General features: G+C 45.1%; 49 protein-coding genes and 3 tRNA genes (2 of these 52 only partly in view). 29 read left to right on the top strand and 23 right to left on the bottom strand.

The window, feature by feature from the left end; genetic code table 11:
- The first annotated feature begins 52 nt into the window (after window positions 1-52).
- Window positions 53-126, top strand: a tRNA-Cys gene (locus tag C9J03_RS18125).
- 44 nt (window positions 127-170) lie between these two features.
- On the opposite strand, the gene C9J03_RS18130 is transcribed toward C9J03_RS18125, so the two are convergent.
- Both C9J03_RS18130 and C9J03_RS18135 read right to left on the bottom strand, forming a co-directional pair.
- Window positions 171-776 carry a LysE family transporter gene (locus C9J03_RS18130; protein ID WP_044623650.1) on the bottom strand — a complete coding sequence of 202 codons (606 nt, stop codon included), beginning with the start codon at window positions 774-776 and terminating at the stop codon, window positions 171-173.
- Window positions 777-1,280: 504 nt separating this feature from the next.
- Complete coding sequence (locus C9J03_RS18135; RefSeq protein WP_044623649.1) at window positions 1,281-3,518, bottom strand: acetyl-CoA hydrolase/transferase C-terminal domain-containing protein; 2,238 nt, start codon at window positions 3,516-3,518, stop codon at window positions 1,281-1,283.
- A 316-nt stretch (window positions 3,519-3,834) separates the two neighbouring features.
- On the opposite strand from C9J03_RS18135, the gene C9J03_RS18140 reads away from it, so the two are divergent.
- Window positions 3,835-4,194 carry a phasin-related domain-containing protein gene (locus C9J03_RS18140; protein WP_044623648.1) on the top strand — a complete coding sequence of 120 codons (360 nt, stop codon included), beginning with the start codon at window positions 3,835-3,837 and terminating at the stop codon, window positions 4,192-4,194.
- Window positions 4,195-4,320: 126 nt separating this feature from the next.
- The gene (locus tag C9J03_RS18145; RefSeq protein ID WP_044623647.1) at window positions 4,321-6,000 is read left to right on the top strand and encodes a wax ester/triacylglycerol synthase family O-acyltransferase; all 1,680 of its coding nucleotides are present in this window, start codon (window positions 4,321-4,323) and stop codon (window positions 5,998-6,000) included.
- A 145-nt stretch (window positions 6,001-6,145) separates the two neighbouring features.
- On the opposite strand, the gene C9J03_RS18150 is transcribed toward C9J03_RS18145, so the two are convergent.
- On the bottom strand, window positions 6,146-6,412 hold the full coding sequence (locus tag C9J03_RS18150; protein ID WP_039460400.1) for an acyl-CoA-binding protein: 267 nt from the start codon (window positions 6,410-6,412) through the stop codon (window positions 6,146-6,148).
- A 348-nt stretch (window positions 6,413-6,760) separates the two neighbouring features.
- Between C9J03_RS18150 and C9J03_RS18155 the strand changes: the two genes are divergently transcribed.
- The 6 genes from C9J03_RS18155 to arsJ all read left to right on the top strand — a co-directional run bounded on the left by C9J03_RS18155 (window position 6,761) and on the right by arsJ (window position 13,901).
- A complete protein-coding gene (locus C9J03_RS18155) occupies window positions 6,761-8,398 on the top strand; it encodes a GMC family oxidoreductase (protein WP_044623646.1) in 1,638 nt (545 codons plus the stop codon).
- Between the two features lie 252 nt (window positions 8,399-8,650).
- Window positions 8,651-9,748, top strand: a complete 1,098-nt coding sequence (locus C9J03_RS18160) for an alpha/beta hydrolase (RefSeq protein WP_044623645.1) — start codon at window positions 8,651-8,653, stop codon at window positions 9,746-9,748.
- A gap of 148 nt (window positions 9,749-9,896) precedes the next feature.
- A complete protein-coding gene (locus C9J03_RS18165; protein ID WP_039460407.1) occupies window positions 9,897-10,658 on the top strand; it encodes a metalloregulator ArsR/SmtB family transcription factor in 762 nt (253 codons plus the stop codon).
- Between the two features lie 93 nt (window positions 10,659-10,751).
- On the top strand, window positions 10,752-11,246 hold the full coding sequence (locus C9J03_RS18170; RefSeq protein WP_039460408.1) for a phosphatase domain-containing putative toxin: 495 nt from the start codon (window positions 10,752-10,754) through the stop codon (window positions 11,244-11,246).
- Between the two features lie 330 nt (window positions 11,247-11,576).
- The gene (locus tag C9J03_RS18175) at window positions 11,577-12,578 is read left to right on the top strand and encodes an ArsJ-associated glyceraldehyde-3-phosphate dehydrogenase (RefSeq protein ID WP_044623644.1); all 1,002 of its coding nucleotides are present in this window, start codon (window positions 11,577-11,579) and stop codon (window positions 12,576-12,578) included.
- Window positions 12,579-12,671: 93 nt separating this feature from the next.
- Window positions 12,672-13,901, top strand: coding sequence for an organoarsenical effux MFS transporter ArsJ (gene arsJ, locus C9J03_RS18180; RefSeq protein ID WP_044623643.1), 1,230 nt, complete (start codon window positions 12,672-12,674; stop codon window positions 13,899-13,901).
- A gap of 80 nt (window positions 13,902-13,981) precedes the next feature.
- On the opposite strand, the gene asnA is transcribed toward arsJ, so the two are convergent.
- A complete protein-coding gene (gene asnA / locus C9J03_RS18185) occupies window positions 13,982-14,989 on the bottom strand; it encodes an aspartate--ammonia ligase (RefSeq protein ID WP_044623642.1) in 1,008 nt (335 codons plus the stop codon).
- A gap of 265 nt (window positions 14,990-15,254) precedes the next feature.
- Here asnA and C9J03_RS18190 point away from each other — a divergent pair.
- A tRNA-Gly gene (locus tag C9J03_RS18190) sits at window positions 15,255-15,330 on the top strand.
- 139 nt (window positions 15,331-15,469) lie between these two features.
- A tRNA-Leu gene (locus C9J03_RS18195) sits at window positions 15,470-15,556 on the top strand.
- A gap of 104 nt (window positions 15,557-15,660) precedes the next feature.
- On the opposite strand, the gene katG is transcribed toward C9J03_RS18195, so the two are convergent.
- The 7 genes from katG to C9J03_RS18230 all read right to left on the bottom strand — a co-directional run bounded on the left by katG (window position 15,661) and on the right by C9J03_RS18230 (window position 22,337).
- Complete coding sequence (gene katG / locus C9J03_RS18200; RefSeq protein ID WP_044623641.1) at window positions 15,661-17,835, bottom strand: catalase/peroxidase HPI; 2,175 nt, start codon at window positions 17,833-17,835, stop codon at window positions 15,661-15,663.
- 112 nt (window positions 17,836-17,947) lie between these two features.
- The gene (locus C9J03_RS18205) at window positions 17,948-18,418 is read right to left on the bottom strand and encodes a Dps family protein (RefSeq protein WP_039460418.1); all 471 of its coding nucleotides are present in this window, start codon (window positions 18,416-18,418) and stop codon (window positions 17,948-17,950) included.
- Window positions 18,419-18,635: 217 nt separating this feature from the next.
- Window positions 18,636-19,520, bottom strand: a complete 885-nt coding sequence (locus C9J03_RS18210) for a hypothetical protein (RefSeq protein ID WP_044623640.1) — start codon at window positions 19,518-19,520, stop codon at window positions 18,636-18,638.
- A gap of 200 nt (window positions 19,521-19,720) precedes the next feature.
- The gene (locus C9J03_RS18215; protein ID WP_044623639.1) at window positions 19,721-21,016 is read right to left on the bottom strand and encodes an anaerobic sulfatase maturase; all 1,296 of its coding nucleotides are present in this window, start codon (window positions 21,014-21,016) and stop codon (window positions 19,721-19,723) included.
- A gap of 8 nt (window positions 21,017-21,024) precedes the next feature.
- On the bottom strand, window positions 21,025-21,345 hold the full coding sequence (locus C9J03_RS18220) for a DUF202 domain-containing protein (protein WP_044623638.1): 321 nt from the start codon (window positions 21,343-21,345) through the stop codon (window positions 21,025-21,027).
- Entirely contained in the window at window positions 21,342-21,713 is a 372-nt protein-coding gene (locus C9J03_RS18225; protein ID WP_044623637.1) for a YidH family protein, read from the bottom strand. Before C9J03_RS18225 ends, C9J03_RS18220 begins: the two co-directional genes overlap by 4 nt.
- Before the next feature lie 6 nt (window positions 21,714-21,719).
- Window positions 21,720-22,337 (bottom strand): Crp/Fnr family transcriptional regulator, encoded by a 618-nt coding sequence (locus C9J03_RS18230; RefSeq protein ID WP_052260638.1) that lies wholly within the window; start codon window positions 22,335-22,337, stop codon window positions 21,720-21,722.
- Between the two features lie 207 nt (window positions 22,338-22,544).
- Here C9J03_RS18230 and C9J03_RS18235 point away from each other — a divergent pair, with 207 nt between their 5' ends.
- Entirely contained in the window at window positions 22,545-23,360 is an 816-nt protein-coding gene (locus tag C9J03_RS18235) for a sulfite exporter TauE/SafE family protein (protein ID WP_039460426.1), read from the top strand.
- A 103-nt stretch (window positions 23,361-23,463) separates the two neighbouring features.
- Here the strand turns inward: C9J03_RS18235 and C9J03_RS18240 are convergent, their stop codons facing one another.
- Window positions 23,464-23,862: a triose-phosphate isomerase gene (locus C9J03_RS18240; protein WP_052829801.1), complete on the bottom strand. Its 399-nt coding sequence runs from the start codon at window positions 23,860-23,862 to the stop codon at window positions 23,464-23,466.
- A 215-nt stretch (window positions 23,863-24,077) separates the two neighbouring features.
- Between C9J03_RS18240 and C9J03_RS18245 the strand changes: the two genes are divergently transcribed.
- On the top strand, window positions 24,078-24,800 hold the full coding sequence (locus tag C9J03_RS18245) for a sulfite exporter TauE/SafE family protein (protein WP_044623635.1): 723 nt from the start codon (window positions 24,078-24,080) through the stop codon (window positions 24,798-24,800).
- Window positions 24,801-25,172: 372 nt separating this feature from the next.
- Window positions 25,173-25,850: an SDR family oxidoreductase gene (locus tag C9J03_RS18250; RefSeq protein WP_044623634.1), complete on the top strand. Its 678-nt coding sequence runs from the start codon at window positions 25,173-25,175 to the stop codon at window positions 25,848-25,850.
- A gap of 98 nt (window positions 25,851-25,948) precedes the next feature.
- Here the strand turns inward: C9J03_RS18250 and prsT are convergent, their stop codons facing one another.
- A complete protein-coding gene (gene prsT / locus C9J03_RS18255; protein ID WP_044623633.1) occupies window positions 25,949-28,711 on the bottom strand; it encodes an XrtA/PEP-CTERM system TPR-repeat protein PrsT in 2,763 nt (920 codons plus the stop codon).
- A gap of 170 nt (window positions 28,712-28,881) precedes the next feature.
- Between prsT and C9J03_RS18260 the strand changes: the two genes are divergently transcribed.
- The 5 genes from C9J03_RS18260 to C9J03_RS18280 are packed head-to-tail and all read left to right on the top strand — an operon-like array spanning window position 28,882 to window position 34,533.
- The gene (locus C9J03_RS18260; protein ID WP_039460434.1) at window positions 28,882-29,994 is read left to right on the top strand and encodes a GNAT family N-acetyltransferase; all 1,113 of its coding nucleotides are present in this window, start codon (window positions 28,882-28,884) and stop codon (window positions 29,992-29,994) included.
- A 39-nt stretch (window positions 29,995-30,033) separates the two neighbouring features.
- Window positions 30,034-31,761 carry an arsenate reductase/protein-tyrosine-phosphatase family protein gene (locus C9J03_RS18265; protein WP_044623632.1) on the top strand — a complete coding sequence of 576 codons (1,728 nt, stop codon included), beginning with the start codon at window positions 30,034-30,036 and terminating at the stop codon, window positions 31,759-31,761.
- Window positions 31,751-32,734: a polysaccharide deacetylase family protein gene (locus C9J03_RS18270; RefSeq protein WP_052829800.1), complete on the top strand. Its 984-nt coding sequence runs from the start codon at window positions 31,751-31,753 to the stop codon at window positions 32,732-32,734. Before C9J03_RS18265 ends, C9J03_RS18270 begins: the two co-directional genes overlap by 11 nt.
- A complete protein-coding gene (locus tag C9J03_RS18275) occupies window positions 32,727-33,749 on the top strand; it encodes a glycosyltransferase family 2 protein (RefSeq protein ID WP_044623631.1) in 1,023 nt (340 codons plus the stop codon). The genes C9J03_RS18270 and C9J03_RS18275 overlap by 8 nt, the downstream gene beginning before the upstream one ends.
- 1 nt (window position 33,750) lies before the next feature.
- Complete coding sequence (locus tag C9J03_RS18280) at window positions 33,751-34,533, top strand: hypothetical protein (protein WP_044623630.1); 783 nt, start codon at window positions 33,751-33,753, stop codon at window positions 34,531-34,533.
- Window positions 34,534-34,623: 90 nt separating this feature from the next.
- Here the strand turns inward: C9J03_RS18280 and C9J03_RS18285 are convergent, their stop codons facing one another.
- Window positions 34,624-36,225: a polysaccharide lyase domain-containing protein gene (locus C9J03_RS18285; RefSeq protein ID WP_052829799.1), complete on the bottom strand. Its 1,602-nt coding sequence runs from the start codon at window positions 36,223-36,225 to the stop codon at window positions 34,624-34,626.
- A gap of 66 nt (window positions 36,226-36,291) precedes the next feature.
- Here C9J03_RS18285 and C9J03_RS18290 point away from each other — a divergent pair, with 66 nt between their 5' ends.
- The 6 genes from C9J03_RS18290 to C9J03_RS18315 all read left to right on the top strand — a co-directional run bounded on the left by C9J03_RS18290 (window position 36,292) and on the right by C9J03_RS18315 (window position 42,513).
- Window positions 36,292-37,212, top strand: coding sequence for a hypothetical protein (locus C9J03_RS18290; RefSeq protein WP_146149092.1), 921 nt, complete (start codon window positions 36,292-36,294; stop codon window positions 37,210-37,212).
- 8 nt (window positions 37,213-37,220) lie between these two features.
- Window positions 37,221-38,699, top strand: a complete 1,479-nt coding sequence (locus C9J03_RS18295) for an oligosaccharide flippase family protein (protein ID WP_044623628.1) — start codon at window positions 37,221-37,223, stop codon at window positions 38,697-38,699.
- Window positions 38,700-38,784: 85 nt separating this feature from the next.
- Window positions 38,785-40,125, top strand: coding sequence for a putative O-glycosylation ligase, exosortase A system-associated (locus C9J03_RS18300; protein WP_044623627.1), 1,341 nt, complete (start codon window positions 38,785-38,787; stop codon window positions 40,123-40,125).
- Between the two features lie 72 nt (window positions 40,126-40,197).
- Window positions 40,198-41,226, top strand: a complete 1,029-nt coding sequence (locus C9J03_RS18305) for a GHMP family kinase ATP-binding protein (protein ID WP_044623626.1) — start codon at window positions 40,198-40,200, stop codon at window positions 41,224-41,226.
- Window positions 41,214-41,798: a D-sedoheptulose-7-phosphate isomerase gene (locus C9J03_RS18310; RefSeq protein WP_039460451.1), complete on the top strand. Its 585-nt coding sequence runs from the start codon at window positions 41,214-41,216 to the stop codon at window positions 41,796-41,798. The genes C9J03_RS18305 and C9J03_RS18310 overlap by 13 nt, the downstream gene beginning before the upstream one ends.
- Complete coding sequence (locus tag C9J03_RS18315) at window positions 41,788-42,513, top strand: nucleotidyltransferase family protein (protein ID WP_044623625.1); 726 nt, start codon at window positions 41,788-41,790, stop codon at window positions 42,511-42,513. The genes C9J03_RS18310 and C9J03_RS18315 overlap by 11 nt, the downstream gene beginning before the upstream one ends.
- Window positions 42,514-42,608: 95 nt before the next feature.
- On the opposite strand, the gene C9J03_RS18320 is transcribed toward C9J03_RS18315, so the two are convergent.
- From C9J03_RS18320 to C9J03_RS18360, 9 genes are all read right to left on the bottom strand, one after another.
- Complete coding sequence (locus tag C9J03_RS18320) at window positions 42,609-43,712, bottom strand: glycosyltransferase (RefSeq protein WP_044623624.1); 1,104 nt, start codon at window positions 43,710-43,712, stop codon at window positions 42,609-42,611.
- 62 nt (window positions 43,713-43,774) lie between these two features.
- Complete coding sequence (locus C9J03_RS18325; RefSeq protein ID WP_044623623.1) at window positions 43,775-44,941, bottom strand: glycosyltransferase family 4 protein; 1,167 nt, start codon at window positions 44,939-44,941, stop codon at window positions 43,775-43,777.
- A complete protein-coding gene (locus tag C9J03_RS18330) occupies window positions 44,938-46,185 on the bottom strand; it encodes a glycosyltransferase family 4 protein (protein WP_044623622.1) in 1,248 nt (415 codons plus the stop codon). Before C9J03_RS18330 ends, C9J03_RS18325 begins: the two co-directional genes overlap by 4 nt.
- A gap of 1 nt (window position 46,186) precedes the next feature.
- Window positions 46,187-48,067, bottom strand: coding sequence for an XrtA/PEP-CTERM system amidotransferase (locus tag C9J03_RS18335; protein WP_044623621.1), 1,881 nt, complete (start codon window positions 48,065-48,067; stop codon window positions 46,187-46,189).
- 46 nt (window positions 48,068-48,113) lie between these two features.
- Window positions 48,114-49,532 (bottom strand): exosortase A, encoded by a 1,419-nt coding sequence (gene xrtA / locus C9J03_RS18340; RefSeq protein ID WP_162845579.1) that lies wholly within the window; start codon window positions 49,530-49,532, stop codon window positions 48,114-48,116.
- A gap of 18 nt (window positions 49,533-49,550) precedes the next feature.
- Entirely contained in the window at window positions 49,551-50,762 is a 1,212-nt protein-coding gene (locus C9J03_RS18345; protein ID WP_044623620.1) for a TIGR03087 family PEP-CTERM/XrtA system glycosyltransferase, read from the bottom strand.
- A gap of 3 nt (window positions 50,763-50,765) precedes the next feature.
- Entirely contained in the window at window positions 50,766-51,806 is a 1,041-nt protein-coding gene (locus C9J03_RS18350; protein ID WP_197078602.1) for a FemAB family XrtA/PEP-CTERM system-associated protein, read from the bottom strand.
- Window positions 51,751-52,677, bottom strand: coding sequence for an XrtA system polysaccharide deacetylase (locus C9J03_RS18355; protein ID WP_082060638.1), 927 nt, complete (start codon window positions 52,675-52,677; stop codon window positions 51,751-51,753). The genes C9J03_RS18350 and C9J03_RS18355 overlap by 56 nt, the downstream gene beginning before the upstream one ends.
- Window positions 52,678-52,679: 2 nt before the next feature.
- On the bottom strand, window positions 52,680-54,086 hold the full coding sequence (locus tag C9J03_RS18360; protein WP_197078601.1) for a TIGR03013 family XrtA/PEP-CTERM system glycosyltransferase: 1,407 nt from the start codon (window positions 54,084-54,086) through the stop codon (window positions 52,680-52,682).
- A gap of 179 nt (window positions 54,087-54,265) precedes the next feature.
- Here C9J03_RS18360 and C9J03_RS18365 point away from each other — a divergent pair, with 179 nt between their 5' ends.
- A complete protein-coding gene (locus C9J03_RS18365) occupies window positions 54,266-54,913 on the top strand; it encodes an XrtA/PEP-CTERM system exopolysaccharide export protein (RefSeq protein ID WP_039460460.1) in 648 nt (215 codons plus the stop codon).
- Window positions 54,914-54,925: 12 nt separating this feature from the next.
- Window positions 54,926-56,470, top strand: coding sequence for an XrtA system polysaccharide chain length determinant (locus C9J03_RS18370; RefSeq protein WP_039460462.1), 1,545 nt, complete (start codon window positions 54,926-54,928; stop codon window positions 56,468-56,470).
- A protein-coding gene (locus C9J03_RS18375; protein ID WP_052829797.1) for an AAA family ATPase crosses the window boundary here: on the top strand, window positions 56,467-57,671 show its 5' portion. 19 nt of this gene lie beyond the right edge of the window; only the first 1,205 of its 1,224 coding nucleotides appear in the window; it begins with the start codon at window positions 56,467-56,469; its stop codon lies beyond the right edge, outside the window. The genes C9J03_RS18370 and C9J03_RS18375 overlap by 4 nt, the downstream gene beginning before the upstream one ends.
- On the top strand, window positions 57,665-57,671 hold the beginning of the coding sequence (locus C9J03_RS18380; protein ID WP_044623618.1) for a TIGR03016 family PEP-CTERM system-associated outer membrane protein. It continues 1,445 nt past the right edge of the window; the window shows 7 of its 1,452 coding nt (coding positions 1-7); it begins with the start codon at window positions 57,665-57,667; its stop codon lies beyond the right edge, outside the window. Before C9J03_RS18375 ends, C9J03_RS18380 begins: the two co-directional genes overlap by 26 nt.

Here is a 57,671-nt window from a genome sequence, read left to right on the forward strand (position 1 = left end):
ACCAAGCAAGCGACCTAATTGTAATAGCTAAATAGGTACGTTTGGACAATTTGGCGCGTTGGCAGAGTGGCTATGCAGCGGATTGCAAATCCGTGGACCTCGGTTCGACTCCGGGACGCGCCTCCATCATTGAAGGCCTAGCGTTAACGCTAGGCCTTTTTCTTTGCTGCTCATCCGGCAAGCTCAATAAAGTTATTTACCCCGAATAGACAAATCAGCAAGCCGCCGAGCAATTGCAAATAGAAGGGAAAGGTGATGCTGTCGTCATCTTTCAGTGCAAAGCCGGAAAGGGCAAGCAGGCACTGAATAATTAAACTCCCCACGAACACTGCTCCAGCAAGTTGCATGGCAAACAATAAATCCACATGCTCAGTGGAATGGCCGATAAATGCGGAGAGTGCAATGATGGCAATCGGGTTGGCGAGTGTCAGGTAAAAGGCCGAGCGAAAACCTAATTTCTTTGCCGGGCGCTGTACCCTTGCAAGGAGTTTGGTATTTTTCATGGCATTGAACATCATATAAAAGCCCATGAAAATGAGTACCCAAGAGGAGAGCAGGATGATTTGGTAGTGGTACTGGTCGAGATTGTTGATCAATAAGCTGCTGGTTACGAAGCTTACTAAGGCATAGCAATAGTCAGCTAATGCAGCACCCGCAGCACTCCGCACTGCTGCCATATAGCCATGGTGCATACCGTTGTTAAGTACCAAAATGGCTATTGGCCCAACAGTCAATGACAAGATAACGCCAAACAGAATGGCTTTCATCATTTCCATAGCTTCTCCCCCACACTGGTTACCCACCGTTGCGACTTTAGTTGGTGCGATTTTAATGCTATGACGGTGGATTTATTTTAATCATAGTCAGCAGTGGAGATGATGTGCTAGAAGAAACAACAAGAGTTTTAGCACTTTACAATCGTTGAGACAGGTTTCGTGAGAAAGTGTAGAAAGACGAATGTGTATGAATGAGGCTGCATGAAATGCTGGGAGAACCCCAGATGGTGGTAGGGCACCATCTGGGGATCAGATTGCGGGTTACTTGCTTGCTTCTTGTTTACGTTTTATGGGTTGATCGCCAATGGTGGTTTTACCTGGGCAGATTTTTTTTACCGGACATTTCGGGCACCCCCAAACGGCTGCGTATGGGCACAGCGCCATTTCCTTGCTCTTCTTCGACATAGATTACCTCATTGCTTTCAAATCAACCCAGGTAACTAGAAGTTACCCGGGCATAAACAAACTGGGCCATCCGCGGCCCAGCTATTAATAACGCGTTGATCACTTAACGAGTTCAGCGATCACTAACTTGCGCGTAATTTTTTCTTCAAGGTTCTCTGGCTTGTCGAGACCAACACGCTTAAGCAGAATATCGATATCATGGTCTGGTTTCGGTGCAGACAATGATTGGGCAATAGCTTTTAGCTTGCCAGTTGGCGTTGCACACTTGGCTTTCAGCGCCTTCAGTGCCTTGCCCAGTTTCAGCTCTTGGTCGGTAAAGCTGCAGCCGAATGGGAATGGACCGAAAATACCCTGGTCGGTGTACTTCTTGTAGAAGGCCTGGATTGCCTCTGGGGTATTGTTGGCATACTCTTTCGGGATTTGGTAATCCTTGGCCACTTTGCCCGCGGCTTTAGCTTCATCAAGCAACTGCTGCTGGAAACGTGAGTCCGCAATCTTAATGAGTTCGGTGTAGACAACATGATCCGGTTTACTGCGCAGATTCGCAACACCGTACTCGGTGACAACAATGTCGCGTAACTGGCGAGGTATGGTGTTGTGGCCGTAATTAAACAAGATATTGGAACGTAGCTTACCTTTGCGGAATGAGCAGCTGCGGATCTTGATGATTGAGCGAGAGTCACGCATTTGTCCCGACTGGGCGACAAAGTTGTACTGCCCGCCAACACCGCTGACGACTTGTCCGTTTTCCAGGGCATCCGAGACAACAGAGCCATCGAGGGTGACCATCATACCTGAGTTCATGAAGCGGGCATGTTGGCGCTGTGCTTGCTTCAATTGCTGGCTGCCAAGGAAGTGATCGTAAAGGTCATTGACGTAATTTACGCTGGTCATGCAGAACTTGTCATGATCTTCCTGGCTAAAGTTGTTTAGCTCCTGGTAGAAATCTTTCGGACCGATGAAGAAGGCACCATGCATCACCGTACCGCCTTTCAGGCGTAGGCCGAGTGCGTACTTGGCGATCCACTCAAGGGCATCTTTGTCTTGGATATTGGCTTTGCTGGTGCCCTCTGAGGTGACCAACTTGCCATCAACATAGTCGACCTTGTCGTTGAAAATGCCGAAGCGCTTGAGGTAAGAGACATCAGAGGCGGTTAGTTCAGCGGAAATGGCTTGGCGCTCTAACAATGCCAGCAGTGTCATAACAGACACTTCGTGATTGATCAGACCGTCGTTAAGGAGTCGCTGAATCGTGAGATCCTCAAACACTTCACGCTTCAAGATACCTGCTCGGTACAGATGAACAAAGCCGTCCACCATCAATTCGCTACAGCCGTAGAGACCTTGCTCAAATGTGCCGGTATCACCTACTTCCTTGCAGATAGGGAATTTTTCGTAGATGTTCAGCTCAGACAGCATCTTGGTATAAATGCGATTTTGCTGGTGGCGGACCAAGGTGCTGTAGCTCAGGGCACTACTGAGCGAGCCAATGCCGACCTGAAGGGTACCGCCGTCTTTGATCAGGGCACTGGAATAGAGGCCAATCATATGATCTTCAGCCGAGATACTGGCGTGAGGGGCCGCAAATAGCTGGTAGTCTTTGTGATCCGGCTGGCTGTTGCCGTCCAGGATGAAATCAAATTCCGTGCTTGCCACCTCAGCATGGTTTTGCATAAATGGCATGTTGCTGTTTACTTCGCCGAGGATAGTGATATGCCGACCTTGTGCTCTCTGTTTCTCGATCTCAATGGCGAAGTCGAGTGCGAGATCCGAGTTACTGCATAAGCTGTAGGTGGTGACACCATCAATAGTACGTGCAGCAACCAACTGGCCAATGACGTTCACCCCTTTATCCAGCAGATCACGCACGGCATGGGTGTAATTGGTTGAGGTGTAGTTTTGCTGCTGTGGTGAGTTCATAAAGCTGCCGGCTTTAAAGAAAAACTCACTGATTGTTATGTTGCTCGGCACTTTGCCTGCACGAAGGTCCATGATGTAGTCGATATCAGGCACATCGGCGAATTCACGGGCAACGAAAGGTTCGAGGAAGCCACGTTCGATTTTACTTTTGCCGACCGGTTTTTCTAAGGTGATCCCGGTTTCGATCCGCAGGTTGATGCTGGGATCTTTTTTGGCCCGTTGGTATAGCGCATTCACAAAGCTTACCGGTTTACCGATGGCGAGCGGCGCACCGAGAACAATATTTTTGCCTACGCTAGCAATGATCTGATCAACCAGTTCATCGGCAGTGGCAACAACGGTAGCGGGAGCTTTCACTGAGAGGTCAGATGTTTCAGGAGCAGGGTATGATGAATCTACGATTTCTAAAACTGACATAGTGCATTCCTTGTTCGATATTATTCATATGAGTTCTTATTGTTGTTATCCCCCCATTGTTACCCCTGAACTTAGAGCGTTCACTCTATTTTTGGACAAAAAGGCCCCAAAATCTGGCGACTATGCGGTTTTGGGACATTTGTCACGCATATGCGCAGTGAGCATTGCTAATGTGCCTGCAGGTGTTCGTGTTAGTGGTCTTTATGACCGAGACGTTGTGTGAGCTGCTTACCAATTCCTTGGTTGAATTAGAAAGATTGATCTAATTCTAGTTGGTAGGGTTTAAGTATCGAATTGATTTATCGAGGATAAAGCGATGATTAACCCTAAAAAACTTATTGGTAGTGTGAAATCAGCCACCCAGATGGGTGAGTCTTCTGTTCGTACTGTGATTTGGGCTGGCCTTGGTGCCTACAGCAAAGGTACCGAGCAGGTTGGTATGGCGCAGCATATGGTGACCAAGCAAATCCAGGATTTGGTTTCTAAAGGCAGCGAAGTGGAAACTGAAATGGTTGAGCGAATTCAAGAGAGCAAGCGTGGTCTGTTTGGCCAAGCGGAATCGCAATTCAACCAGGCTTTCAACGCAACTTGCGGGATCGACCGCGATCGCTTGAGCAACTTTGAGCAGAAAGTTGACCATCTACAAGAGATGGTAGAAAAACTAGCTGCAAAGTAACGGACTGTACACATTAAGCGACAATGGCAAAGGGACAGACCTTGGTTGGTGGTAAGCGTACCAGCATAATACCTCATGCACTGCTACCAACCAGACCATGCCACACCGCAAAAAAGGAATAGATTTATGCCGAGTTTGTCTCTGCTGGATTTCAGCTTTATTGCCTTTGAAACGGCAAAAACCCCAATGCATGTTACTGGTTTGGTTATTCTTGACCCGCCGGAGGAGCATGCAGGGACTTACGCCCAAGAGCTATACGCCAGCTTTTTGCAACAACCGGAAATGGTGCCGCCATTTAACTGGAAGCTGAACTGGTCTTTGACCGGTCGCCCTAGCTGGACCACAGTCAGCAATGTTAACTTGGAAGATCATCTCCGTATTACCATGCTCCCATCACCAGGCAACGAGCAGCAGCTGCAGCAGGTTGTTGGCCGCCTGCACAGTCAAGTGCTAGATCGCAGCCGTCCGATGTGGGAAGTCTGGGTGATTGGTGGACTGGAAAATAACCGGGTGGCGTTGGTGTTGAAAATCCACCACTCAATGGCTGACGGTGTAAGAGCCAGCAAGATCTTTACCCAGAGTTGTGCCACTTCAGTTGAAGAATCATTCAGCAAGCCAATCTGGCAATGTGATTTGAGAAAGACATCGCGCCAACGCCGTGAGGAATCCCATCTTACCGAAATGGTAATGAAAACGGCCGTAGCTGCCACCAAACAGATTTCACTTATCCCATCGATGTTCCGCTTAGGTAGTAAACTGGCACTAAAAGCGGTTAACTTGGCCGATTGCGACTTGAAGGTACCGTTTACGGCACCGAAGACGCCGTTCAACTTGAGCCCCAAGCGTAGCCGTGCCGTGAGTCTTGGTCATTTCTCTATCTCGCAGCTCAAGCACATCAGTCGTATCACCGGTGCATCGATGAATGACATCTTGTTCACCATCAGTGATATTGCGTTGAACCGTTACCTGAATGACCGTGCAATTCCAATTCGCAAGCCATTGGTTGCCATGATGCCAATCAACCTGCGAGCGAAAGGGGATGAGGGTAAATCAGGCAATAAGATGTCGATTGGTCATGTTGAGTTGGGCAGGCAGGGGCTATCGCCGTTACAGCGTCTTGAGTCTATCCAGCACGCGACAACGGATCTGAAAAACGAAGCCCTGAATATTTCACCGGATGCTTATATCAACTACTCGTTGCTGGTAAACGGTGTCTCATTGTTCAGCGGCAAATTTGGCTTGAATAACTATATTCCGCCAGCCAGTAACCTTCTTATCTCCAATGTGCCGGGGGCTAAAGAAGAGCTTTACTTCATGGGCGCTAAGGTGCGTGAGCAGTATCCTGTTTCGTTGTTGATGCCAGGCCAGACCCTGAATATCACCTTCTTCAGTAATGCCGATACCATGTACTTCTCCTTGGTGGCATGTAACCAGTCCCTGCCGGGCTTTGAAGTGATCACTGACTACATGTGCGATGCGTTTGCCGAGATTGAGCAGGAAGTGATGGAAACCGCGGCGCAGGCTGTCGCCGAGCAGTTGGGTTACCAGCATGATGAGTCATTGGCGGTTGAATTAGCAGTAGAAGCGGCACAGGGATCACTAACGCCGGAAGATGACGAGTTTGAGAGGCTCTATCAGGAGAAGCAACGTAAAGTTGAACAACTTGAAAAGCAGTTGGCAAGGTTAACCGAAATGTTATCGGCAACCGTCGAAATTGATCCGGAAACACCGGCTAAAAACCAAGATGAACTCGATCAAGCAGCGGTAGAAGACCTCAAAGTCGGGCAAGCCAAAAGTGTGAGCTAGTCACTTACACAGCTCTAAACCGGAAGTTAAAGCTAGATCTGCAAATGCGGGTCTAGCTTTTTTATATGGGAGTGTCTAGTTGCGGCCCATAAAAAAAGGCCGCATAGCGACCTTTAAGATTCCGTTGGGAGCGAGATGTTGGGGCTTACGCGTAAGCGGCAGCGAGTTCGCTAACTTTGTCAACGTACTGTTGCATTGCCGTCTCAGCGTCCATGCCTTTTAGTTTTTCCCATGCGTCGTATTTAGCGCCGCCTTTGAAATCAAACATGCCTGGACGTTTGCCTTTAACGTCACCTTCAGTTGCTTGCTTGAACAGCGAGTAGAGTGCGAGTAGCTCGTCGTTAGAAGGGCGTTTAGTCAGTGCTTTAACGTCAATTTGAGCTTGCTCAAAACTCGCTTTTAAATCTGCCATGATGTGTTCCTTTACTTGTTCCTAGCCAGCACAATACGTGTGCCGTGATAATTGATGAAAACTCTAGTTATCCAAAATAGACTAGAGAAAACCGTGAAGTTTTATGAATTCAGAAATGCTGTATTCCTTTAACCAATACATATTTACACTGGTCTGAGTTCTTGTCTTGTGTTAAATGCAAAAAGTTTAATATGGATCACTTTTTATTTTTATGGGAAAAATAAATGCAGAGGCAAGATGTATTTACCATCGAAAAATTAAACTACACTATGATTAAATAAAAAAGATGATGAAGACTGGATTTAATAATTGGCTGGCTGAATAAGGATATCGTATTGAGGGAAAGTTATGTATGACTTCATTATTGTAGGGGCGGGTTCGGCGGGATGCGTGCTTGCAAATAGACTATCATCAGATCCTTCTTTAAAAGTCTGCCTTGTCGAGGCAGGCCCAAAAGATAGCAGCCCGGTTGTTCACGTTCCTTTGGGTATCATTGGAATGATGCACTCAAAAAAAATGAATTGGCGCTATTACACAGAGCAAGAGCCCAACCTCGGTAATCGGCAACTCTTCTGGCCTCGCGGCAAGACATTGGGAGGAAGCTCCTCATCGAATGCCATGTGCTACATCCGAGGCCATGCCAGTGACTATGATGAATGGGCAGCGTTGGGCAACAAAGGATGGAGCTATGATGAAGTGCTGCCCTATTTCAGAAAGTCCGAAGCCCAGCAGCGCGGCGCAGATAACTATCATGGTGCTGATGGGCCACTGCATGTCTCTGATCTTCGGATTAATAATCCCCTTTCCGATGCGTTTCTCACCGCGGCGGAGCAGGCTGGCCACCAGGTATCGACCGACTTCAACGGTAAAGAGCAAGCCGGCGTCGGTTATTATCAAGTGACTCAGAAAAACGGCCAGCGGTGTAGCTCGGCGGTGGCTTTCTTACGGCCGGCAGAACAACGGCCAAACCTGACTGTGATCACGGATGCAACGACGACGAAGGTTGTGATCCATCAGGGTAAGGCAACCGGGATTGAATACCGAAAAGGGGGGCACAACTATAAGATCAAGGCCAAGCGAGAAGTTATTTTGAGCGGCGGGGCCATCAATAGTCCGCAGCTGCTGATGTTATCTGGTGTGGGTGACAGGAAGGAGCTCGAAACACATGGTATCGAGGTGAAGCACCACTTGCCGGGGGTTGGCAAGAACCTCCAGGATCATCTTGATGTACTGGTGGTCACCCGCGAGCGGACATTTCATTCTGTCGGTTTTTCTCCCATAGCATTAACCAGAGCCATTAAGGGTATTTTTGATTACTTTCTGTTTAGGAAGGGAAATTTTACGACCAATATTGCCGAGGCTGGTGGCTTTGCCAAATCCTCTCCTGAACTTGATAAGCCGGATGTCCAATTCCATTTCTCTCCCTGCTACCTGGATAACCATGGTTTGGACCTACTACAAACCGTCAAACATGGCTATTCGCTTCATGCTTGCAACCTTCGGCCAAAAAGCCGAGGCAGTTTAGGGCTTGCTAGTGCCGATCCCTTACAACCGCCACGTATTACGGCAAACTACCTTAGCCATCCTGAAGACATTGAAGTCATGCTTAAGGCGATTAAAATGTCCCGGCAGATCTTGCAGCAGGAGGGGTTCGACCATTATCGCGGCAAAGAGGTGTTCCCGGGTAAGGAAGTACAAACTGATGAGCAGTTGGAAGCGTTTATCAGGCGCAAGGCCGAGTCGATTTACCACCCGGTTGGCACATGTAAAATGGGGCACGATGCGCTCGCCGTGGTCGATGAACGTTTGTGTGTCCATGGTATTGAGGGCTTGCGGGTTGTGGATGCTTCGATCATGCCGACATTAGTGGGTGGAAATACCAATGCGCCTACTATTATGATTGGTGAAAAAGCAGCAGATATGATTTTGAACGATATATCGTTCAGAAAAGATAATGTTTCAGCAGTGAAGGATTGCGTTGCATAATCGACACCAATGAATAAAAAGAAAGGCACAGTAGGGTAATATTTTTACTGTGTCTTTTATTTTATCTAAACATTAGTATGAACATTCTAATTTTTTTATCTATGGTTAAGAGTTGTATTTTTTAATATGCACTGTCTTATTTTAACTCTCACTTTATAATTTGCCTTCATCATTACCAGCCAAAATCAGTTGTTAATTCTAATCTATATGCTTACTATCAGATAATTAGCAGGAAGTTTATTTGAGGTAGCAATGATTTCTAAAAATGAATGGAGCGAAAAGCTCAAAAGCCTCAAGGAAGATATTTCTACCAAAGTGATAGAAAACTCGGAGTTCGCCAAGCAGCGTGTTGTCGAGCTGCTCGAACATGGCTTATCGCCCGCACAGGGGGATGCGTTGCTGGCGAGTTTTAACGGGTTGGTTGGGGACCACTTGCTTCAGAGGAATAGTCGGTTTGCGATACCTATGGTATTCACCGATCATAACCAAACCTTAAGCGACGAGGCAGCAGAGCTCGAACGTCAACTGCCTGAAGCTTCAAGCCGCATCGTATTGTGTGTCCATGGCTGGTGCATGGCGGATAAAGGCTGGATGCGAAAAGGCCATGACCATGGCAAGCAGTTTATCAATGCAGGTTATACGCCCATCTATTTGTGGTACAACACCGGCAATCATATTTCCTTGAATGGCGAAGAGTTTGCCTTTCGGTTGGAGAAATTGCTTCAGGCCTGGCCCTGCGAAGTGAAAGAGCTGGTGATCATCGGTCATAGTATGGGGGGGCTGGTGACCCGCAGTGCTTGCTACTACGCAGGCATCAATCAATTGCAATGGCTGTCGGCTCTTCGCACCTTTATCACCTTGGGGACGCCACACAATGGAGCTCCTCTTGCCAAGCTTGCTTGCTGGATTGATGAACAGGTGGTTAACACGCCTCAGCTTAAGTTCTTGCAAAAGCTGGGAGAAATTCGCAGCAGCGGCAGCAAAGATCTGAGTCGTGGATACATTGTCCATGAAGATTGGCAAGCGCCGACTATCCCTTTCAAGCAAGCTGATCACGATAAAGTGTCAGGGACTGCACTTACTCAACGGCCGACATTACCAGATGTTGTCCAGTGTTATGCCGTTGCTTCCTGCCTTGGCAAAAACACTCAAGATGAAAACAACCGCCGGCTAGGGGATGGGTTAGTGCCTGTTTCCAGTGCGCTTGCAGAAAGCACAAAAGGGGTGTTGGCTTTGAATTATCCAGCGGATCACAAGTGGGTTGTCGGTGGGGTCGATCACCTCGACTTGCTTAATCACCCAGCCGTCGCCGCAAAAGTCAGTGAGTGGGTGCTAGAGAATACGGTGTAGCACCAAGCAAACAGCCACCTTATTGCGCGGGGATTTACATATAATGGAAAGCATATATAATGCTTTCCATATATACTCAAGTAGCCTTAAATTGCAGCTCAAACATCCTAAGGTTCCTTGAGTATATAAACCAATTGCCGCGAGTCACATGAAACGTATCTTATTTTTATGTACCGGAAACTCAGCCCGCTCTCAGTTAGCTGAAGCCGCCATGCGGCACATGGCGGGTGAGCATTACCAAGTTGTTAGTGCAGGGATGGCACCAGAGGAAGTGGATCCTCGTGTATACCGTGTATTGGCCGAGCGCGGCATCAATAGCGATAACTTGCACAGTTGTTCGGCTGCAGATCTCGAAGGGCAGCATTTCGATACGGTGATCACCCTGTGTGACAAGGCCAGTAACGAATGTGCCTTATTCCCCGATTCAGATGCACTCCTGCACTGGGATTTTAAAGATCCAAAGCCCCAGAGTGGCGAACAGCCTTTCCGTGACACCCTAGATGGCCTAGAAAGTCGTATTGCCTTGTTCTTGATGCTCAATGGCGAACAGCAGGATTCGGTGATCGGCCCGGTTGAACTATTTAAAGTGCTTAGCGATCCGTTGCGCTTGCGTATCTTGATGCTAATTGAAGATGAGCAAGCGCTGACCGTTGGTGATCTGGTTGATGTGCTGGGCGTGAGCCAGCCCAAAGTGTCTCGTCACCTTGCCTTGCTGCGTGATGGCGGTGTGCTGGAGACCCAGCGAGAAGGGCAGTGGATTTTCTATCATTTGGCTAAGCATTTGCCGGTATGGATCCGTCATATTCTTGCTACAGTGCGAAATGGTAATCCGGGCATGATCAATGACGAGAAGATCAAGCTCAGCTATCGTGAAGAGCGTAAAAAGCCAGGCTTCAGCAAAGTTAGCTAGCATTTTGATTTAAGGCGATTAAGAGCGCCTGGCGTTATTGCCGGGCGGTTGAAAAATTAATTAGAAGTAAGTTACTTATTTATAGGTGCAAATATGTCAAACACACATCCGTTCTGGACTCTTCCTTTAGAAGATAGCGGCAAGTTGCTGCTGACTCCATGTCCAGGTACCAAAGAAGTTTCCCTGCATGATTCACTGGTGCAATTGAAAGAAGCTGGTGCAACAGCAGTACTAACAGCTCTTGAGCCTGAAGATCTACCGGAAGGCGGTTTGGAAGCCTTAGCGGAAGAGTGCCGCGGCCTAGGTATGCGTTGGTTCCACCTTCCTATCGAAGATGACTGTGCTCCGGGCGCTCAGTTTGATGCCAACTTCCCTGAAGCCAACAAAGCGGCTCAGGCCTTGTTGGACAACGGTGATGCGATTGCTGTTCACTGCATGGGTGGCTCTGGCCGCACTGGTTTGATTGCCGCTCGTATTATGCTGTCCCGCGGTGCAGAGCTGAACTCAACAATCGAGAAGATCCAAGCGCTTCGTCCTGGGGCTTTCCAGCGCCAGCCACATATTGATTACATCCAGCAGTACAAGTAAGTCATAGTCCCAGGCTATCCTTACTTATTGAATGCCCTGCCTTTGCAGGGCATTTTTGTATCTGTCGTTGACTTCTTCCATGCCGTCACTCTCTCGTTATCTCTTGGCGGTAGCGTATTCATAGCCTCGCTATAATTTGCTTTGCGATCCTTCATTCATTTAGCGATGAGGGTATTCAGATATCTCTATACCTGACATTACCGTGGTAGTGACCTTGGTAATTATTTGAGAAAAGATCTGGCAAAGCGGTTCGGATCTGGTTAGTATATGCGGCATACCATATATATGTAAATTCGTATATTCAAGTCAACGGTTTAAGGAAAGTGGATTATGGCTATCAAAGTAGGCATTAACGGTTTTGGTCGGATTGGTCGCTTGGCGATGCGTGCTGCGTTTGATTGGGAAGAAGTGGAGTTTGTCCAAATCAATGATGTGGCAGGTGATGCCAAAACATTAGCTCACTTGATGGAGTTCGATTCAGTACAAGGCCGCTGGCACCATGCTGTCACTTCTGATGGTCAATCGATGCAGATTGGCGACTCGGTGATCCGTTGTACGCAAGAGCGCGATATCGATGCGGTAGACTGGTCCGATTGTGATGTGGTTCTTGAAGCAACCGGTGTTCACCGTGAGATGGAATACTTGAACAAGTACCTAGCACAGGGCGTTAAGCGTGTTGTCGTTTCTGCGCCGGTTAAAGATGACAGCGTACTGAACGTGGTCGTCGGTGTGAACGATTACCTGTTTGATGCTGACAAGCACCAGATCGTCACAGCGGCTTCTTGTACCACTAACTGTATTGCTCCTGTCGTCAAGGTTATCCACGAGAAGTTTGGTATCGAGCAGTCGTCGTTCACGACGATTCACGATCTGACCAACACCCAAACTATCCTCGATGCGCCGCACAAAGATCTTCGCCGTGCCCGTGCATGCGGCATGAGCCTTATCCCAACCACGACAGGCTCTGCGAAAGCGATCATTGATATCTTCCCTGAGCTTGAAGGCAAGATTAACGGCCACGCGGTTCGCGTACCTCTGGCCAATGCTTCACTGACAGACATTATCTTTGACCTAAGCCGCGACGTGACTGCAGAAGAAGTTAACGCTGCATTGAAAGAAGCATCTGAAAACGAGCTTGCAGGTATTCTGGGTTACGAAGATCGCCCTCTGGTATCTATCGACTATAAAGGCGACCAGCGTTCAACAATCGTTGATGCCCTATCAACCATGGTTGTGAACGACCGCATGGTAAAAGTGTATGCTTGGTACGACAACGAAATGGGTTACGCAACACGTACTTCTGAGCTAATCCGTAAGGTTGGCTTGGCGTAAGCAATACAGTACCAATGGCTAGCCCCAGTTATAGGGGCTGGCCTTCGAAATATATAGTGGTACACAGCAACAAACCGTACAGTGAGTTATTGCATGATTTCGGCTATTGCCAACCTCTCCAAAGATGTTCGTCAGTACATGCTGGTGACATTCAATTATTGGAACTTCACCGTTACCGACGGCGCGCTGCGTATGTTGGTGGTATTACATTTCCATCAGTTGGGCTACAGCTCGCTGCAGATCGCCTCCCTCTTCTTGTTCTACGAATTTTTTGGCGTGGTGACTAACTTGATTGGTGGTTGGCTTGGGGCCAAGCTTGGCCTGAACCGCACCATGAACATTGGCTTGGCGATGCAGGTTGGTGCGTTGCTCATGCTTGCGGTGCCGTCCGCGTATCTGACTGTACCTTGGGTCATGCTGGCTCAGGCATTGTCAGGGATCGCGAAAGATCTTAACAAGATGAGTGCCAAGAGTGCCATCAAAACCCTGGTGCCCGGTGAACAGCAGGGAGCGCTATACAAGTGGATCGCTATTCTTACCGGCTCCAAGAATGCCCTCAAAGGTGCGGGCTTTTTCATTGGCGGTTTGCTGTTGGCGGTGGTAGGTTTTAAAGGCGCTGTATTGGCCATGGCGGCACTGCTGGCAATGGTTTTGACTCTGAGTCTTGCGCTGCTTGAAAAAGATATGGGCAAGGCGAAAAACAAGATTAAGTTCAAGCAAATTTTCTCAAAAAGCTCGAGCATCAACATTCTGTCTGCTGCCCGCATGTTCCTGTTCGGCGCAAGGGATGTCTGGTTTGTGGTTGCGCTGCCAATCTATCTTAGCCAGGTGTTTGACTGGGACCACACCATGGTCGGTGGCTTTCTGGCCCTGTGGGTGATTGCCTACGGATTTGTTCAGGGTATCGCGCCGAAAATTACCGGTAAAGCCAAAGGCGCTGTGCCGGATGGCCGGGCAGCGATGGGGTGGGCGGGTCTGCTTAGTCTCATTACTCTGGGAGTTGCCCTCGGCGTGCAATTTAACTGGCAGCCAGAGCTGACCATTGTGGTGGGATTGTTGGTATTCGGGGCGGTGTTTGCCGTTAACTCCTCACTGCACTCCTACTTGATTGTTAGTTACGCTAAAGATGACGGCGTTTCGCTGGATGTCGGCTTCTACTACATGGCCAACGCTATGGGCCGTTTGATCGGTACCGTACTGTCTGGTTTGGTTTATCAGTATGCAGGCTTGGCGGCGTGCTTGTGGGTGTCGGTGGCCTTCTTGGTGGTGACAACGATTATCTCTATCCGCTTGCCGGCCCATTCAGGAATCAAAACAGTATAAGTTTGTGAGTCGCTCCATCTGTGAGGCCCCAGTATTGCTGCCGGGGCCTTTTCTATTGGATGGGCCTCTTAAGAGTGAGACTACAGAAGAAGAATGTTGCTGGCTTCACACTCTGCAATCATCTCATCAGGCCAGATAGAAGACTGCACTTCGCCGATGTGTGCTTTTTGCAAGAAAAACATACAAATACGAGACTGACCGATACCACCGCCTATGGTATAAGGCAACGATTTGTCCAGTACCATGCTGTGGAAAGGCAGTGAAGCGCGATCCTCACAGCCGGCAATGGCTAGCTGCTCGGTCAGGCTATTTTCACAAACGCGGATACCCATAGATGAAAGTTCCAGTGCATTGCCTAGGATTGGGTTCCAGAATAGCAGGTCACCGTTAAGGTTCCAGTCATCGTAATCGGGAGCTCGGCCATCATGCCTCTCGCCATCTGATAGGGCATGGCCGATATTTCGAATAAAGACCGCGCCATGCTTTTCGCAGATGGCATTTTCGCGTTCTTTTGGCGTCAAGCTCGGGTATTTTTCCAGTAATTCTTCCGAGGTAACAAATGTCACTTGGGGGGGAAGACGCTTTTCCAAGACAGGATATTCTTGATAGATGTAATTTTCTGTCTTGAGGAAGGCGTTGTAGATTTTTTCGACCGTGGTATGAAGGTAGGTTTCATGACGCATCGACTTATCGAGAACTTTCTCCCAGTCCCACTGATCGACGTAAATTGAGTGGATATTGTCCAGCTCTTCGTCGCGGCGGATGGCGTTCATGTCTGTGTATAGACCTTCGTCCTTTTGGAAACCATAACGACCCAGGGCCATACGCTTCCATTTTGCAAGCGAATGCACGACTTCAACCCGGGCGTTATTGTCGTCCAACAAATCAAAATCCACCGGACGTTCGGTGCCATTAAGGTTGTCATTCAAGCCGGTTTCCGGCTTAACGAAAAGCGGGGCTGAAACTCGAGTCAGGTACAGCTCATAAGCTAAAGCATCTTCGAAATAGTCTTTTAGCTTTTTGATTGCGACTTCCGTATCTCGTAGTCCCAGTAAGGGGCGGTAATTATCTGGTACACTCAATTTCATGAAAAATCCCTTTGTTATTGATTTAGCTGTATATCTTCATGGCAACACCTTACGTTAGCCAAGTTTCAGCGTCTAGCGTTTTGTGACTATTCCTATGTTTGTAGTGGCCGTGTGTTGTGCAAATCCGATGCTGATTGTGCGTGATATCTACAAGGTGGGGTGCTTTTTAATCAATTGATTCGTAAAGTTAAAATTTAATGTTGACGAAAAATCTCAATCCGTTAAAGTAAATCTCGTTTCCAGGGCACCGCCCTGAAGCAGCAATGCGACACTAGCTCAGTTGGTAGAGCGCAACCTTGCCAAGGTTGAGGTCACGAGTTCGAACCTCGTGTGTCGCTCCAAATTTAAAGATTGATGTGTTTCCACAAGGAACTTTGTGTACCTAGTCGAACACATCTCTCCAGATTAAAAGCTTACGGCGATTCGCAGTAAGAAAAAGATGGTGTTTACTGTACTAAACGGCATCGCAAAGCATTGCGTGCCCTGGTGGTGGAATTGGTAGACACAAGGGATTTAAAATCCCTCGGCGTTCGCGCTGTGCCGGTTCAAGTCCGGCCCGGGGCACCATCAAATCAAAGGCTTACAAGCTTAGCTTGTAGGCCTTTTTTTACCTCTATTTCGCCATCAGCCGCGTAGTGCGCTAGCCAATGCCAGGGCAAGCTTTAAGAGGCTTATGCCGCATCAAAGCGATCAGCATTCATCACTTTAGTCCAGGCAGCCACGAAATCCTGCACAAACATCTCTTGGTTATCATCCTGGGCATATAACTCGGCATAAGCCCGGAGCACAGAGTTTGAGCCAAAGACAAGGTCTACACGCGAAGCGGTCCACTCGACATTACCTGTTTTGCGGTCGCGGATCTCGTAGACATTATTTTCGACAGGCTCCCAGGTATAATTCATATCGGTCAAGTTGACGAAGAAGTCGTTGGTCAGCTGTCCGACACGATCGGTAAAGACACCATGCTTAGTGCCTCCATAATTGGTGCCGAGCACGCGCATACCGCCGACGAGCACTGTCATTTCCGCAGCCGTCAAGCCCATTAATTGGGTTCGATCCAGAAGCATCTCTTCGGCGCTGACAGCATAGTCACTTTTGAGCCAATTTCGGTACCCATCATGCAAAGGCTCCAGGACTTCGAAAGACTCGACGTCGGTCATGGCCTCTGTGGCGTCGCCTCTTCCTGGGGTGAAAGGAACAGTGACATTGCTTCCTGCTGCTTTGGCTGCTTGTTCGACACCGACATTCCCGGCTAACACAATTACATCGGCCAAGCTCGCACCGCACTCCTTAGCAATACCCTCGAGCACTGTTAAGGTTTTGGCTAGGCGCTCTGGTTCGTTACCTTGCCAGTCTTTTTGCGGGGCTAACCGGATACGGGCTCCATTCGCGCCACCTCGCTTGTCGGAGTGACGGAAAGTACGAGCGCTGTTCCAAGCTGTTGACACCATGTCACCGATAGATAGGCCACTGGAGGAAATTTTGGCCTTGACGGCATCAACATCGTACCCTGTGTTGCCCTGGGGGATAGGATCTTGCCAGATCAGATCTTCCTGGGGGACGTCTGGGCCGATATAGCGTGCTTTAGGCCCCATGTCTCTATGGGTGAGTTTAAACCATGCCCGAGCAAAGGTTTCAGCAAAGTAGGCTGGGTCTTGGTGGAAACGTTCTGATATCTTGCGATATTCAGGATCCATCTTCATAGCCATATCGGCATCGGTCATAATTGGATTATGGCGAACGCCAGGGTTTTCTGCGTCGACAGGTTTGTCTTCTTCTTTGATGTCAACCGGCTCCCACTGCCAGGCACCGGCCGGACTTTTTTTCAGTTCCCACTCGTAATTGAGAAGCAAATTGAAATAACCATTGTCCCACTGGGTGGGCTGGGTGGTCCAGGCACCTTCTAGGCCACTGGTTACCGCATCACTGCCAATGCCACGGGTTGATTTGTTCAGCCATCCCAAACCTTGATCATGGACTTCTGCGCCCTCAGGCTCTGGCCCTAGCCGCGAAGCGTCACCGTTACCATGGGCTTTACCTACCGTATGCCCACCTGCTGTTAAGGCAACCGTTTCTTCATCATTCATTGCCATTCGGGCGAAGGTCACGCGGACATCATGGGCCGTCTTCAGTGGGTCTGGCTGGCCGTCAACACCTTCTGGGTTGACGTAGATCAGTCCCATCATTACCGCGGCAAGCGGGTTTTCCAAGTCCCTTGTCCCGGAGTAGCGGCTGTTTGGGTTATTGGTGGGAGCAAGCCATTCTTTTTCGGACCCCCAATAGATGTCTTTTTCAGGGTGCCAAATGTCTTCCCGGCCAAACCCGAATCCAAATGTTTTCAGTCCCATGGACTCGTAAGCAATGGTTCCTGCGTAGGCAATCAGGTCTGCCCAGCTCAGCTTGTTGCCATACTTCTTCTTGATTGGCCAGAGAATACGCCTGGCTTTGTCGAGATTGGTATTATCTGGCCATGAATTGAGGGGGGCGAACCGTAAGTTGCCAGTGCCGGCTCCCCCTCGGCCATCGGCGATACGATAGGTTCCCGCCGCGTGCCAAGTCATACGGATCATCAAGCCGCCATAATGCCCCCAGTCCGCAGGCCACCAATCTTGGCTGTCTGTCATTAGTGCGATGAGATCTTGTTTTAGAGCGGCATAATCGAGTTTTTTGACCTCTTCTTGATAATCGAAGTTGTCTGCCATCGGGTTGGTTTTGGTATCGTGCTGATGCAGGATATCGAGGTTGAGCGACTTGGGCCACCAGTCTTTCTCTGTGCGGTCTTTGGTTGTCATTGAGCCGTGCATTACCGGGCATTTACCTGCGGCATGCGTTTTTTCTTGTGTCATACTGATACTCCCATTTTTGTAAAGTGCAAGTGCGAGTCAATACAGCGGGTGATCAAATACGGGTATGTGGTATTCGTGGCTGAGGTTCCTCCAGGCCGTTTCTAAATTGTGGCTATTCACGAAGCGAACGTAACATCCAGGCTGTTTTTTCGTGCACGCGCATTCGATCAGACACCAAGGCTATGCTGGATTCATCTTCAGCTTGCTGCGCGGTTTTAAGTATACTGCGTGCGGTTTTAATTACTTGCTCGTGATTTTTTGTCAGGATATCGACCATTTCAGATGAATTCGGTACACCGCTCACTTCTTTGATTGCGCTGAGCTTTTCGAACTCTTGAAAAGTGCCTGGGGCAGGGATGCCTAACGTGCGAATTCGCTCAGCAATGTCATCAACCGCTGTTGCTAATTCGGTGTAATGCTCCTCGAACATAAGGTGCAGTTCTCGAAAGTTCGGGCCAACCACATTCCAGTGAAAGTTATGTGTTTGAAGATAGAGGATGTAGGAGTCAGCAAGCAACCTCTTCAACCCCTCTGCGGTTTTTGTTCTGCTCTCCAAGTCAATACCAATATCAATTTGTGTCATGTTGACTCCTTATATTGTTTATGAGCTTAGCTGACATTTCCATTTGTGCCTATCCGCTAACATAAGCACCGAATGAATCTTAATCTTTGTAAAAAGATCATGTCGCTCGGACAGTTAGATTGACAGCGTTCTAAGTCTGGCTGCCAACGAGTCAATACGGGTGGCTGCGCCAAACCAAGCTGGCAACTAGCAATAAATAACAGTGGCATTTGATCCCTTACCAGCCCAAAGAACGGCATTGCTTTTCAATTCTGGCCACAATTTGTTGTAGCTCATGATCTAAGAAGCCACTGGAATTAGCCATTTGTTGTATATCTTCGACAAAATAGTTTGGGCGTATCATTCTTAATGTGTTTTCATTTTTGCAGATAAAATCTACGCAAGGTACGCCGTTTGGATCTGTATATTGATGAATGTAGGTTGCCGCGGTCTGGCGGTTAAGCTGGGCGTTGAGAACTATCATCCATTCGATGTATTGCTCGCTGATCCAGTTCGTGTACTGCTGATGAAAATAGGCTTTCACGGAGGCATGACTTCCAAGGGCATCGCCACCGGGGAGGGGGGGATTTAATACCGAAGGGCCAGTTCGGTTGGCTGAATGATGAGGCGCCATTTTCAATTGGTAGGGATAGAGGGAATGCGCCCATCTGTCGAGTTGGCGTTTTGCGAGAGCCAAAATGTAGTGGAGCGCGCTATATAGCCTACCGTAGACAAAGCAGGAATTGTAAAATAGGCGAATATCGTCACCGATATACTGGTTAATGTAATTCTCAGGTACTTGGTTGTGACCTATTGTACCTAAGCGGCTATTTTGGCTCGTTTCACTTTCATTTTGTGGCTCCATCAGCCAGTGTCGGTGCTTACGCCAGTACACGATATCCATCGACAACAAATCTGGCCAAGCGCTTACAGGCCCATCTGAGCGTTCTGGATGGACAAAGCTGATGAGGTCGGCTCCACTTCCTCGCAGCCTTTGTAATTCAGCCGATAATTGGTAAATCGTCTCGGCACTGGCTTGTTCCCAAATGCGATTTCTCTCTTGTTCGCAGTTGGTGTTCATGTACCCAGGCAGATAACGTTCATAAAGTTGCTCTTCACACATAACGACTCTCTGGGGTGAAGGTGTTATTACTGAGTATATACGTCGCTCACTCTTGTTTGGTTGTATGCTCGTTAACGTCGTGGTGGAGCACGCCTTTGGGGCTTTTTTTCAGTGTACCTTCAAGCCCTTTGGTAAAGCCTCATTTGCTATACATTGATAAGAGAAAACAACAACGTGCCTGCCGGGTAATACCATTTCCGCTACTTGTCGCAGCACTTTTTGTACTTCTTACCGCTACCACAAGGACAAGGGTCGTTTCTGCCTACTACTTTGGATGGTGCAGGCTGCTCGGCCAAGAAGTATTTGATGTCAGAAGCCGGCCTACGGTTTTGCAATAGCCGGGCCATGATAGACATGGCTTCATCAACATGCTTGAAGTACTTGAAGTAGCCTGCACATAGGTAGTTATGATCGATTTTTCCTGATGGGCCCCGTTCAAACCGGTGCTTTGGACAGCCCCCATGGCACGCAGGCAGATAGCGGCATTGACGGCATTTGTCGTTCAGTGAATCGAACTTATCCTTGCCGAATTTGATCGCCTCTTCACTGTGGTTCATCTCAGAAATGGTGGTTTCATGGAGATTACCGAGCTTGTACTCGGGATAGACATAATGGTCGCATTGGTACAAGTCCCCATTGGCTTCCAGGGCAAAGGCATGGCCACATTGTTTAGAAAAAATACAGATGCCGGGAGGTTGGCCCAGCCAGCTGGCAAGGGTGGTATCAAACATTTGAACAAAGGTCCGGCCGATATCGTTGCGTACCCAGTAATCAAAAAGGGTAGTTAGGAACTGGCCATATTCTTCAGGGTCAACCGACCACTTGGTAACTTTGCCAAAAGCCTCGCCGGGGCTGGCAAGGTTCTGGATAGGGTTGTCTTGCTGGGCTGTATCACGCTCGACCAAAGGAATAAATTGCAGGAAGGTTGAACCGGTACTTTTGAGAAATTGGTACACCCGCAGTGGATGCTTAACGTTCAGGGCATTGATTACGGTAAGGGTATTGAATTCAACCTGGTGCTTTTTCAATAGCTCAATAGCGGCAAGGACTTTTTGGTGTGTACCTTTTCCGCTTCTGGTCTGGCGGTAATGATCGTGAAGATCCTCAGGGCCGTCGATAGAAACGCCAATTAAGAAGTTATGCTGTTTGAAAAACTCGCACCACTTGTCGTTGAGCAGTATACCGTTGGTTTGAAAAGCATGGGTGATCTGTTTGCCGTTAGCGTATTTGTCACACAGCTCAACCGCCCGCTGGAAAAAGTCCAGTCCCATTAGGGTAGGTTCACCGCCTTGCCAGGTGATTTGAACCTCATGGCCGGGCTGGGCCTCGATATGCTGTTTGATATAAGCGTCGAGGGTGTCGTCAGGCATCCGCCAATCACTTTGCCTTTCAGGGTATAGCTTATCTTTCTCTTGGTAGAAGCAGTATTCACAATCGATGTTACAGACTGAGCCGGTAGGTTTTGCCATCACGTGGCAGCCGAAAGATGGTTGCATCAAGAATCCTAATTTAAACTTGGGGCCCAGAGGTAGGCAAGGTAGCCAATTGCCAGCAGTGCAATTAGCAGAGAGAGAAATTGTTTTATCCAGCACTCATTGGTCGAAACCGTCATGTTATTTTCGAATACTTGGGTAAACCGATAGCGGCTGTACAACGAGGCAAGTATTGCCAGTAGCATCGTAATAAAACCCATAATGGGTAACGCAATGAAATGGCTATGCTCGGTTACTTTGAGAAAGAGCAGCCCCAAAGCGAATAAAACCAGCTGTGTCCTTAGCCAAGACATGGCCGTTCGTTCAGGCTGCAGGCCGGGATCGCTATTCATAACAGGATAACCAAAATTACAACCGAGGTAAGGAACAACATCACCAGGCTAATGATCTTGAGAAAGCCGGTATATTTGAGTTGCTGGTTAGCCCGCATAGCCTTCTCATTTTGGGCCCAGCGGCGATAGGCAAATACAGCCAGCAGACCTGAGCACAGGCACAAAAAAGAGGAAAGGCTGATCCTAACAAGCGGATCGGCAAGATCCGGTGTCAGTTGGTCAATACCGATAGCCCCAGCAAGAAGCGCCAGCGCTGTGCGTATCCAGGCCAGATAAGTCCGTTCATTCGCTAGCGAGAAGCGGTAATCTGGTGCCTGCCCTTCATGGCGCCAAGTCTTGCGCGGAAGTCGACGTCTGAGTGGTTTCATGATGCGTTAATTGACCAATAGTGATTTACGGTAATCAGCGAGCTGGTGGAGGCTGACGGGAAGTGGCTTGCGGCTGTTGCTTTCGAGTATTCCCGATTCTTTCAGTGTCTTACAGTAGCGGATCACGGTTGTGGTGTCTGTACCGCTGTACTCGCCGATTTCCCGGTAGGTCCAGGGATACTCGGGATAGGTGTGGAACACATAGTAGATGGTATCAAGGATACGCTTTTTGGCACTGAAGGCGTTGAATTGCATCAACCGCTTTTCGGCTTCGCCCAGCTCGGCACAGACTTCCTTCATCAGGAAGTCTGCAAGGCACGGTGCCGCCAAATCAAGAGATTTAAAGTCGTTAACGTCGACATGAACTATTTTGCTATCGAGCATTGCCCGTGCGGTGGACGGGTAATGTTGATTGGTGAAAAGAGAGCGGTAGCCGAAAAAAGATCCCGGGCCGTAGATCCTAAGGAGAGATTCTTTCCCCGTTTCAGAGACTTGGTATAGGCCAACTAACCCCTCATCAACGTAGTAGAAGCCTTTGGCTGTTACTCCGCTGCGGTACACCACCTGTTTTTTGGCAAAACTCTTTAGCTCTATTTGATGGGTTAATTGGGTTCGAATATCCACAGCTATTATCCGCTATACACAATAAAATTACAGTGGATACCATACCTGATAATGAGATAAACAAATATGATCGTCGCCATAAAAATTTACTGCGGTTACCATATTAAAGCTGATCACCGCCATAAAATTTAATTGAGATGTTCTTATAAAATAGGCCTAGTAAAACTTTTAAAAGTAAATAATTACAATTATGCTAGGAAACACAATATGGATATGTTCAGTCTTGTGACCGAAATATTAACTACCGATGGGATCATGCTAAAAATTGCTCTTGGCAGTATTTTTGGATTGTGCCTTGGATTAACTGGTGTCGGTGGTGGCGTTTTATTGATCCCGATGCTGCAAATATTTTGTGGTATGGCACCAGTGCTCGCTGTGGGTACCGCAAGTTTAATCTCAGCACTGGTAAAAATAAATGCCTCTATCATTCATGTCAAAGCGAAAAATGTCTCATGGCGGCAAATCTCAATTTTATTTATCGGAGCAATGCCGCTGACTTTTCTAGTGACCCAAATTGTTGTCTATTTTAACCAGCACCCATTACATGCAGATGTTACTCAGTCAATCATTACCGGTTTGGTAACCGTGGTCATGGTTGGCTCCTTGGTGTCTGTTTTTCATAAGTTCAGGGCAAAGCCTCAAGCCAAATTAGCAATGACAGGTACCGGAAATACCGATAGAAAAGCTTTATTATCCGGTATGTTTTGCGGCTCCGTGCTTGGCTCGACTGGCGTGGGCGGTGGCGTCTTATTACTACCGGTATTGAATAACATATTGAATGTGGATATTAAAAAAGCCATTGGTTCATCGGTTGTACTGGCGCTTTTCCTGTCAGGTTTTGCCGCGCTAGGGTATGCCAAAGGCGGGCAGGCAGATGTGAGTACTGCCATTTACTTTGTGTTTGGTTCATTTATTGGTGTTCCTGTTGCGGCTTCGCTATTAGAAAAGATCTCAGAAAAAACAACGTATTTAATTACTTTAACAGTGATATCGGTGAGTTTGTTAATGTATACCTTGTTTTAACATTGTTACTGAATTTTATTTAATTATGGTGTCATAGGAAATAGTCAAAAAAGCCCCGCCTAAAAATTATGGAGGGGCTTTTTATTTTTTATAATATTATTTTCTATGAAGTGTAAATTGATAAGATCTTGCCAAGCTCATCAACTTGAAAACCAATGGGATGGATGAAGTTCGTCAGGGCAATAAGTCCGCCATCGAGTTGATAAATATCAGCGAGCATCGCTGCATTTTCAGCTTTCAACCCCCCACCATAAACGACAGGTGGAGTGGTTTTGAAATTGGCATTGACTGTTTGCTTGATGAAATCTGTGATAAGCCCAATATAATCACTATTCGGTGGTGTTTTACCTGGGCCAATCGCCCAAACCGGCTCGTAAGCAAGTATTATATTGCCCTCTAACTGTGCGGGAGGGATTTTTGCAAGGCTTCTAACGATTTGGTTCTCCAGAACGATTTTAGCTCTCGCTAGCTTCTGATATCTAGCAAAGGCATTTGGGGGCACTGGTTATCTCCCACCGTTATCCTTTGTTCAATAATGTGTGCGACAGGGTGATTGAATGGCCTGATGACAAGATCCAGACCGTCAATGGGGTATTTTGATGAGGGTAAGTGTTCAGTTGGGGTAGGGTAGACAATTATATCCGTTCAACACGTTTGTGTAGTATTATCCTTTTAATTTAACACCTTGTTGTAAAGCACTTTTTTGGTTGTATTTTAATGTTTGAGTCCACGGTTTTATTGGCTGCGCTTCTGATCTTTCTTGGCTCCTTTGTCCAGACGGCAATTGGTTTTGGACTGGCTATTGTAGCTGCTCCATTGTTGTTTCAGCTTTCTCCCCAATATGTACCGGCCCCGATTTGTATTGTGGCGTTAGTCATATCCATCATCAATGCCTTCAAGCTTCGCAGTAGCGTATCTATCGGAGGATTGAAGTCGGCCATCATCGGTAGGGTACCGGGTTCGCTGTTGGGAGGATTTTTACTGACCGTTGTTTCCGGTGCCACCCTGTCTCTGTGGCTTGGGATAATGGTCTTGATCGCTGTGGCTATCAGCGCATTGCCCTACCGCTTAAAACCGACGCCAAAACGTATGCTAATAGCTGGTTTTATGTCCGGGGTCATGGGGACCAGTTCTTCAATAGGCGGGCCGCCGATGGCGTTGCTGATGCAGCACGAGGAGGCTGCAAAGCTACGGGGTAATCTATCGGCATTTTTTGTCATCACCTCATTGATGTCGCTATTCGTCCTGTTTTTCTACGGCCACTTCACTATAGACCATATCATGATCACTTTGCCACTTCTCCCTGCTGCGTTAATGGGATATGGATTGGCAAACAAAGTTGTTCATAGGATCCCCCAACACTCAATGCGTATCTTGGCGCTGCTGCTCTGTTTGGTCAGTGGATTGACAGCAATTATCCAGGGGCTAGCGGGGTTCTAGTGTTGGTTTGGACCGGTTTAAATAATGTGTTGGAGTTGTGGTTGGTTTTTGAAGGCAGACAAGCTTGTATGCAAAGACTACTTTATTACCATCAGTCCTCCCCAAAAAAATAGTGCTTTATGTTTGAGGGGAACTCGTCTTTATTCGAGCGCAGGTACTAATTGAAGCATTCAGGAGCTCTTAAGGATCGCTTGGGCCTCATTTCGGTTGCACAACATGGAATACCTCCCTGACGATACCGGTGCTGATATGCAGATGTTAAAGCCAGTTTAATTCTGCTTTGCGCAAATGACCGAGACAGATAAAACCATATGGTTATCGTATAAAGTGTGACAAACTGGTTGATATTGATGATCACTAGATAGGGACAAAATGAAGCGGATTTTGGTGACAGGAGCAACGAGTGGGATTGGTTACGCGTTGGCACAACAGTTATGCAATAAAGGACATAGCATTATTGCCACTGGTCGTAATCGTGACAAATTAGAGGAGCTGGCGGCACTGACGGGATGTCATATTATCGCGGCCGATTTGCGTGATCCTGAGCAAGCCGTGGGACTGTTCGAACAGGCGGTTGAGAAACTCGGTGGGTTAGATGTATTGATCAATAATGCCGGAATGAATTCTCGCAAATGTGGTATTGATGAATTCACCCTAGAAGAGTTTGACTACCAATACGCTGTCAACTTGCGAGCACCGGCCTTATTGAGCCGCGAAGCATTGAAGGTCATGAAACCGGCCAGGTCTGGGCAAATCATCAATGTGCTCAGTACTGTTGCTAAGCGCTCAAATGAAACCATGGCTGTTTATACGGCAATGAAACAAGGGTTGGCGGGTTTCAGTGCGATATTGATGAAAGAGGCTCAACCACACGGGATCAAGGTCACCTCACTGTTCCCTGGCGGGGCAGATACGAATTTCAGGGAAGCTGAACGACCGCAGTATATGCAGCCGGAAAGTGTTGCGCAGACTATTTCTGTATTGCTCGATTTGCCGCAAGATGTGGTGATGCATGAAATGGTATTTAGGCCGCCGGTTGAATTAGAGTAATCCACTGAACTAAGCGGTACTCCAAGCCGTTGATGGAGTACCGCAATTTTTAACATGTGTAGAAGCGTTTTATTTGGCCCTGTTTATATGGGGCAGTATTACCTTATTTCAGTTTGTTGGTATAAACGCTTTTGCTGTTCGATGTGTTCTGCCTTGACTGGGTTAACTCGATTGAGCACTCTTCGCGCTTTTTCTGGATGGTTATTTAGGATGAGGCTTTCAGCATAATGAAAGCTGATGTCAATATTGTTGCTCCTTCCTTCGTATGCCATTTTTAACGGTGCCATCGATGCTTCATGTTGACCCGTTTTTAAAAGACAGTAGCCGTAAGTATCTTGTATTTCCGGTGCGTTAGGTGCATTGTTATAGGCTTTGAGTGCATAACGGCAGGCGTTCTCAAAGCTATTTTCATTAATATAGAGCCATGCAATATTGTTCAGGGCAATCACATTTTCCGGCTCGTTCTTCAATATGGAAAGGTAGGTATTGACGGCCGCTTTGGGTTCAACGTCATTTTGAATTTGTGCGAGAAGCAGATGAAGTGCACCCTCTGAACCGGGATTTTCTTTGAGTCGACGTTTTAGCAGAGCAGTAGCCGCATCGTATTGATCGTTAGCGATATAAGCGAGCGCAAGATCTTTGGCTGTAATAGAGCTTGGGTAAGTGTGGTAGCGTTTCTCTGCGAAAAGGACGCTTTTACCGTAGTCTTCTAATGCAGAATATATTTTACTTTGCAGCTGGAGGTAGTAACTGGTATTTTTGAACTTTTCAGGCAGTTCAGCCAATACGGATTGGCTTAGTAATGGTTGTTGATTGAGTAACAATAAAGTTGCACGCATAAGAGGGAAATAAGCTTGTTCAATGAAAATTTTCTCAGCGTCTAACGCATATTTAATACCCTTATCAAAATTCTTCGTTAACTCGCTTAGTTGGACAACACGTAGATAGGCCTCTGGACTGCTACGGTCTTGCTCTACCCATTTTTCAGCAGCCTGAAAGGCTTTCCGGTACTCATGAAGTTGGAAGTAGAGCAGAGTCTTGAGACTCCAAACATCTGCGGTCTGTTCAATGATCGGCAATTCTTCTAGTAACTCTATCCCTTTGTCCGATTGTTCGACATTCGCGTAGATCCTTGCCAGCAGCATACGGAATTTGATGTTGTTTTGATTATTATTTAGTAGATCTTTGTAGAAGCTAATGATTTTATCAACCTGATCAGTTTGTGATGCAAACCGGTATAAAAACATAGCGATCGTAAAGTTATCGGGGTATTGTTTGGCCAGTGTGAAGGTATCATTGTAAGACTGGTCGGCATTGTCATTCAAAGCGTGGATCTGAGCGATCGATAGTTTTGCTTTGATGTTGTCAGGTTCTAGAGTTAATACTTTCTCAAATATTGAGTTTGCAAGGGTGTATTCTTCTTTCTTTATAGATATATAGCCTTTTAGCAAAAGTGCAGAAATATCATTGTTATTGCTTGCAATCCATTTATCTATGACCTCTTCGCCTTTTTCAACATCACCATTAGTAAAGTGATAATAAGCTAAACCAATATTGGCTTCCAGTTGGTCTGGGGTGGATTTTAGAATGTTCTCTAATGTCTTAATACCTTGTTGGTCATTGTTTGCTGCTCGCACTAGACCAATCCGTAATTGCCCCGCTTCTGTTGAATGCAACTCAGCTTTGTCAGCAAGGGCCATAGCATCACTATTTCTTCCAATAGACGAAAACTCTAAACTCATCCTAGTGACAAAATTATTGTAATCTGTGTTTGATATGTCGAAATCATTAATGTTATTGAAGGCTTCGTTGATTTTGCCGATTTTGAATTGGGATGCAACATAAAGTTGCTGTAAGTAGTGATCATCTTTTAGATAAGGTGCAACAACTTTAAAGTTTTGATAAGCATCTTCGTAGTCATTTTGCAGGTAGGCACACATCCCAGCGATGACATAAGAGCTAAAGCTATTTGAGCCTTCCCGGATGGCTGTTTTCGCATGTCTTCTTGCTTCAATGAAGTTGGAGTTAGCGTATTCAATTAATGCCTGGAGATCATTAGCTACTGTATGTGATGGGATAATTTTAAGTATATCAGCGATATAGGGCCTTGCTTCTTCATATTTTTCATTTTTGACAAGAGCTTGTGCCAGATAAAGCTTATAGTTAGCATTATCTGGTGAAGTATCTAATATTTTCCGATATAAAACAGTGGCTTGTTCATATTTTGATTGTACAGATAGCACATGTGCAGTCAGTAGTAGTGCCTCAATATTATCGGGGTGAAGCACTCGCATTTTATTCAGTAAGGTGAGTGAATCGTCAAACTGCTCTTTTTGGGCGAGTAACTGTGCATGGGCAAGATTAAAATATAGCCCGTTGAAACCGAGCGCTTCAGCCTGACTCAAGACAGAGCGAGCTTTGTCTAAGTTGTTGTTTCTCATCAATGCAATGGCATTAATTGCTAGCAATTCAGACTTAATATTTAAACTCTGCCTGTCAGTATTAGAAACTAATTCTTCAATGGCTGTAATGTCATTGTTTCCCAGCAGAGCTCGAGCCAATAGAAGTTCTATCTGGGTATCATCTGAACCATGCCTCAATGCTGTTGACAGCTCTTTTTCAGCCGAGGGGTAATCACCCCGTGACAAATAAATTTCTCCCAACAAAACCCGAGGTTCTGTAGCTATCTTGTCTTTTAAAATTGCATTTTTTAGTTCAATGACTGCGGCATTGTACTCTTTGTTTTGAATATGGTTCTTCGCATTTGCAATATGAATTTCAGGGGAATCATTACCACAAGCAAGTAGATTTATTGATAATAATAATACAGAAATTGTTGTTACTATTGTTTTGTTGAACATTGGCTAAGACCCTAATATCAATACCAAAAGACATCAAAAAAAGTATAGTCGTAGTTTATTTTTTTTGTCTAAATTTATCACAAGTGCGAAGTTAATATTTCTTCATAGCGACTATACTCACTACTGGAATGAATTCTGATAGGGCTTATCTCTAACTCTTTGGTGTGCGAGTGAATAGACAAAATAATGCAATCGATTGTGAGTTGTACTTTTGCCCTGATCGGGAGTGGCTACAACAGGCTTGGACAGAGCTAGAAGCACGTTCAGAGCCAAATATTTTTCTTTCGTGGCTATGGATTGGCAGTTGGTTTAACAGTTTGGTTGGTGACTATTATGTCGTTGAAGCGAAAATAAACAATGAAGTCGTCGGGTTAGGGGTGATTATCACTCGAACAGACTCTTATTACCGCTTCTTTAGAGGTGTACCCTGCTATCTGCACCGTATTGGTGACGAATTAAGTGATCAGGCATGGATTGAATATAACGATTTCTTGATGGTGAAAGGTCAAGAGGACTCAATTCGCCATGAAATGATCACAACAGTGATGCAAGAGATCGTGGGCAACGGTAAGTTCATCGTGGGAGCTAGTCATAGTGAGGTGACTGCTACTATGTTGGATAATTATGGGATTGAATCGATTTGGGAGAGTTATACATATCAGATCGATCTGGAGCTGCTAAGAGATCAAAATAAGACATTGAGCGAGGCAATTTCACGCAGTGCCCGCTATCAGATAATGCGCAGTATACGCCTTTACCAAGAGTATGGTGAACTTAAAGTTTCTACGGCAGATTCTGTTGAGGAGGCCTTAGCCTACTTTGAGATGGCAAAGCCGATGCACATCCAGCGCTGGGGAGATCAACTCGGACAGAGTGGATTTTGTAATCCCCAGTTTACTCGGTTTCATGAAATGCTTATTCGCAGTGGAGTGCCATTAGGTCATGTGCGTTTGCACAAAATTACTGCTGGCAATGAATTGATCTCTATTATGTATAATTTTCATTGGCACGGAAGAGTTACATTTTATCTTAGTGCATTAAATTATGATTTGTTCGATAAGCATCTTAAGCCAGGTATGGTTTCACATTTTATGCTAATTAATATGGCTATGGAGCAAGGTTTTAGTCGATATGACTTTATGGCTGGAACGGCTCGCTATAAAAGGACATTCGCAAATTCCACGTCCTCACTCTATGTTTATGAAATGCGTAAATCAAAGTCGCTATTGGCTTTGAAGAATAAATTGCGATACGTGAAGCATCAGCTATCGGAATGGCGGTAACGGTAGGCGAGTAATTAGGATGATGCACAGGGGACGTCAATGAAAGGAAAGGTACAGCCAAGGGTATTAATCATAGGGGAGGATACACGTAGTTTTTTAGGTGTTATTCGTTCCTTAGGGAAAGCTGGCTATGATGTGCATGTAATTTGTTTTGACCGAGCCAGTCCGGCCTGCGCTAGCCGGTATATCAAAACGGTAAAATATTATAATTATCAGTCTTACAGCCAAGAGGATTGGCGAGAGGCTGTGTTGAGCTTGATCGAACGCTACCAGTTCGATGTCATTGTGCCGTGCGATGAACGTGCAATATATCCACTTTGGCAAGAAAAACACCGTCTCCCTGCCCATACGGAGCTGGCCATTGCCAATGACGAAGCGTTAGAGATTCTGTTTGATAAGTGGAAAACAAAAGAGTTAGCAAGGTCATGTGGTATTCCTGTTGCATCTGGAAAGCAAATTAACCCAACGAATGTGACTTACGACGAGTTAGCTGCCGAATTTGGTAACAGCTTTGTTATCAAGCCGCTGCAGTCTTTCAATCAAGATTCATTACATCGCCGGCAGAATGTCACAATTGTGCGTCAGGCTTCAGATTATCATCAATCCCATTTTACCCGTACTCCCGTTATGGTGGAGCAGTACTTTTCAGGGGGAGGGGAAGGGGTGTCAATATTTGCGGTGAATGGAGAAGTGCAGGTGGCATTTGCCCATCGGCGTGATGCTGAATCAGAGGGAGGCGGAAGCTCATATCGTTTTAGTATCGCTATCGACCCAGATCAACTAGTTGCGGTAAAGAAAATATGTGAAAAAGTAAACTATACCGGTGTGGCGATGTTCGAATTTCGCCGCAACTTGCAAAGTAACGCGTGGATTCTGGTTGAAGTCAATGCCCGTTTTTGGGGTTCTCTCCCGCTAGCCTTATTCTGTGGTGTGGATTTTCCGCGGTACTATATTGATTATTTGACGACGAATAGAATTGCCGAAAGCATACTTCAAACTTACCCTGTCGGTTATTTTGCACGAGCACTAACGGCTGATTTATATCAAACCCGCCGATTGATTCGTTCTGCTGGCGGTTGGCCTAAGGCAATACGGCGCTTTCTGCAATATGGCCGTATTGCTGGGGGGAAGGAAGTCATCGATAGTTTTTCTGTGTCAGATTTCAAACCATTTTATCTCGAAGTCTTGGCTATCATTGGCCAATTCACCAAGGCATTGACCAAGCGAATTCCATCATTGCTGCGTATTCGCAGTATGGTAACACGGTACCGACTTAAGAAACTCTTCAAAGAGCAACCAGAGCGTCGCCTGATTTTTATCTGCTATGGCAACATAATGCGCAGTCCTTTTGCCGAGCAGGTGTTTAAAAACAGATTGGAAAGCCACTCACAGCAATTAGTGACGGCCTCCTATGGGTTTCATGCCCCGGAAAACCGTCAGAGCCCGGTGTCGGCTCGGCAGGCGGCCCAGCAGATGAACTATGACCTCGAACAGCACCGCTCCCGATGCTTGCGGCAACGTGATCTGCATCCTACCGATATTATTTTCTTTTTTGACGAGCGCAACAAAGCACTATTGACTTCTTATTACGATGTGAGGAATGCGTTTTTTATTAATGACCTCATACCTATAAGTCAATCGATGATCTACGAGGTGACCGATCCCTACGGTTTGGATGTCGATGGGGTGAAGCAATGCTACGAACAAATTGAACTGTCGGTGAAACAATTAATGAATTATTGTAAAGGCGGATTATATGGGCGCTAAACTTGCTGTTGTTATCCATGCTGAAGAAGAGTTTGATTGGGATGGCGGCTTTTTTCGTAGCAATAGCGATGTGACTCACCATGTCGAATTGATCAATTTGATACAGGCGATGATGCATTTAGGTGCGCATGTGACGCTGGCCATGGATTACCCCTTTGTGACAAGTGCGGGCGGTCAACAAGTTATAAGGTATTGCAAAGAGCAATCAGAAGGTATCATTGAGTTCGCATCACACCTTCACCCTTGGGTAAATCCTCCCTTTGATGAACCGGTACAAGGTGATGAAATCTCAAACCAGTATTCCTACCCTGGCAACCTTAGCTATGAACTTGAGTATAAGAAGTTACAGGTACTGACGAATAAGATTGAGGAAGTCACCGGTCATCGTCCAGTCACTTATCTTGCCGGACGGTATGGAATCGGTGCAAACACCCAGGATATCTTGAGCGCCTTGGGGTACAAGGTCGATCTCAGTATTAGTGCATTTAGTAATTTCAGTCATCAGCAAGGCCCTGATTTTAGCCAATACAATAATGCGCTATTTTTTCAGAATAACATTACTTATTTGCCGCATACTTGCTGCCGTATTGCTCGTTTTAGATGGTTAAGCCATTGGCTACAAAATCACCCGTCTTCATTAAACGGACGAGGAGTTATGAGCCGAATAGTGAGGAAGCTATTGGGTATCGTCACTTACCGGCTATCACCGGAAGGAGCCAATCTTGATGAGCTGATACGAGCTGCGAGCCACCAGATAGCGATGGGGTATGAGCATATGGTTCTGTCTTTTCATTCGCCGTCTGCAAAGCAGGGTAAAACACCTTATGTGCACACACATGAAGATAAGCTGCGTTTTGACTCAGTCACGCTTGAGTTTATCGAGTGGTTTATGCGTCAGCCTGATGCAGAAATGTATACACCAAGCCAATTGTCTAACCCGGTTCTGACAACACTGGAGGAGCAGCATGTCTAATTCTGCAAGGCCATTTTTCAGTGTAATTATCACGACCCGTAATCGTCCTGGTTTGTTTAGGCAGGCATTAGAATCGGTGTTAGGCCAAGATTTTGCTGAATATGAAGTCATAGTGGTCAATGATGGTAGTAGCTCAGAACATCTGCAATCATATCAAGACCTGTTGGTTCACTATCAAGGTAAAGTACGCTTTTGCTCCTTGATTCAGCGGAGCCGGGGACATGGACATAGTTATGCGATGAATCATGGCGCTTCAATCGCAAAAGGAAAATACCTTTGTTTTATTGATGATGACGATTATTGGATAGATATGGGCTATCTAAGCCGTCTATACCATAATATTCATTCAGAAAATAAACAGGTCGATTTATACATATCCAACCAACAGGCTTCTTATTGCGATGGAACACCAGCAGACGAGGTGATCTGGGTAGAAGACTTGGTTGATAAGCTGGCTTTTTATCCTAGAAAATCACAAAAAGCATATCCTATTAGCTTGGGACAGCTATTGCGAAGTGATGGTTTTGCCCATTTGAATTGTCTGGTATTTCGAGCGGAATATTATCAATATATCGATGGTATGGATGAGAACCTTCGTTACGAGGATGATCGTGATATCTATTACCGCGCTATAGATCGCGCCGAATATATGCTTTATGACCCGCTCGTGATGTCTCACCACAATATTCCAGATAAAAGCAAACAAGCGAATTTATCAACGAGTTGTGATCAGATGCAGAGAAGAGTGTATCAGTTAAGGATTTATGAAAAAGGGATTCTTAACAGTCAGCATGAAGAGTTAATGAAAGTGTGCCGTCATGGTAAAAGCAACCAACTGAAAATCATTGCGGAAGATTTACGAAATCGAGGTAACTATCGAGAGGCGGTATCCTATGCGTGGCAGGGGCTAGTGGTGAGGTTTAGCGTTAAGTGGTTACTATATACACTGTTATTGAGCTTTCGCGGTCTATTTGCCCCAAGAGTAAAGTTGATAGTCAAAGAAGATGGAGTCTAATGTGGAATCAGTTAAGGATATATTGTTTAACCCCCGACTTCTGGCGCCGAGTAAGCATATTTTATTGTTAAGTCATATGCGGGCGAATAGCACGTTGATTGGTCATCTTATTGGCTCTCATCGTGATGTTTCTGGTTATTATGAGATGCATATTGGTTACTATAGCTGGAAAAGTCTAATCAACCAAAAGTTGCATTTTCATCAGGGGGATCCTGAGGAGCCTGTTACTAAATATTACTTTGATAAAATCCTACACAGCGAGCATTATGTCAGTGCTGATGTGTTGTTACGCGAAAATGTGGTCACTCTCGTGTGTTTGCGGGAGCCCCTTCAGACAATCAATAGCATTGTAAAACTCTATAGTAAAAAACATCCAGGTGATAGTTTTACCCAACCAGAATTTGCTGCGCGTTACTATATTGAACGAGTAAATATGATTGTTGAAACGGTGGAGGAACTGGTAAAAAACAAACAACGTTACTATTTCTATGACGCAAGTAATATTATTGATAATACACAGGATGTACTTAATGATATTCAAACGTTTAGCGGGTTAAAGACACCGTTTTCGACAAGTTATAGAAAGTTTGATAAAACGGGTGAACGTTATTATGGGGATTCATCAGAGTATATTCATTCGGGTGTTGTCGTTAAAAAGCCAGCCGAGACATTAGCACTGGATGTTGATGTTGATCTTTTAGAACAATGTGAAAAAGTATATCGTCAAAGCCGTGATTATCTGCTCGAACATACTTGGTCTGCCTGTGTACATGAAGCCGTTTAATTTAGTCTTAAGTACTTTATTAATTTACTTTTAAATAAAAATGAATAAAGGCCTTCCGTTAACAACGTTAGGCCTTTATTTTCCTTTACATTATGGTTTGAAGCATCCGCGGTCATCATAGATAGCACCGACATAGGCTTGACCTGGTTTGACAGCGTTGTTGCAAAAATCCATACTGGACTCAGTCACCGCTGATGCATTAAGCGTTGCATTGAGTAATGCTTCAGGCTGTTTGATCCTAAAGTTTCCTTTATTAGGCTCTTCGAAGATAGTTTTTAGTGATAGCTCGCTGGAAAACAAAGAGTTATTGTACACATAATTATTGGTTCTGTTGGACTTGGCTCTATCTCTGTCCATGATTCTACCATTGAGTATATTATTAAAAATATCAGCCTTAGATTCTTTAAACCGATTATCAATGCCAAGCGTGTTGAATAGGATATTGTTATTGATGACGACATCTTGCGAACGTTGGCTGTAGATACCTACATCATTACAATGAAGGATAATATTATTTTTCATTACAGCATCGGCGACTTCGTAGTCTGCACTTCCACGTCTATCTTGTTTATCCATACCACCGCCACCAAAAGATAGCCCCACTTGACTTCCAGGATACTGTTCTGTTTTGCTATTACAAATGATGAGGTTTTGCTCCATCACTCCGCCACGGATCCCCCCTTTCATAAAAGCACCATAACTGATTTTATTTCCATCTAGTTTGATGAAGTCATGGATTAAGTTCTTCCTGATCTGCCAATTATTGCCATGGTCAAGGTTGATAGGAGTCACTGAATGATTAGTCTGTCGTGGCGCGTTCATACCGAAAATATTGCTTTCGATAATGCCATCGTCGGGATAAACCATATTAGATTCATTGATTTTGATTGCCGCATTGAAATCATAGAACGTGTTGTTGCGGATAACCGTGTTTTTTGCTGCGCCAACAATATGTAAGGCATGCTCGCATCGTGAGTGGTTTTTGCATTGACCAATGAAATTGATACCTTCAATTTGCCAGTTGGGTTGGTCAATGACAAAACCTTCTACGGAATCAAGGTATAAATTTACTTGTCCTAATGTTTCGGCACGGATGACAACCGGTGCAAATGGTGAAGTTCTAGCTTTACTGATTGTGTAGCGCTTACTATCAAGAAGATAATGTCCATTTTTGATGACGATTTCATCCCCTTGGCGTGCATTTTTTACTGCGCTGATAAGGTCATCTTCGTTGTCGACGGAGATATAACGGCTGGTTTTGAAAAGCGGGTACTGTTGTTGCGGGCCTACCGTTGGCCAGTGCGTCGGTTGAAAATGTCCTTCGTAATAATCTGGTGTATCTTGCCGTTCAGCAAGTTCACTGAGATAGTCAGCAGATTCAGGCGAAAAAACACTAACTTTATCACTAACCATTGCGATGGCCTGATTCATTTGGCTTGGATGTAGAGATATTTGGTCAATAAAGAAAAAACCAGCTGTAAATAAGATAGCATTGGCGATTAAGCCACAAAAGATCAAATATACCTTAAGCATTTTTTTCATTTTGAGCGGTGTCCTTTTATTTTCAAAATCATATAGAAAGCTAAATACATCCCTTTTAAAAGTCATTTCATTGAAATGCTTAACATAATTATAGGTGCTGCTTGTATTTTTTTGCCAACTTGATTGGCTGAATTTAGTATCTTGTGCCATGATTATTTTGTTGCAGGATTTTATCATCACTAAGTTATGTTTAGGGTGTTCACGGAGGTAACTAAAGTGAGCCTATTGCTAGAGAAAATAACAACAAAAATTAATAAATACCGTTGTGACAAAACTTTACGACAAGTTGCAATGACGGTTCCAGCAAGTTACTCATCTCCTCACAATGTTGCTATTTTATCCATGGTTGGAAAACGGGTCGTTTATGATTACCTTGTTGCTGTAAAATCTTTTCTTTTATATGTTGGCGTGAAAGAGGTTCATGTGCTAAGTGATGGCACTTTGGATGTGGATGATATACGCGTTCTGAATCAGCATGTACCAGGTATTATTATTCATGATGCCGATGAGTTAGACATGTCTCACCTCCCTCGAGGAAACTGCTGGGAAAGGCTGGTTATGCTGCTTACTTTAGCAAAAGATCATTATGTTATTCAGCTTGATGCCGATATCGTTATTAATGGCGAAATGGGCGAAGTTTCAAAAGCGATTGCTTCCAATCATGGTTTTATTTTAGGTAACGAAAAGTGGAAAAAACCTGTATCCATGAAGGAGATGGCAAATATTGCCAAAGAATGGGGGTCTTGTCATATTCAGGGTTACTCGGAACAGTATTTTGACCGCCTTCCTTTGTTTAGTGAAAGCGATTGTCAATATTTCCGTGGTTGTGCGGCTTTCGTAGGTTTGCCTGCTTCTGAGCATTATCTATCAATACTTCGCCAGTTTTCAGCCCAGATGGAGGCTGAGATCGGTGATAAATGGTATCTATGGGGAAGCGAGCAGGTATCGTCCAATGTGATATGTTCATTATCGCCTGGAATGTCGATGCTATCATGGCCAAAATATCAAACATATCAATTTCCGCTTTCCAATGAGCCTATCAAAAATGCGTCGTTAATACATTTTATGGGTACATATCGATACCATAAAAATATGTACAAAAAAATAGCGCAAGATGCAATATCCAGTATGGTGTAGGTGAAGCAATGCAGTTCACTGATAACGAAGGCTTGTTTCATAGTGCAAAATGGGCTTTGATTGCTAATTGGTACGGCCGCCTGATTGGTATTGTTAATACACTGGTTTTGTTGAAGCTGCTGACACCAGCAGACTTTGGTGTGGCGGCATTGTCGACTTTTTTTGTCTCAATGTTTGTCGCTTTTTCTCATGTCGGCGTGGCTCATTTTGTCATCTCTTCAGATGATATGACTGAACAAGAATTAGATAGTATCTGGACATTGGGGCTAGTAACCAAATCAATTACCGCCTTGTGTCTGTATTTTTCTGCTGAGTGGATAGCCCAATATGTAAATAATCCTGCGATGTCAGGAGTGATTCAAGTTGTTGCTATCATTCCGTTTTTGTCCGGGCTAAGAAATGTGGCACTGGATCAGGCGGAAAAGCACTATAAGTTCAAGCTCATTATCGCAACCACAATGGTTGCGAGAACTGCAGGTGCCATTATATCAATTATTCTAGCGATATATCTGCAGTCATACTGGGCTTTGATCATCGGTGTCATCGCCTCGGCGACAGTTGAGACGATTGCCGGTTATGTTTTTTTTCCACGAGTTCCCAGGTTGTCGTGCAAGTATTGGCGTCAGCAGTGGGGCTTTTCCAAGTGGTTATACATCGGGTCTATCGTAGGTTATCTTCGCTCTCGCATTGATGTGATGCTACTGGGCAATATCTCTGATGCGAGAGGGGTTGGTTTATATAGTATTTCGACGGAATTTTCCTGGTTGCCTTTCAATGAACTGATAGTCCCGATTAATCGAGGTTTTTTTTCTGTAGCATCGAGGAACAAAAACGACAGTTCCGAATTTTATAATCGCCTTATTCAGCAGTTGACCTTGAATATGTTGATCGTTATTCCATGTGCCTTTGGCATGATGGCGATTTCAGCTCCTTTTACAGAGGTCATTCTGGGCGATGAGTGGCTTGACGCAACCGCTCTTATTTATACCTTGTCCCCCTTAATGATTGTGATGTCTGTATATGGTGTATTGAGTACCGTATTGACCATAAAGAAAAAAATGAAATTAATCATATCCTCGGATATATTGTTTTTTTCCGGCATTGTTACTTTTTTCTTGTCATACCAAGAAGCGGGAATTCATTTCTTGGCTCAAGGAAGGTTATGGATTGGATTGCTATTTTTTTCGTGGCTTGTTTTAATATTTATATTTGTAGTAAAGATGAAAGCCAGCGACATGGTTTTGTTATTTATCCCGCCATTGGCTGCTAGTCTCGTGATGTATATCTTTATTTTATGGCTAATAGGTTTATTTAATTCGAGTGTCATTCAGCTTGTTATTGGTATACCTATTGGAATTATCATTTACACAACACTTTATTTGTTATCCTCATATCAGTGCAGAGCTTTCTATCCATATCATTGGAAGTGTTGTGACTTTGTATTAAATAAAATGAGAAAGCGTCATGCTTATGAAGGAGGCACTTGATGGAATCATTACTTTTTTTACTTAGTTTGATTGCATTGGTCGTCTATACAAAAATGTCCATCGATGAGGATGATAAGGATTCTCAATGAGAGATATAGCATTTGTATTTTTGTTTGCATTTTTAGTGATATTTGCATTCAAGCGATCTTATATTTCAGTATCTTTATGGCTGTGGACAGGATTGTTTGTACCGGCATATTGGCTATATAGTTTTGCTCATAGCATTAGTTTTCAAACCATTATGGTTGTTATAACTGTAATTGTTTACATATTCGATAGGAATAAGAGTAAGTCTGGTTTTAACTTTCTATTCTTCCTTGTGATACTGATCTATATGCACTTTACGCTAACGACATATTACGCTATTGGCCCGGAAGAGAAAGTGTGGTTGGAGTGGGAAAAATTCTCAAAAATCATGCTGTTAACTCTATTTCTCACCTTGATAATCCGTAAGAAAGTTCATTTTACCTATATTCTGATGGTATTTGTTTTGTCATTAGGAATCATGGGGGCTATTGAGGGGCTGAAATTTATTGCATCCGGTGGTTCCCACCATATCAAAGGGCCAGACAACAATATTCTCTCGGATAATAACCACTTTGCGCTAGCTCTTGATATGGTGTTGCCATTAAATGTTTATCTTCTGGCTGAATATAGAAACTCGAAAATCAGACCATTTCTTTTAATCACTCTGGTGCTCAGCATATTGGCCGTTTTGGGTACAGCATCAAGAGGGGGGTTTATAGGTTTAGTCTGTGTGGCACTGTATTTCTTTATTACCACAAAACGTAAAACAGTGACAATTATTGGGTTCCTTATCGTTGCAGGATTAGCCTCGTTAATTCTGACAGAGAAGTGGTATACCCGCATGGATACTATCGATACTGCGAACGAAGACGGTTCATTCATGATCCGGGTGAAATCTTGGAAGATGTATACACTGATGGCGATGGAAAGACCGGTGTTGGGGGCGGGCTTTCGGTCGGTCGAAGTAGGTTATGTTTGGCGTTCTCTCATTCCTGATTTTTATAAACTGTCATTTGTTGAATCACCTGAGCCAACCGAAAAGGCTTGGGCTGCGCACAGTATTTATTTTCAAACGCTAGGTGATCATGGTTTTGTCGGGTTAGGACTTTTAGTGTCAATTCTGGTTACGGCCTTTTTGACGCTAATGAATATAATGCGCAAGGTGAAAGATATCGAACGATTACAGTGGCAGTACCAATTGGCCAAAATGTTTAAAGTTTCTTTAGTTGCTTTTTCAGTGGCCGGTGCTGCACTTTCTTTACCTTATGCGGAAATATTTTGGGCACTCATTGCGATAATCATCTCTCTTGATATTTCATGTCGGCAAAGTCTTGCCGAAATTAAGAAAGAGGAGACAGCTAAACGTAAACAGCAGCGTATAAAGAGAAGACATGCATAGATAAGTTATATGTAATTAGCCGATGTTAGTCACATTGTCTGTTCAATGTGTCATAAAGATTAAGGACCTATAATGATAGTGAGATCACGTTCGCCGCTCCGTTTAGGGTTGGCGGGGGGAGGTACTGACCTTTCACCTTATTGCGATAAATATGGTGGGTGCATCTTAAATGCCACAATAGATATGTATGCGCACTGTACAATTGAAATGGACACTTCAAAATCGGGTGTTAGTTTTTATGCGCAGGATTTGGACGAACAATATCATTCCAATTTAACGGGTCTCTTGCCATTAGATGATAGTTTGGTACTGCATAAGGCAGTATATAACCGAGTGATCGCCGATTATAACAATGGCAATCCGCTCTCTGTAACGGTTTATACCCATTGTGATGCTCCTCCTGGAAGTGGTCTGGGCTCATCTTCGACCATGGTCGTGGCGATGATTAGTGCTTATCAGAAACTCTTGAATTTACCCTTGGGTGAATATGATATCGCACGATTAGCATATGATATTGAACGCAACGATTGTCAGTTATCCGGTGGTAAGCAAGATCAGTACGCGACCACCTTTGGTGGATTCAATTTCATGGAGTTTTACGACGAAAATCGTGTGCTGGTTAATCCGCTGCGGATACGTCGCTCTATTATCAATGAGTTGGAATCGCAGCTGATTCTCTATTTTACCGGTGTCTCTCGCTCATCGGCCAAGATTATTGATGATCAGGTAAAAAATACCAATGACAATACGGAGAAACCCCTCCAGGCGATGCATGAAGTCAAACAATTGGCTTTTGAGATGAAAGAGCGACTGCTCCACTCAGATGTATCGGGAATGTCTCAACTGTTTTATGATTCCTGGTTGGCCAAAAAAGCCACATCACCGTCCATTTCCACCCCTTTGATTGAGCAGATAGAAGATCGTGCCATGAGTGCCGGTGCGAAGTCGCTCAAAATTTCAGGGGCAGGAGGCGGTGGTTTCATGATGATATTTGTTGACCCGTTGAAACGAATAGCGGTTGAGTCTGCACTGGCTGATCTTGAAGGTGAAATTCATTCATTCAACTTTACTCAAGAAGGGACACAATCATGGAAGGTATGATGTATTTTCGTAACAGCATTAGCCAATCTATCGCGGTTAAGCAGAATTTATTAGATTCACCTGACGTCATGGCGACTATTGCCGAGGTTGCTGACCTTTGCTTGGCGGCCTATCAGCGTGGTAACAAAATTATCTTGGCCGGAAATGGTGGCAGTGCGGCTGATGCACAGCATATAGCGGCTGAATTTGTTAGCCGGTTCCATTTTGATCGACCGGGGTTGCCATCTCTGGCACTTACCACTGACACTTCTATCCTCACGGCAGTGGGAAATGATTATGGGTTTGATAAGTTATTTGAACGCCAGTTACAGGCAAATGGCCAGCCGGGAGACATTTTTATCGGTATTACAACCTCGGGTAATTCGGCCAATGTTATCAAGGCGATGAATCATGCCCGTGAGCACGGTATTACTGCAGTCGGTTTAGCCGGTCAAGGCGGAGAAATACAGTATTGTAGCGATCTTTGTATTGCGGTGCCCTCAACAGATACCGCAAGGATCCAAGAATCGCATATTCTCATTGGCCACATGATTTGTGGTTATGTCGAGAAGGAGTTTTTCCATGGACACTGACGGTGAAGTTGTTGCTGTAGTTTTGTGTGGTGGTCTTGGTACCCGGCTTGGTGCGATGACACAAACGCAGCCCAAGCCGATGATCAATGTTGCCGGGCGTCCTTTTATTGAAAGGGTGTTGGATAACCTGGTGGAGCAGGAGGTCTCTAAAATCGTCCTGGCTGTTTCATATCTGCGGGAGGTGATACAGGGGCATTTTGGCTCTTCGTATCGGGGCATTCCCATTGAGTACAGCGTGGAAGATCAGCCGTTGGGAACCGGTGGGGCCATTGTTAATGCGGTCAGGCAGCTCAGTCTGGAACAAAGCCATTTGCTGGTTGTTAATGGTGATAGCTATTGTGAGTTTGACTTAAACAGTATGGTTAAGCAGTTACCCGACACCGACATTGTTATGGTAACCAAGTATTTGCACGATACCGGGCGTTACGGCAGTGCGCAAATTGACCCCGAAGGAACTATCACAGGTTTTGTTGAAAAAAAACAGAGCCGTTCAGGGTATATCAATGCTGGGATTTATTTGCTTAATGCTTCATTGCTTGCTGCCTGTAGTTTGGAAAAATTCTCTTTTGAAGTGACTTTTCTTGAAGAGGCCGCTAGCCGTAACATAAATATCATCGCTCACATATCAGACAGTTACTTTATTGATATTGGTGTGGTTGACGATTACATGTTGGCCAATGAGTATTTTAAGCAACACGACTCAATAGCACATTAGCCTGGAGCTGTGATTAATGGTAACCCGATAATGCATACATTTTTATAAAGCCGACTGTTTGTCGGCTTTATATTTTGCCAGGTTAATCGAAATGACTATACACCGTACTGGTACAACTTTGTATATTCTCCCACCATCGCCGTTTCGCTGAAGCTCTGTTCTATTCTTGACCGAGCGGCGTCTCCCATGGTGGTTAATTGAGTTCGGTGGTGATAGAACTGCAGTAAGGCAGCTGTTAATGCTTGGTGATTTTGCGAAGGAACCGTGACACCGGTGCAGCCTTCAACGATCACTTCACTAATACCCCCGACCTTGGTCACTATATGCGGGATACCCATTGACATTGATTCGAGTAGAGTAAGGGGGATCCCCTCTGCAATCGATGATAAGACAAAGGTATCAAAATGGCCATAATATTGGCGTACATCGGCTTGGCTGCCTGCAAAAGTGATGTGACATTCAGCCTCATAGCGAGAGGCTAGTTGCTGGAGTTGTTGACGTTGGTCACCATCACCAACCAGGACTAATTGCGTGTTGGTCGAGAAGTCAGGATCTTGTCGGCATGCGGCTTGATAGGCACTGATGAGCATTTGTTGATTTTTAATACTCTGAAGTCTGGCGACATGGCCAAAGGTAAATACTGTGGGCGAGGCTGGTTTATCTACCGGCTTGAAGTAATGGGTGTTGATACCATTACGGATCAATTTAAGCTTCTTGGGTGCAATCCCAACATCATGGGCCAGCCATTGATATAAGTCGTCTGATACAGCCACAATCTGATGGATAAATGCAGCGCAAATCTTGCGTAAATATCGGTATTTTTTTACTGCCCCGTTGGGATCGTAGCTGTCTCTGCCATGCTCTGCATGAACGCGTACCGGGACACGAGCAAGAGCCGCTACACATTGGTATTCAATAGTTGCCAGATTGTAGGTTTGAACCACATCCGGCTGTAACTGTCGTAATTGGCGAAACAGGTCGAGATAGATACGCAGGCTATTCCCAGGAGGCTTGTTAAGCGCTATGGCGGTGATTTCAGGCTTGATCTGCTCGATAATACTCCCAACCGTGGTGAGGCTGATAATGGTGTGACGATATCCATTTCCCATCTGGTTTATACAGTTAACAATCAGTTTTTCCAAACCACCAATATGGAACCCATGAACAATGTGAACAATATGAGTAACTGACTGGGACATTCTTTGCTCCACGCTGATTGTTTGCGAATTGATAATGAAGAGAAGCCAACAGGCATAACGGTCTATATCGGTTTTGTTGTCAGTTGCTTTTCAGTGCTTATCTGAGTGAACAACTGGATAATTTTCTCTCCATTGCCCTGCCAAGTTAATTGCTTTTCATCAATGGTTTGGCTTGCGTTACATTGCAGACGTTGACGTAATGCCGTGTCATGAATAAGTCGCTCTATCGCATGCAGCATGTTATCCATGTCACCATTTTGGAACAGCAGGGCATTGTGCTGATCATTGACTAACTCTTTTATATTGGGTGCATTAGGTGCCACTATAGCCTTACCAGAAGCTAAATATTCGATCAGTTTGAGCGGGGAGCACCACGGGGTAACGGCGGGCTGGAGAGCAATATCAATTTGTGCTAGCCAGCACGGCATTTTTTCGCGGGGGATCAGCCCCGTGATATGGGTTTGAGCGGTTATTTTCAGCTGTTTCGCCGTTGCCCTAAGCTCATCGAGCACCGGGCCATCGCCAATAATAAGGAGGTGGATATCGGGATCATTGAGACTGGCGATCCTTGCCATGACTTTGTCTAGCTGATGCCATTCTCGGCAAAAGCCCACGAAACCAAGGACTGTTTTACCTCGAAATTGTGCCATACGCTCAGGTTGTGTGTGAGTGTTGAAATGTGCCGGGTCGATTCCGTTAGGGATAACCGTGACTTGTTCAGTGCTCACGCCGGCCTCATAGATGAACTCGGCCAATACATGGCTGACCGGCAAGACATGGTCGGCATTACGCCAAGTGTAATATTCCGACCACTTGGCCAGCATTGGTAAATGAATACCGGTATAGTCATGGCGCTCTTGATAGAGTGGTGAATTAACCTCGAGTAATAGCGGCAGGGTAAAAAGTTTCTTTGCCCAAATGCCGGAAGGCAAAAAAAGATTATAACGTTCGTAGATGGCATCGGGTTGATGTTTTTTGATCGCGCGCGCGAGTAACAGAAAATCGTAGAAACAATAACCAAACTCCATCAGCTCGGCAATTGCACCGGGTAGCCGCTGCCTTAGTGTTGATACCCAGCCACCATTATCTCCGAATTCTGTCTGTTCACTGATCTTGGGAGCCACAACAATCACCTCATGCCCCTGTGCTTTGAGTACATTAATGATTGCTTCAATGTGGACGAACTGACCGTCACGTGATGCTACACGGTGATGGTAAAGAATTTTCATAGCTGTGTTTCCTTGTCTTCGTGAACAGTGGCTCCCTGCGTCGGTTTAGATGTCGCTGGGCAAGGTGAAGTCAAACGGGTGAACAGTTGATAGAGCAGGTGTGATGTTTCATCCCAGGAGAATTGCTCTGCATAAAACCGGGTCGACTGCCTGCTTGGCAAATTGGCAAGGAGTTCCGTGATGCCGCGGGCTATATCCTTGCGGTTTCGTTCGACTAACAGCCCTGCATTTGGGGTTTGAACGACTTCCGGCGTTCCCCATATATTGGTTGCCACAACAGGTGTGCCGCAGGACATAGATTCCAGCAGCACATTCGCCCAGCCTTCACGATCAGACGCTAAGACGGAGAGATCGCATGCACCAAAATAGTCGGCTAATTCCGGCTGGCTTAAAGCGCCCAGAAATGTCACCCGGTTGCTCAACCGCAATTTGTTAGCCAATTGTTTGAGGTTATTATGTTCGGGCCCTGTTCCGGCAATGAGCAGGCGGGCTGTGGGGTGCGACTGCATTGCCTCGATAACCAGGTGATGTCCCTTTCGTTTGATTAACAAGCCGACAGAAATAAAGATGGGCCCTTCGCATGGTAGTCCCAATTTTTCTCTGAGCGCGTGTTGTTTCTCTTGATTCGCAAAGCGGAACACATTCAAGTCAACACCGTTTCGTGCTGTGGAGGTTTTTGCAGGTTCCGCCCCGTGCATAATCATGGTTTGGCGAAGGGCTTCACAGACAGCTAGGTTATGGCTGCTGCGTTGTAACACATGCTTGATTTGGCGTAATGGACCAGGGAATTGAGGGATCAGGTTAATGTCTGTACCACGCGCGGTAACCGTAAAGGGTTTATTGATCTGTTCAGCGACATTGGCGATAGCAACACCATCGGGAAAAAAATAGTGGCCATCAATCAAGTCAAACTCCAGCCCTTGTTGGAGCAGGGTACTGATTTGTTTCTTCAGGCACCTTGTCAAGGTATGGGGGGTCAATTGCATCCCCACTTTGGGGACAACCACATAGCGTGGATGGTAGACAGTGATGCCGTAACGTTGTTCAACCCTGGGCACGGATGCATATTGACTATACTGGCCAAAAACGCCATGGCGAAAGGGAAACCAGGGGACCGGGGCAATAACGGTACATTCGACATCTGGATAGTGTTGGCGAAGATGCCTTAGCCTGTTTTCGACAAATACCCCATGTTTGGGATCAGTAGCGTTGGGATATAGGGTGGTGATGGTTAGTAGTTTCATGTTATTGCCTCACCATAAATTGCGAAAACATTAATAGACACCAGAGCGAAGCACCATGATCACGGTAACCGTGCTGATGATCGTGAACCATTTTTTTAAGCCAGTCGACATTGAAAAAACCACTGTCAAACATTGATTCAGACAGAACATGCTTGTGCAGGTTAGGCTGCAAACTGGTTCTGAACCAGTGCGAGATGGGCATACTAAATCCCATTTTCGGACGATAGAGGATGTCATTACTGACGTGGGATTCGAGAGATTTTTTGAACGCGTATTTACCTTCGTTCCGCCTGATATTATCTCTGCTATCAATACAAAACGCCCACTCAACAAATTCATGGTCGAGCAATGGGGCCCTGACTTCGAGTGAGTTTGCCATGCTAGCGCGATCAACTTTGGTGAGAATATCACCTGGTAGCCATGTCTTTATATCAAGGTATTGGATTTGTTTGAGTGGGTCATCAGAGGGAAGGTGACGCGCATGCTGGTGAAGGATCTCGATGCCGTTATAGCCATTGAGCTGATGACGGTATTGCTGGCTGAATAAGTTTTGCCGCTCATCAGTACGTAGTTTAGAGACAGAGTTGGCGTAGCCTTCTACCATATCCATAGCTAGAGATTGAAAGGTGGTTTTTGCCCTAAAATGACGGGGAGCCCAATCAGCTTTGGGGTATAGGTGTCCGAGAGAGCCGAACAACGGCTTACGGATTTTATGGGGGATTGCGCTACGCAACTTTTCTTCGGCCAGATGCATGCGATGGCGGCGGTAACCCCCAAAGATTTCGTCACCACCATCGCCGGAAAGCGCCACTTTGACGCGTTGACTGGCTAATTGGCAAACCCTGAAGGTTGGTAGGGCTGAGCTATCGGCATAAGGCTCATCATAAATATCACAAAGCTGATCAATCAGACTGATATCGTGCGGGCTGACAATCTGTTGTAAATGTTGTGTTTGATAGCGCTCGGCAATCTGGCGGGCATAATCGCTTTCGTCGTAGTCTTGCTCGTCAAAACCGATAGCACATGTATTTACAGGGGTATTTTGAAGCTCAGCCATCAGCGAGACGATAGCACTGGAGTCAACCCCGCCAGAGAGGAATGCCCCGAGCGGGACATCGGCGATTAGCCGGATATCAATGGCTTCTTTGAGTTTATCAATCAATGTCTGCTGGGTTTCTTTCCAGCTCAGGGTTTGTTGCGGCGCTTGTAAATCCCAGTACTGGCGAGGACTCACCCGGCTGCCCGGCTCGAGGGTGAGGTAGGAGCCGGGTTGAAGTTTGAAGATCTGTTTGTAGGCACTGAACGGGTCTGGAATATAACCGTACATGAAAAACTCTTCAGCCATCTCTGGACGGAGTTGTTTGTCAACATCGGGATGGGCCAGCAGTACTTTGAGTTCAGAGGCAAACAAGAACTGCCCCTGATGGGTAACGGTATAAAACAACGGTTTCTTGCCCAGTCGGTCACGGCCAATGAACAGTTTTCGCGTGTTGGTATCCCACAGTGCAAATGCAAACATGCCACGAAAGCGTTGAATGCATTCTTCCCCCCACGCCTCCCAGGCATGGACGATCACTTCGGTATCGCTAAGGGTACGGAACTGGTGTCCTAATGCCGTTAGCTCAGATGCCAGTTCACGGAAGTTATAGATTTCGCCATTGAAGACAACGACAATACTGTTATCTTCATTGAAGAGCGGCTGGTGGCCTCCGGCCAAATCGATGATAGATAATCGACGATGCGCTAATGCAGCATAGTCATCAAAATAATAGCCTTCGTCATCTGGCCCTCGGTGGCTTTGAAGCCGATTGATGCGTTTGATCAACGTTGGCTCAATGACATGAGGCTGATGCAGGTTAAACACACCGGAAATGCCACACATTTTAAACTCCCTGTTTTAGCTACTACCGTATGCTGTGTTTACGGCGTTATGGATTAGCGTTAGTTACTGCGAGCCATTTCCTCGCATGCTGTTCCGCGAGCTTGGCGTCAGGGCTCGCTATGGCGAATACATCAGCATGGCCTCGTTCGCCAATAATCAGTAATCCGGCTTTGACTAGTTTGATGGTGATTGGATCGTTACTACAAAACGTATTAATGCAGTACCAATAGACGATTTGTATCTCTGCGCCGGTCTTACTGATCAATGAAAGGCTGTTTGCCTGTGTTTGGGGGTCAAGCACTAAAGGCGCACTGTGATTAATGGACCAAACATCTTTGTCAAACAGTGCGTTTTCGCTACTGATAAGCTCCCCTTTTGGTTGCCAAAGGGAATAACGCGCCGTGTAGTAATAGGTGTCTGTGACAGGATTCGTCGCCAATAGTGTTTTTGATGCATGCGGGAAGGTGATCCCCCATGTTGTATCCTTGGCTGGGTGGCTGTCATCAATCATGGGAGGAGTGGCAAGAATATCCTCTTCTGATAGCGTGATGTTTTTTCCCCACAAAGCAAATGACAACAGAAGGACAGTGGTTAGCCCAACCGCTTTGGTTGCGGGGACATTAATAACGGGAATTGGCGCGGAACGTTTACCCGGAGTAGGCAAGGGGTCTGCGAAGCGGTTGGCCACCAGAAAGATACAGAAAATAATGATGCTGAAAAATACCCAGCCGTAAATAAGGTGATCGGCACCGGTGGCATGCGCCATATCCGTATAGTACCCGATCATAATAATCCCGGCGGCGCGGATACCATTAGCGATGATCGGAAAGATGAAAGAAAAGCCAATAAAGGCAAGGCGCTTCCACACTTTAGTAAACTGGAAATAGGCAAAGAGGCAACCTAACGCCAGGCTGGAGATAAGAAAGCGAATGCCGGAGCAGGCTTCAGCGACAAAGAAATGACCATTAGGAATTGTAATCGACAAGCCTTCATGAAGAGCTGGAATGTTTGCCAGCTGCAGGAAAAAGATCGCGAGGTTTGCAGTGATTTGTTGCAGCGGGGCTATCAGTTGTTCGCCAAACGGGATGCAAAAAACGAGATAGCAAATTGGGAACCACATGACTTTTGCACGGGGTGTTCCTAACATGGCCCAGAGTATCAGCTGGAAACTGGTGACAGCAGCGACATGCTCAAATAATGCAATGTCGGCGGCATACCCGATTAACCATAACAAATTGGGCAAAGGTAGCAAAAATATGGGCAGCCAGGCGATGCTTTGCGGCTGAGTCATAAATTGATGACGCTGCAGCCAGGCAATCCAAAGGCAGATAGGAATTATCAGGAATCCATGTTCATAGGTTTTTGATGCCCCCCAAATTGAAATCATATCTAAAAAAGCTTGATTATAGACTAGGCCCCAGCCGATGATAGGCAGTAGCATCAACATGATTTTATTCTGTCCCATTGCCGTCCTCGGTTTCATTCAGCATGGCTGATTTAGATAATTGAGTAACGGGCTCAGCTTAGCTTCCCAGCAGAAACGTCGCTCAATCCATTGACGCAGCTCTGATGCATCTACTGGCTTTTGTTCCAATTTGTTGATTAGCCAATCGGCAATTTCAGTGGGATTGTCCGAAACGACAAGATTACTCGATGGGCACTCATCCATACCTTCAATTGTTAATGACGAGACGATAATGGGTTTAGCCATCGCCATCGCTTCTAACATTTTATTCTGGACGCCACGGGCGATTTGCATTGGTGCAATTGCAGCTTTGGCGTGTTTTATGTAAGGACGGACATCCTCGACACGACCGGTGACGATGACACCGGGCTGAGTAGCCAGTGCCTGAACCTCCTGACCAGGGCTGCTCCCAACGAGATAGAGTTTGGCATTATGGTGGGCCTGATAAATTTGGGGCCATACATGCTGGACGAACCATTTAACTGCGTCTGCATTTGCCCAATAATCCATTGCGCCTGTAAACACAATATAGTTCTCCTCGGTGAGGGGATAAGGTTCTCCAAGGTGAATGGGGGCATTTGGCGAAAAAAAGTCGTTATCTAAGCCATTTTCCAATGGCAGGATTTTCCCTTGTATGCCCGGCTCTAGCATGGCTTTAAACGTCTCTGTTTCTGCTTGTGTGACGAAGCAGCTCACGGCGAAAGCTTGCGCAACCGCTTTTTCATAACTGGCCAAGGTTTTGTGCTCACGCTGATAAATCGCTTTCATTATCCCATGGCTTTTTTGCGCGTATTGGCGCCATTTATCCGAGTCGATATCGGCAAAGTGCATAACGGTATGCAACGGGTGGGGGGGAGCCATAACATATTGCGCCATACAGCCAGAATAAATAAAAGCTTTGTTAATACGATATTGTTCGACTGTCTTATTTACCCATTGCTGCATCGACCGACGCCGATAAAAAGGCAGGGTAATCGGATCACCGCTTATTAGGGCGGTTAACCCTTTTATCTTGCTATAAGATCTTGATATTGGGATAAGTGTATAGCTGGCGCAGAAACTAGCTACCTGCTGTTCATACCGTTCGTCGTACTTATCGTCGATAAAGCAGCCGAGGTGGATATCATAATACTGGCTGAGGAACTTCAATATATTGTATGTCGTGATTTTATCGCCCTTGTTAGGCGGGAATGGGATACGATGGCAAAGATACAGTAGTGGCTCTTTCATAAATCACCCTAAATATTTAGATAAAAAAGGCCCAACTTTCTGGCTCAGCCCCAAAGGGAGTTTTTGCCAAAGCTTAATAAAATACTTGTATTTAGGGTTATTGGGTGAAAGGTTGGGCAGGGATTTAGCTTTCACCAGGGCAACACGATAATGTAATGGGACTTCTGTCATGCCCCAATGCTTCTTGTATTTATAGGAGCCTGAGTCGAGTTTGCTGCGTCCAAAATCAAAATGGGTAAAGCCTTTTTGATGGGCAATATGCATAAGTTGAAAATACATAAAGTCGTTACTTTTCAGATCACGAGACTCATATTTACCGCCGCCATAGTAAGGAAGCACTTGATCCTTATAGTAAAAGCTCAGCACGCCAGACACTGGTTGCTGATCTTTATCTTGAATAATCAAGGTTTCGCAGCGATCCCCAAACTTGTCTTTCAGGGCCGTGAACAGTTTGCCTGAAAAAACAGGAGTACCTAAGTTGCGTACACTTTCGGCATATAGATTGAAGCATTCTTGCGGTTTATCGCTGTTATCCCACTGGAGTTGGTTTTTTTGTGAATGGCGTATTACCGCTCGCTGCTTACGTTTGACACCAGTAAGAATCGCATCAGGATCAGCCGGGATTGAACATTCAAAAGATGAATGATGGCAATGAGTTACCCAAGGCCCTTTTGTCTCTATAGGATTCTTATCTCTGAGCTCGACATAGTCAACATTGAGATGGCAGCCTAACTCATAAGCGGCTGCCTCAAGTTTTTCTCGTATTGAAGCGCTGTCCGATAGGGCACCACCATATACACAGAAAGGCGTTGATATTAAAGCATGGCCAAACAGCCAGCTTTTTTGCTCAAATAAAGGGAGAACACCAACTAATTTGGTGTCTTGCTCAGCCAGAAGATAATGATGTTTATGACCAAAAACAGAATTTATAACATCAAGCCAACCAGAAAGGTGAAAGAAGCTACCCTCTGGGTGGTGATCGACATATTTATCCCATAATTGGTGTTCGTTCGGTGTTAATTTCCGTACTGTCAGATTCTGCATTGCTTTCATGCCCGTGTAGTTGATAAACAGTGTTCATCGAATTCCATTTAAAATCTTGCAATAAGCGATTGAGCCGTTGTTCCATTCGGTTGAGGTTTAGATAGTGCCGAAACCGAGACTTTTGTGAAATATTGGTAACCTTGGGCTGGCCGGGATCGATTTCCCAGGGATGAAAGTAGAAACTATAAGGTTGACCAGTCTGCTGCTGGAATGAACGGATAAGGTAGCGACTTAACGTATAGGGGTAAAAGCGGAAATAACCGCCTCCGCCAATTGGAATATTTTTGCCGAACTTAGTCAGTGTTGGGATCGGAATTTCCGTGATACCTTCGGGACGTTGATATTTGAAGCGCGGCCAGTCAGGTACACCATAGTGATCATGTTTAACGGGGTAAGTACTGCTCGAATAGACAAAGCCTAACTGTTGCAGTACTTCGAATGCCCAAGGGTTGGAATGGTCAATGGAAAAACTAGGAGCTCGATAGCCATAAACCGGCTTGCCGGTCAGCGCCTCTAAAATGTTTTTGGACCGTGCAACGTCTATATGAAAGGCATCCTGGCTCTGTGTATTGGCAGGCTGGTGGGCAAAACCATGGCTGGCAATTTCATGGCCTTCCGCAGCAATAGCCCTGATCAACTGTGGGCAGTTCTCTGCCACCCAGCCCAGGACGAAAAAAGTGGCTTTTACGTTATGGTTATCGAGGATCTGTAATATACGTTGTGTGCTGGCCTCAACGCGGAGGGGGTATTTTCCACCCCATTGATCGCGTGTAATCACAGATGAAAGCGCGGCAACATGGAAATAGTCTTCGACATCTATCGTCATGGCATTTGTAATAGCTTTTTGTGGAGAGTTAGACAAATCTGCCATAATCAACGTCCCTTACCAAAAATGACAATCTCAGAAGTCCTGATAAGAATGAGAATGTCTAGCATTAAACTGCGGTGTTTGATGTAATAAAGATCAAATTTTAACTTCTCTCTCGCATCATTGAGGCCATCACCATAGGGGTACTTGAGTTGTGCCCAGCCGGTAAGTCCTGGCTTTACATTATGGCGGTGAGAATAGTAAGGAATCGTATCTTCAAACTGCTTAGTGAATTGCGGCCTTTCTGGTCGTGGACCAACAAAGCACATATTGCCGCTAAATACATTAAATAACTGTGGCAGTTCATCGATACGGTATTTTCTAATTATCCGCCCAACACGGGTAATTCTATTGTCAGACTTTCCAGACATTTGTTCACCATTCTTTTCCGCATCAATGACCATGCTGCGAAATTTGCAAATGGAGAATATTTTCCCTTTAAGTCCAACTCGTTTCTGAGTGTAAAAAACGGGAGCGGTAAGGCCATCCTCCAATTTAATGCAAATTATAGTGATTATTATTAACGGCCAAGTGACCGACAAAATGAGCAAACCGATAATGGTATTGAACAGCCAATTTAAGAAGCTAGTGATCAAATTATCACTGCTTTTGTCATTGTAAAGAATAAACGATGGATAGATGTGATTGACAGCAATTTGCCCAGTTTCACGTTCAATAAAATCAATGACATCGGTAATTTGAATGTCATGCAGTTTGCAGTAGAAAAGACTATCGCTGGGGAGGTTATTGCGACGTTCATCTAAAGCAATTACGACTTCATCTATATTTTGCTCTATGATGTATTTTTCTAAAGGCACGGATAGTTCAATTTGCTTTATATTACCTTCGTCAACGACTTCATCTCCTGGAAATTTTATATAACCAACAATTTCGAAGTTCACACGGTCCGTTGCACGGCGCATGGTACTATTGATTAACTTGGCGCGGTTGCCATGACCAAGTAGTAAGACTCGTCTTTTACCCATCTGCTCATACTTACAGCTTATTGCGATAAAACGCGTCACGATTAGGGCAGACAATGCTGCTATATATAATGTTTCTCTAGTTTGACTGAACAAATACTCTGAAGAAGAGATAAGTGATAGTGAAAAGGAGAAGAAATACGCTAGAAAAAGAGCAACAGATAGTCTGACTACGATGCCGTTGAAGCTTTCTCTTATTTTTTCATTATATAGTCCTACAGCAAGTATGGTTAACTGGGTAGGTATAGTGAAAAATATAAACTGTGTCGATATTACCAGATATTTCACGATGTCTTGATTGTTAGGCGAACTAGATGTGTTATGTATATTGATAAAGTAAAATACGAGACTTAATACCACTAAATCTGCAAAAATTAATGTTGCATTACTTATATTTAGATCGTGAAATTTTGATTTTCTCATAATCATTACAGATCTCATCCACTGCTATGGGTGTAAAATATATGTCAGATTTGTTTAAGATTGTAGCTTAAAAAAATCATGGTGAAAAAAATTGCGGAACAAAAAATTGGTATATAGTTATGTATGTATAAGTTATGTGGTGCCGTGTAATGCATCGATTGGTAAGGTCGGAAGGGATACTGAGTATGAACAAATGTGGATTGGTTAAATCGCGTTTTCTTGTTTGTGTAGCTTTATTATCAGGGAGCTTGATAGGATGTTCATCGAGCAATCTATCATCATTGCCAGCAGCAACAACACATGCATCTTTGACTAAAAACATCAATGATTATAACTACTTAATTGGTCCAGGAGATGACCTGACAGTATTCGTTTGGGGGAATTCTGAAATAACAGGTAGCTATACAGTACGTCCGGATGGAATGATTTCAACATCTTTGGTCGAAGATATTCAGGCATCTGGTCGGACGCCTACTGATTTAGCACGAAGTATAGAAGCGCATTTGGCTGAGTACATACGCGATCCTATAGTGACGGTTATGGTTGCCGACTTTGTTGGGCCATACAGCGAACAGGTACGAATTATTGGTGAAGCATCACAGCCACAAGCAATCAGCTATCGTGAGAATATGACCTTGCTTGATGTGATGGTGGCAGTCGGTGGATTAACGGAATATGCAGACGGTAATGATGCTAGGCTAATTCGAGTAGTAAACAGTCAACAAAAAGAATATTTATTAAAAATTGGTGACTTAGTCAGAGACGGAGATATCCGAGCTAATGTCGATATTTTGCCGGGTGATATCATTATTATTCCGGAGTCTTGGTTCTAACATAGGTGTTTTATGAAGGAGCAACTCGAATTATTGCAGCAGTACCTTCAAGGTATTTGGTTTAAACGTTATTTGGTAATAATGTCGATGTGGATCCTGTGCCTGGTTGGCTGGACCGCAATCACATTATTACCGAACGAATATACGTCTGAAGCTCGCGTATACGCAGATACACGAACAATTCTAAAACCGTTATTAAGAGGTATTGCAATCAATAATGATCCAACTAAAGAGCTACAACTGATGGTAAAGACTTTGCTGAGTCGTAGAAACCTTGAAACGATAGCCAGGTATACTGAGGCTGATCTCAAGGTTGATACGACCAGTGAATATGACGACTTGCTTGACGATCTAAAAACGAATATCACTATTCGTTCAGCAGGTGAGGAAAATTTATTTACTATTAGCTACTTCGGTACTGATCCGAAATATGTCAAGGATGTAGTTCAAGCTGCACTTGATGTATTTGTTGAAAATGCCGTCGGACACAAAAAAGAAGATACTAAAAATGCCAATGAATTCTTGGCCTCGCAGCTTGCAGTTTACGAGGAACGCCTGCTGAAGTCGGAAAGCGAGCTTGCTGAGTTTAAGCGCTTGAACTCTGGTTATGTCAGTGGCTCTGAGCAGAGTTATTCACTGAAGTCAGAAAGTCTTAAGTATGAGATTGAAGAAACGCGCTTACAGCGTAAGGAGGCACTGTCAGCTTTGGCGTCGGCCAGGCGGCAGCTCAAAGATGAGGCAAGATTGAATTATACCCAGCTATCATCGATAAAAACCGAGTTCGATATTCGACTTGAAACGTTACAAGCTAGGTTGGATCAATTGCTGTTTCGTTTTACAGACAAACACCCTGATGTCAAGGAAACTCGGCGGCAAATCGATACCCTTATGGAACAGCGTACATCCTTGATCAGTGGTGGTCGGGTATCACAACCGGATACGCCGATGCTGCAAGAAATGAAAATGAACATTAGCCATATTGAAAACAAGGTGGCTTCATTGACTGCCCGCGAGGCGATATTAGCTGATAAGTTGCAGGAGGTTAACAGCAAGCTTTTGAATTTGCCGAAAATAGAAGCACAATTGACCAGTTTAATGCGAAATTATGAAGTAACGAAAGAGCAATATCACCAGCTACTAGAAAGACGAGAATCTGCGCTGATATCACAAGATGTAGATGCCAAGTCAGATCAAATTTCGTTCAAAATTATTGATCCGCCATTGCTACCTCGACTACCTTCTGGTCCGAATCGACCATTGTTATTGTCAATGGTACTGATTTTATCAGCTGGTGTCGGTGTATCGCTCGCGTTTGCTATTAGCCAAGTATGGCCAGTTGTTTACTCCTCCAATCAGTTAGTGAGGCAAATTGAGATGCCAGTTTACGGAGAAGTAACGACTATCGGGTTATCTGGGTCTAACGATTACATGCGTAGTCAGATTACCAATGTTGTGTTTCACGGCCTATTAATTCTAATTTTATTTATTGTATTTTACATCATTAATAGTCTGTCAGTTATCCAGTTCCTATTACTGAAATTGAAGGAGCTATTATGAGTATTATCGAGAACGCATTCGAGAAAGATGGTACAAACACAACGGGTAAAAAAGTGGGCAAAAAGCCCGTTAACCGACAGCAATCGAGGTCGCATAACGAAAGCTCTTTATCGGATAAGTTAGCTAGTTACCAAGATCGATTAGCTCAAAAGGCAAAAGTGGTTGAAAGAAAGCAAGCACATATTGTTCCAGAGCATCGAGAGCCTTTGAAGGTAGAAAATCCAGATATAACGTTAGAGCAGCCGGAGAAAATTAGTTCAACAGAACAAGCGAATGTTCATGAAACAGCGGTTGATGAAGTAGCAAACCACCCCAATGAAACAGGTAAAACGACTCTTTCGTCTGTTTTCAATCGTGGTGTTTCGCTATTGAAACGATCAAAGCCTCAGCAAGCTGAATCGCTAAAAACGAGTCATGGTAACAAAAGGAATACCCCTAGCTCGCCGCATCATGTACGTGGAGATAAGCACGTATCAGACGGTATGATGTTTATTGACTTAGAATTGTTCAAAAATAAAGGTATGGTTTCTCATGAAGATGACTTAGCGAATCCTGTTATTACCTATGAATATCGTTTAATTAAACAGAAAATTTTGAACAATATACAGCAGTTGTCTCAGGATAAATCACCAAACTCTAACCTGCTGATGGTGACCAGTGTCAATCCTTCTGAAGGGAAGACATTTTGTGCTATTAACATGGCGTTGTCCATTGCGTCGGAAAAAAACCACACTATATTATTAGTAGATGCCAACACCCATAACCCCAGCTTGTGTAAGGAGTTAGGTGTTGAGAATAAAATTGGCATGATAGATTACCTTCTCGGTAATGTTAAAGATATTGGTGATGTTATATATAATACAAATATTCCAAATCTAAAAATCTTACCGGCAGGTTCAGAACATCATCTAAGCAATGAGCTGTTGTCTAGTGTGAAAATGCACAATTTGGCCGAAGAGTTATCTCATAGATACAGTGATAGGGTGATAATTTTTGATTGTCCATCATTGCTCGGTGTGGTTGAAACGGTAACCATTTCACAGTGGATAGGCCAGGCAGTGATTGTTGTTGAACACTCAATAACAAAGTTATCTGACATAGAGCAAGGAATTTCTGAGTTAAATGAAGATTTGAAAATTGGGTTTATTGTTAATAAGACAATAAGCGGAACTTATAGTCGATATGGATATGGCTATGAAAA

The organism is Photobacterium gaetbulicola (assembly GCF_003025515.1).
GTDB classification, from domain to species: Bacteria; Pseudomonadota; Gammaproteobacteria; order Enterobacterales; family Vibrionaceae; genus Photobacterium; species Photobacterium gaetbulicola.

Excerpts from the sequence above, each read along its gene's own strand:
- C9J03_RS18355 (WP_082060638.1), bottom strand. The coding sequence starts at position 52,677 with ATGGCAGATTTGTCTAACTCTCCACAAAAAGCTATTACAAATGCCATG.
- C9J03_RS18225 (WP_044623637.1), bottom strand. The coding sequence starts at position 21,713 with ATGAAACCACTCAGACGTCGACTTCCGCGCAAGACTTGGCGCCATGAA.
- C9J03_RS18160 (WP_044623645.1), top strand. The coding sequence starts at position 8,651 with ATGATTTCTAAAAATGAATGGAGCGAAAAGCTCAAAAGCCTCAAGGAA.
- C9J03_RS18295 (WP_044623628.1), top strand. The coding sequence starts at position 37,221 with ATGCAGTTCACTGATAACGAAGGCTTGTTTCATAGTGCAAAATGGGCT.
- arsJ (WP_044623643.1), top strand. The coding sequence starts at position 12,672 with ATGATTTCGGCTATTGCCAACCTCTCCAAAGATGTTCGTCAGTACATG.
- C9J03_RS18275 (WP_044623631.1), top strand. The coding sequence starts at position 32,727 with ATGTCTAATTCTGCAAGGCCATTTTTCAGTGTAATTATCACGACCCGT.
- C9J03_RS18245 (WP_044623635.1), top strand. The coding sequence starts at position 24,078 with ATGTTTGAGTCCACGGTTTTATTGGCTGCGCTTCTGATCTTTCTTGGC.
- prsT (WP_044623633.1), bottom strand. The coding sequence starts at position 28,711 with ATGTTCAACAAAACAATAGTAACAACAATTTCTGTATTATTATTATCA.
- C9J03_RS18310 (WP_039460451.1), top strand. The coding sequence starts at position 41,214 with ATGGAAGGTATGATGTATTTTCGTAACAGCATTAGCCAATCTATCGCG.
- C9J03_RS18360 (WP_197078601.1), bottom strand. The coding sequence starts at position 54,086 with ATGATTATGAGAAAATCAAAATTTCACGATCTAAATATAAGTAATGCA.
- C9J03_RS18265 (WP_044623632.1), top strand. The coding sequence starts at position 30,034 with ATGAAAGGAAAGGTACAGCCAAGGGTATTAATCATAGGGGAGGATACA.
- C9J03_RS18140 (WP_044623648.1), top strand. The coding sequence starts at position 3,835 with ATGATTAACCCTAAAAAACTTATTGGTAGTGTGAAATCAGCCACCCAG.
- C9J03_RS18285 (WP_052829799.1), bottom strand. The coding sequence starts at position 36,225 with ATGGCACAAGATACTAAATTCAGCCAATCAAGTTGGCAAAAAAATACA.
- C9J03_RS18165 (WP_039460407.1), top strand. The coding sequence starts at position 9,897 with ATGAAACGTATCTTATTTTTATGTACCGGAAACTCAGCCCGCTCTCAG.
- C9J03_RS18345 (WP_044623620.1), bottom strand. The coding sequence starts at position 50,762 with ATGAAAGAGCCACTACTGTATCTTTGCCATCGTATCCCATTCCCGCCT.
- C9J03_RS18320 (WP_044623624.1), bottom strand. The coding sequence starts at position 43,712 with ATGTCCCAGTCAGTTACTCATATTGTTCACATTGTTCATGGGTTCCAT.
- C9J03_RS18270 (WP_052829800.1), top strand. The coding sequence starts at position 31,751 with ATGGGCGCTAAACTTGCTGTTGTTATCCATGCTGAAGAAGAGTTTGAT.
- C9J03_RS18330 (WP_044623622.1), bottom strand. The coding sequence starts at position 46,185 with ATGAAACTACTAACCATCACCACCCTATATCCCAACGCTACTGATCCC.
- C9J03_RS18335 (WP_044623621.1), bottom strand. The coding sequence starts at position 48,067 with ATGTGTGGCATTTCCGGTGTGTTTAACCTGCATCAGCCTCATGTCATT.
- C9J03_RS18315 (WP_044623625.1), top strand. The coding sequence starts at position 41,788 with ATGGACACTGACGGTGAAGTTGTTGCTGTAGTTTTGTGTGGTGGTCTT.
- C9J03_RS18155 (WP_044623646.1), top strand. The coding sequence starts at position 6,761 with ATGTATGACTTCATTATTGTAGGGGCGGGTTCGGCGGGATGCGTGCTT.
- C9J03_RS18215 (WP_044623639.1), bottom strand. The coding sequence starts at position 21,016 with ATGCAACCATCTTTCGGCTGCCACGTGATGGCAAAACCTACCGGCTCA.
- C9J03_RS18305 (WP_044623626.1), top strand. The coding sequence starts at position 40,198 with ATGATAGTGAGATCACGTTCGCCGCTCCGTTTAGGGTTGGCGGGGGGA.
- C9J03_RS18350 (WP_197078602.1), bottom strand. The coding sequence starts at position 51,806 with ATGCAGAATCTGACAGTACGGAAATTAACACCGAACGAACACCAATTA.
- C9J03_RS18205 (WP_039460418.1), bottom strand. The coding sequence starts at position 18,418 with ATGACACAAATTGATATTGGTATTGACTTGGAGAGCAGAACAAAAACC.
- xrtA (WP_162845579.1), bottom strand. The coding sequence starts at position 49,532 with ATGGGACAGAATAAAATCATGTTGATGCTACTGCCTATCATCGGCTGG.
- C9J03_RS18175 (WP_044623644.1), top strand. The coding sequence starts at position 11,577 with ATGGCTATCAAAGTAGGCATTAACGGTTTTGGTCGGATTGGTCGCTTG.
- C9J03_RS18325 (WP_044623623.1), bottom strand. The coding sequence starts at position 44,941 with ATGAAAATTCTTTACCATCACCGTGTAGCATCACGTGACGGTCAGTTC.
- C9J03_RS18150 (WP_039460400.1), bottom strand. The coding sequence starts at position 6,412 with ATGGCAGATTTAAAAGCGAGTTTTGAGCAAGCTCAAATTGACGTTAAA.
- C9J03_RS18170 (WP_039460408.1), top strand. The coding sequence starts at position 10,752 with ATGTCAAACACACATCCGTTCTGGACTCTTCCTTTAGAAGATAGCGGC.
- C9J03_RS18220 (WP_044623638.1), bottom strand. The coding sequence starts at position 21,345 with ATGAATAGCGATCCCGGCCTGCAGCCTGAACGAACGGCCATGTCTTGG.
- C9J03_RS18135 (WP_044623649.1), bottom strand. The coding sequence starts at position 3,518 with ATGTCAGTTTTAGAAATCGTAGATTCATCATACCCTGCTCCTGAAACA.
- C9J03_RS18300 (WP_044623627.1), top strand. The coding sequence starts at position 38,785 with ATGAGAGATATAGCATTTGTATTTTTGTTTGCATTTTTAGTGATATTT.
- asnA (WP_044623642.1), bottom strand. The coding sequence starts at position 14,989 with ATGAAATTGAGTGTACCAGATAATTACCGCCCCTTACTGGGACTACGA.
- katG (WP_044623641.1), bottom strand. The coding sequence starts at position 17,835 with ATGACACAAGAAAAAACGCATGCCGCAGGTAAATGCCCGGTAATGCAC.
- C9J03_RS18250 (WP_044623634.1), top strand. The coding sequence starts at position 25,173 with ATGAAGCGGATTTTGGTGACAGGAGCAACGAGTGGGATTGGTTACGCG.
- C9J03_RS18210 (WP_044623640.1), bottom strand. The coding sequence starts at position 19,520 with ATGTGTGAAGAGCAACTTTATGAACGTTATCTGCCTGGGTACATGAAC.
- C9J03_RS18370 (WP_039460462.1), top strand. The coding sequence starts at position 54,926 with ATGAAGGAGCAACTCGAATTATTGCAGCAGTACCTTCAAGGTATTTGG.
- C9J03_RS18130 (WP_044623650.1), bottom strand. The coding sequence starts at position 776 with ATGGAAATGATGAAAGCCATTCTGTTTGGCGTTATCTTGTCATTGACT.
- C9J03_RS18145 (WP_044623647.1), top strand. The coding sequence starts at position 4,321 with ATGCCGAGTTTGTCTCTGCTGGATTTCAGCTTTATTGCCTTTGAAACG.
- C9J03_RS18365 (WP_039460460.1), top strand. The coding sequence starts at position 54,266 with ATGAACAAATGTGGATTGGTTAAATCGCGTTTTCTTGTTTGTGTAGCT.
- C9J03_RS18235 (WP_039460426.1), top strand. The coding sequence starts at position 22,545 with ATGGATATGTTCAGTCTTGTGACCGAAATATTAACTACCGATGGGATC.